The following is a 44,252-nucleotide window of genomic DNA, read 5'->3' as shown; positions in this document are numbered from 1 at the left end:
GTTCGGCATCCCCTTCCAGGAGGGCTTGAATCTGCGCGACTATCCGACGTTGCAGAGCGTGATCGACTTTGTGCGCAAGATGCGTCCCGACCTGGGAGAGGCGAAGGTTGAAGTGCAGGAGGCGCCTTCCGAAACCCAATCCTCTCAAACCGTCGCTTCTCCATCCCCGATCCAAACCATCGGTGCGCTGGAAGACGCCGATCGCATCCCCCGTCGCGTGCCGGTTCCTGTCCTACGACCTCCGATCGACTTCTGCAAACCGACCGGCGTAACAATCGGCGCAGACAGCCGCATCGTCGTCATGCTCGACCGGGGCGGCGTTGGGCAGAAGCTGGTGGAAAAGCTGCAGAAGCGCGGGGCCACCGTGCTCACGCTCGAGCCAGGCGTGGCCACGGACGCCCTGGACTCTCAACTTAAGACATGGCTGTCCGAGGGTAAGATTCAGGGCGTCTTCTGGCTGCCGGCGCTGGACGTCGAGCCGCCGATCGAGGAGATGACGGCGGAGGAGTGGCGCGAGCACAATCGCGTGCGCGTGAAGAATCTTTATACGACGATGCGTGCGCTCTACGACAGCGTGAGCGGCCCGAACACGTTCCTGGTCTCGGCGACGCGACTGGGCGGTTTGCACGGCTACGGTCCGGTTCCCGCCGTCGCGCCGCTAGGTGGCGCAGTCGTAGGTTTCACCAAAGCCTACAATATGGAACAGGCCCTGCGTGAAGGCGGCAAAGGCGTCACCGTCAAAGCCGTCGACTTCGAGGCGTCGCGCAAGACGGTGGAGCCGGCCGAACAGCTGATCGCCGAGGCGCTCTTCGATCCAGGCGTCGTTGAGGTTGGCTACTTTGAGGGGCAGCGCTACGCCGTTTCTCTGGAAGAACAGCCGGCCAGGGACGGCGCTCCCGGCATGGCGCTCGGCAAGGACACCGTCTTCGTGGTGACCGGGGCAGCCGGCGGCATCACCAGCGCCATCACGGTGGACCTGGCGGCTCACAGCGGCGGCGTCTTCTACCTGCTCGATCTGGTGCAGGCGCCGGCGCGCGACGACAAATACGTCACCCTCTTCCGCCAGGGACGAGAGACGCTCAAGCAGGCGTTGATTGCGGAGGCGAAGGCGGCGGGCGAAAAGGCGACGCCCAAACAGATCGACGACCGCATCCTGGCAATCGAGCGACAGGAGGCTGCGCTGCGCGCCATCGAAGCCGTCGAGGCGGCGGGCGGAACCGCCCACTACTACAGCCTTGACCTGCGCGACGGCGACAAAGTGGCGGCGGTGATCGAGGAAATCCGTCAGCGCCACGGCAAGATCGACGTGCTGCTCCACGCCGGCGGGCTGCTCCTCGACCGCACCCTGCCCAACAAGGAGCCGAACCAGTTCGCCCTGGTCTACGACGTCAAGGCCGACGGCTTCTTCAACCTGCTCAAGGCGGCCAGGGGAATGCCGATCGGCGCAACGGTCAGCTTCAGCTCGGTGGCCGGTCGTTTCGGCAACAACGGTCAGACCGACTATTCGGCGGCCAATGACCTGCTCTGCAAGATCACCAGCAGCATGCGGACCTGGCGACCGCAGACGCGCGGCATCGCCATCGACTGGACGGCGTGGGGGCAGATCGGCATGGCTTCGCGTGGCTCGGTGCAGCAAATTCTCGAATCGCTGGGCGTGGACATGCTGCCGCCGGAAGCGGGGGTGCCCACCATTCGCCGCGAGCTGACCTACGGCGGCGCGCGCGGGGAGGTGGTCGTCGCCGGCCGTCTCGGCGCCTGGCTCGATGAAAAGGACCCCACCGGCGGCCTCGATGTGGATAAACTCAACGCCTGGCTCGCCGCGCGCGAGCGACCGCTCTTGATGGTCGGCGCGGTCAAGTCCTATCGGCTCTATGGCGGCCTGGAAGTCGAGACGACGCTGGACCCGAAGGTGCAGCCCTTCCTCTTCGACCACGCGCCGGACGAAGGAACGCCCTGGCTGCCCGGCGTGATGGCGACCGAGGCGTTGGCGCAGACGGCGACGGTGGCCGCGCCCGGCTATCGCGTGGCGAGCGTCGAGCATGAGGAGATGTTGGGCGCCTTCAAATTCTTCCGCATGGAGCCGCGCACGCTCCACCTGAGCGCAACGGTCAAGCCGGCAGGCGGTGGCGAGCTGCTGGCGAGAGTGACGCTGCGTTCGGTCACCAAACCGGCGAAGGAGGGGCTGCCGGTGCAAGTTAAGGAGCACTTCATCGCCGACGTGCGCTTGACGACGGCGCCGGCGGAGAAGCCGACCCTCCCCTTCACGCCGCCGGCCGCCGAAAGCCTGCCGATCACGGCGCAGGAAATCTACAAGACGTTCTTCCACGGTCCGGCCTATCAGGTGATCGAGCGGGCGGGCGTCGACGGGGAAAAGTGCATCGCCTTGATGGCGCACAGTCTGCCCGCCGATGCAGAGCCGGCCCACGCGGCGTCGCTGATGGCGCCGAGGTTAGTGGAGCTGTGCTTCCAGGCTGCGGCGCTGTGGCATACGCACGTGAAGCAGGCGATGGCTTTCCCGCTCGGCTTCGAGAAGGTGATCGCCTATCGCCAGCCGGAGGAGGGAGAAGGGCGGCGGCTTTACTGCATCGGCGCCACGCCCAACGACGGCGAGCGCTTCGACGCCACGGTGGTCGACGAGGCGGGCAACGTCTTTGTGACGCTGACCGGCTATCGCACGGTGGGGCGACCGGCGTAAGTTTTTGAGGAGGCGACTTTTGACGTAAAGATAAAACATAGCCCATCTAACACATTCTTCCAGGAAGCTCCAACAGGAAGCTTCCTGGAAGATCGTTGACTTCTCCAACGACTTGGGATACTATAATTGTACATATGTACAATTATCTGAGGGGGATTAAAAGTACAGAATGGAAATAGTTATTGACGCATCGGCGATCATTGCTGTGATACTCAATGAGCCTGAGAAGCCGGCGCTCATTCAGGCGACGTATGAAGCGAATTTGATTGCGCCCTTTTCGATTCACATTGAGATCGGAAACGCCTTTTCAGCGATGTTAAGACGTCAGAGACTTGGTTTGCAACAGGTGGTCGATGCGTTGGCGATCTATCAGTCCATCCCAATCCGTCTGGTTGATGTAGAACTAGAAGAGTCGCTTCGATTGGCATCGAGACTTAATGTTTACGCGTATGATGCGTACTTGCTTCGTTGTGCAGAGAAATATCACAGTGCATTGCTAACGCTTGATCGATCTTTACAGTCAGTTGCAAAGATGTATGGAGTTCCTGTTGTGGAGATAGAGCGATGAGCGCTGTATACACCTATAGTGAAGCGCGCCAGAATCTTGCGTCCCTGCTCGACAAGGCGGCAGCCGAAGGCGAGGTGCGCGTAAGACGTCGTGATGGAAGTGTATTTGTCATCAGACCAGAAAAAGCGACAACGTCTCCGCTTGACGTCGAAGGGATTGACGTAGACATTTCGACGGAAGAGATTCTCGAATTTATCGCAGAGGGGCGTCGTTACGCGTAGGTGACGTAGATGCGAACTAGCTGTAGCAATTTCAGGATTCCTTATGATCCACTGGCTGATCCAGTCGTTTGACGACTGTCCCGAAATTTTGCGCAGCGACGTCCCGCCCGCCTGGCTGGGGCCGGCCGAGCGACGGCGCCTGGCCAGCTTGCGGGTCGACAAGCGCCGCCGCGACTGGCTGCTCGGCCGCTGGACGGCCAAGAATCTGGTGCAGCGCTACCTGGCGGAGACGAGGGATGAAAGGCCGGCGTTGAACGAAATCTATATCGGCGCCGACCCTGACGGCGCGCCCTACGCAGCCCGCTGCGAAGGTGAAGGCGGATGGGGCGACCTGTTCGAGCGCCTCCCGGTCTCGCTGAGCATTAGCCATAGCCACGGGGTGGCGTTCTGTGGACTGATCGAAAGCTTTAGACCCAGAGATGGATGCCTTTCCCTGTCTTCCCGCTCCTCTGCACCCCGAACACCTCGTCTTCTTCCATCCCTGGGCTGCGACATTGAGTTCATTGAACCGCGTGAACCGAGTTTTGTGCGCAGTTATTTTACGCAGGCGGAGATGGCGACGGTGGAGCAGGCGTACCATGTCCTGCCGCACCGGGTGTATTGGGCGCCTGCACTGACGAGCGCATTCAAATGCACCGCCGACGCCCCCGCCGGCTTTAGCCTGTCTCTTCGAGTGGACGTTGGGCGGGGCGCAGGCGAAGCCAGTGCTGTACACAACGCTGCAACGCCCGCCGCAGGCGACGTTCTCGCCACCGTCATCTGGAGCGGCAAGGAGGCTGCTCTGAAGGCGCTGCGCGAGGGGTTGCGCCTGGATACGCAGCGCATCGCCTGCCTGTTCGATGTTGCAGCAGCAGCGTCAACGCAGGATTGGAAGCCGTTCCGAATCGATGTAGACGAACAGCTAGGCGCTCAGTTTCCCGGCGTCTGGTCAGGCTGGTGGCGCTTGCATGGGCGTCATGTGTTGACTGTGGCGGTGCTCGCATGAGCAGAAGCCTGGGCGAAGCTTGCGGGCGACGTTGAGAAGCTATCCCTTACAGACAGGAAATGGAGGTGCTCCGTTGGAAGCGTATATCAAAAAACTGCGCGAGCGAAAAGCGATCGCTGCGGGCACGGAGAAAGACGTCGAAACTCAACACAAAAAAGGACGCCTGACTGCACAGGAGCGCATCGATCTGCTCTTCGACCCCGGCACCTTCTGCGAGATCGACACACTGGTGACGCCCCGCTATGAGAAGTACATGGATGGCCGCAGCTCGCGCTACGGCGACGGCGTGATCACCGGCTTCGGCGAGATCAACGGGCGCAAGGTCTTCGTCGCCTCGCAGAACGCAGCGGTGATGGGCGGCTCGCTTGGGGAGATGCACGCCAACAAGATCGTCAAGGCGATGCAGATGGCGCTGAAGTACGGCTGCCCCTTCATCGCCCTCAACGACTCCGGCGGCGCGCGCATCCAGGAGGGCGTCGATTCGCTGGGCGGCTACGCCAGAATCTTCGACGCCAACTGCGAGGCCTCGGGCGTCATCCCGCAGATCAGCGTAATTCTGGGGCCGTGCGCAGGCGGCGCCGTTTACTCGCCGGCGTTGACCGACTTCGTCTTTATGACCCAAAACTCCTACATGTTTATCACCGGCCCAGAGGTCGTCAAGGCGGTGATGCAGGAGAACGTCAGCTTCGACGAGCTGGGCGGCGGGCTGGTGCATTCCAAGGAAAGCGGCGTCAGCCATTTTCTTGCCAAAGATGACGCCGAGTGCCTACTCAAGGTGCGCGAGCTGCTCTCCTATCTGCCCTCGAACAATCAGGAAGACCCGCCCTACATCCCCCCCATCGACGATCCCGATCGTCGATGTCCGGAGCTAGAGGAGATCGTCCCGATCGATCCTCACAAACCCTATGACGTGCGCCAGGTGATCCGCACGATCGTGGACGATGGGCGCTTTTTTGAAGTGCATGAGCTGTGGGCGGAGAACATCGTCGTCGGCTTTGCACGGCTTAACGGCTACGTGATCGGCGTCGTCGCCAACCAGCCGATGGTGTTGGCGGGCTGCATCGACATCAAGGCCAGCATCAAGGCTGCGCACTTCATCCGGCTGTGCGACGCCTACAACATCCCTATCGTCACGCTGCAGGACGTGCCGGGCTTTTTGCCGGGCGTCAACCAGGAGTACGGCGGCATCATCCGCAACGGCGCACGCATGATCTATGCTTACTCCGAGGCGACCGTGCCCAAGCTGATGATCATTTTGCGCAAGAGCTACGGCGGCGCCTATTGCGTGATGAGCTCCAAAGGGCTGCGCGGGGATCTGCTCTACGCCTGGCCGAACGCCGAGATCGCCGTGATGGGCGCCGAGGGGGCTGTGAACATCCTCTTCCGCAAGCAGGTGCAGGAAGCGGAAGACCCCACGGCGAAGCGCCGAGAGTTGGTGGCGGACTACGAAGAGAAATTCAACAATCCCTACGTCGCAGCTGCGCGCGGGCTGATCGACGACGTAATCGAACCGCGCGACAGTCGCCGCGTGCTGGTGCGGGCGCTCGATGTCACGCTCTCCAAACGTGAGACGCACACACCGAAGAAGCACGGGCTGGCGCCGATGTGAGGAGCGATTGCTTATGTTCAAAAAAATTTTGATTGCCAACCGCGGCGAGATCGCCACGCGCATCATCCGCACCTGTCGCGAGATGGGAATCTGGAGCGTGGCGCTCTATACGCCGACGGATCGCGATTCGTTGCATGTGCGCCTGGCTGATGAAGCGCACCTGTTGCACTCGCCCAACCGCTACGGCGACGCCGACGAGGTGCTCGCCATTGCCAAAGCCGCTGGCGCCGAAGCGATCCATCCGGGCTACGGCTTCCTTGCGGAAGAGGCCGACTTCGCCGAGCGCTGCGCCGCCGAGGGCGTTGTGTTCATCGGCCCGCCGCCTGCCGTCATCCGCGCCGTGCGCAACAAAATGGAAGCCATGGAGACAGTCAAACGCGCCGGCCATCGGGTTCCGGTCTACGCCGAGCTGCCGGACGCCTTCGCCGACGAAGCTGCATTGCAACGGGCGGCCGCGCAGGTCGGCTATCCGTTGGTGGTGAAGTCGGCGCGAGGCGGCCGCGGGCGCGGGGCGCGCGTGGTCATGCACCCAGACAAGCTGGCGGAAGCGGTGCGCTCTGCGCGTCGAGAGGCGCAGTTGATCTACGGCGATGATCATCTCTATCTGGAGCGAGCGATTGCCCCCTCCCATTATCTTTCGGTGCAGGTGCTGGCCGATGTCCATGGCAATCTCGTCCATCTCGGGGAGCGAGAAGGTTCGCTCCTGCGCCACAATCAAAAGCTGATCGAGGAATCCCCTTCGCCGGCGCTCAACGACGCACAGCGCAGGGAGTTGTGGGCGGCGGCCGTTGACATTGCGCGCCTGTTCAATTTTCAAAACACCGGCGCCGTCGAGTTTTTGGTCGATAGTGCAGGCCATTTTTTCTTCACAGAGATCAAGGCGCGCATCCAGATCGAGCACGGCGTCAGCGAGATGGTCTCTGGGATGGATATCGTGCGCGAGCAGATTCGGATCGCAGCGGGAGAGCTGCTCTCGCGCACCCAGGAGCAGATTCGGCTCGAGGGCTGGGCGATGCATTGTCGCATCAACGCCGAAGACCCTTGGAACGACTACCTGCCCAGCCCTGGCCGGTTGACGCGCTTCCGCCTCCCTCAGGGGCCGGATGTGCGCGTTGACACCTACGGCTACGCCGGTTGCGCCATCCCAGAGCGCTTCGACCCGTTGTTGGCGAACCTGATCGTCAAAGGCGACGACCGCGCCATGTGCCTCAGCCGCATGCGTCGGGCGCTGATGGAGTTTCGCATTGTCGGCGTGCAGACCAATGCGCCGCTGCACAAGCAGCTCATCCAACATCCGGCTTTCGTCGCCGGCGCCTATGACACCAACTTCATGGCGCGTTTCCGCTTCGACGTGAGCGCCAACACCAACGAAGAAACCTGTCGGGACCTGGTCGCCATTGTCGCCGTCGCCTACCTGATGCGTCGTCGGCTCGACCGACCGGTCACGCCGACGCGTTTTTTGAGCGGATGGCATCGTTCGGCGCGACGACTTCCCTCACGATGGGCGTAAGGAGAGAGCGATGCATAAGCTGACCATCCTGGTTGAAAACCAGCCCCATGAAGTCGAAGTGACGCCCAGTCGCGCGCGGCCGGGGGAGTTTATGGTGTTTGTCGACGGACATCCGCTGACCGTCTTTGTCCCGGACTTCGACAGTCCGGAGCTGGTCGACTGGATGATCGTCGATGACCGACCCTACGAGTTCATCCTCAGCCCCGACCTGCGCGTGGCGCAGATTTACAGCGGCCGTTACGACATTGTGGTGCGAGACAAGGAGGCAGGCGGCGCGCGGCCCGCTGTAGGCGACGGTCGCGTCAAGGCGCCGATCCCTGGGCTGATCACGCGCGTCCACGTTGAGCCCGGGCAGGTGGTCGACGTCGGTCAGCCGCTGTTGGTGTTGGAAGCCATGAAAATGGAAAACGAAATCCGCTCGCCCATTCGCGGCGTTGTCCATCATCTTGCGGTCCAACCAGGCCAGACGGTGGCGCTGGGCGAGGTGATGGTTGAAATTCAATAAGGGCCGTTCGATCTCTTCTGAGAACTTTCTCGGCTCATAACGCATCTGCGGCGGTCGCCAGCGTCATGAAAACGTCCTCCATTGTGGGGACGCCGGGCGTCAGTGTTTGGACGTGGATGGAGCGGTCAAGCAGGGTGCGGCGGATTGCGTCTGACGAGACGTTCGGTGGAAGCACGACGCGCAGATGATCGCCGGCCAGCCCTGCACGTAAGACGAACGGCTGCGCCTCCAGGCAGTCGAGGGCGTCGAGCAGTGGATCGGCGTGCACTTCCCACACTTGTCCGGGCAGGGAGCGCTTAAGCCTTTCCGGCTCATCGAGCGCCAGCAATCTGCCTGCGCGCATGACGCCAACCTGTGTGCAATACTCAGCCTCATCCATGTAATGGGTCGACACCATGACCGTGACGCCTTGCGCCGCCAGATCGTAAATCAGCTCCCAAAATGCCCGTCGCGCCACCGGATCGACGCCGCTGGTCGGTTCATCGAGGAAGAGCAACGGAGGTCTGTGGATGATAGCGATCGCCAACGCCAGCCGCTGTCGCCATCCGGTGGAGAGGGTGTTTACGCGCTGTTTGTCCATTCCCGCCAACCCCAGGTTGTGTATGATTTCGCGAAGCCGCGCCGCGTCGTTGATGCCATAGACGCCGGCATAGAAGGCCAGATTTTCAAGCACGGTCAACTCGCCATAAAGCGCAAATTTTTGTGACATGTAACCGGTGCGGGCGCGCACCGCCTCAGGATGCCTGGTGACATCCAGCCCTAGCACTTCGGCGCGCCCCGCGCTGGGGCGCAACAGCCCGAGCAACATGCGAATTGTCGTCGTCTTGCCCGAGCCGTTGGGGCCTAAGAAGCCCAACACCTGACCGGCGGCGACATCCAGGTTCACGTGGTCAACCGCCACAAAGTCGCCGAAGCGTCGTGTAAGGTTCTCCGTATGGATGACAGTTCGTTCCGCGCTGTTGTGTGCGATGCGTCCTTGCATTTCTGCGCCTCTGTATCGAAGCACGCTTATCGCCAGATCAACCTTTTTCTTCGGCGCCCTCCGCCAACTCGATGAAGACATCCTCTAACTGCGGCTCAATAGGCTGCAGGTTTTCGACGACGCCGCCCGCCGCCCGAATCGATGCCTCCAACCTCACCAGCACAGCCTCCAACGCCCCCGGCGCCACGCGCACGTGAAAGCGGGCCCCAAAGCGGTGAACCGCTTCCACCGCCGGCTCGGAGCGCGCAAGCGCTGCCACCAGAGGCGCAGGCCCACCGGTCAACTCAAGAACGCGGCCGGCGAGTCGACGCCGCAGGTGAGCCGGGGAGCCTTCCTGAATGATGCGACCATTGCGCATGAACCCGATGCGCGTACAACGCAGCGCTTCGTCCATATAGGGCGTGCTGACGAGGACGGCCACGCGTCGACGGCGCAGCAAAGGTAGCAGCAGCCGCCAGAAATCCTGTCGAGTCACCGGATCGACGCCGGTCGTCGGCTCATCGAGCAGAAGAACGCGTGGTTCGTTGATCAAGGCCAGCGCCAACCCCAGTTTTTGTTTCATTCCTCCCGAAAGTTGTCCGGCGCGGCGATTGCGAAAAGGAGTCAATCCAACAAAGTCCAAAATTTCCTGGCTGCGTTGCATCCACTGCGCCCGTTTCAATCCCCGCACTTCGGCGAAAAAGCGTAGGTTTTCCTGGACGGTGAGCTCTTCGTAAAGGGCGAAGCGTTGCGCCAGGTAGCCGATTTGCTCGCGTGCGCGCTCGGCCTCGCTGCGCATATCAAAGCTGTCGATCAGGATGCGCCCCGCATCCAGGGTCAGAGCGCCGCACAGGAGGCGTAATACTGTGGTTTTTCCGGCGCCGTCGGGCCCCACCAACCCATAGATCTCGCCGCTCGGAATGCGTAGCGTGAGGCCGGCGACAGCGCGTCGCTCACCAAAGAATTTGTACAAGTCTTGGGCGTCGATTAAATAGTCGGACATCGGATTGTTTTCGCTCTGTTTGAGATGCACGAGTGGAGCCATGCTCGGACGAAGGACATCGCCGGCCAACTGCTCAGTCGTTTAAATCTCCGAAGTTGACATCCGCCGGCATCCCGGGCTTGAGCTTTCCAGCCCCAGACGCAAGATCGAGTTTGACGGCGAAGACCGTCGTTTTGCGGCTGTCGGTGGTTTGCACGTTGCGCGGGGTGAATTCCGCATGATCGGCGATATGGCGCACCGTGCCGGTGAAGACCTCGCCTGGGAACGAGTCGACCGTGATCGGATAGATTGCACCCAATGCGATTCGTCCGTAGCGATCTTCTGGGACATAAACGGTCACCGTCAGATGGTCGAGGTCGGCCACGGTGATCAGCGGCGCGCCCGGTGCGGCAAATTCGCCGGGCTCCACAGAACGATAAAGAACCACGCCGTCAATGGGCGTGCGAATCCGTTCCCGAGCGGAGGCGTCGCGCACAGCGATGCTCGGCCGCACGGTCGCCACAACTTGATCCCTCGCCACGCGCTCGCCTTCGACCACCAACACTTCATCGACGCGTCCACCAAATTCCGAAGCGAGGCGCACCTCTGTTGCCTCAATTGCGCCGGAAACGATCAATGCATCGTCTTTGCTGAACGCAGGCCAGACCAGATAATATCCCGCCAGCGCCAAAAGCAACAGCAAGACCAAAACCGGAATCACGCGACGAGGATCGGGATGCATAGACCGTTCTCCCCTAATCCAGACTTTTGCGAAAACGCATCACGGCGGCGCTCATCACCACCAGGGCAAAGGCGCCTAACGCCATCACCTCCGGCCACAACGCAGAGAACCCGACGCCCTTGAGGACGATCCCGCGCACAATGATCAAAAAATAGCGTAGCGGAACCACATAGCTCACCAGTTGTAGCCACGTCGGCATCGCCGCCAGGGGAAAGAAAAATCCGGAGAGAAAGATCGAGGGCAACAGCGTGAACATTGTGGTCAACATCGCCTCTTGTTGCGTATTGGCGACGCTGGAAATGAGGAGGCCGATGCCGAGCGTCGTCACCAGAAAGAGTGCGGTGAGTGTGAGCAACAGGCCCAGATCGCCGTTGATCGGCACGTGAAAGAGCACCACGCCGATGGTAAGCACTTCGATTGTGTTGAGGAAAGCGATCAGCACATAGGGCGTCAGCTTGCCGACGATCAATTCCCAGGGGCGTAGAGGGGTCACGATCAGTTGTTCGATGGTGCCCCGTTCGCGCTCGCGCACAATCGACGTCGCTGTGAGCATCGTGGTCAGATATTGCAGGATAATGCCGATCATGGCCGGCACCATGTAGTAGGCGCTGATGAGGCCGGGGTTGAACCAGACAATGGTGCGCACATCGATCGGCTGCGCCGTCATCACCGTTTGACCACGCGTCTGCAGTCGTTCGACGGCCAGGCGCGTCGCCTGCGCCTGGCCGATCAATTGGGCGGCGGCTAAGGCCGTGCTCGCCACCGTTGGATCGGAGCCATCGAGCACGAAGGCGACCTGCGCGTCGCCCCAGCCGGCCAGCGTTCGACCATAGCCCGGCGGAATCATCAGTCCTGCGCGCACGACGTTGCGGTCGATCAAATTGCGCAACTCCTCTTCAGAGTCGACCCACTGCGTAACCACAAAATAGTCTGCGACGCGATAGGCGTCGATCAGCCGACGCGAGGCAGGCGTGCGGTCTCGATCGAGCACGGCAAGCGCAATGTTGCGCACGTCGTTCGTCGCCGCGTAACCGAGCAAAATCATCATCACCACCGGCATGATGAAAGTCATCGCCAGTGTGCGCGGATCACGCGTGATCTGGATAAATTCTTTGCGGATAAGACTGATCAGACGCGCGTACGTATGTGCGATCCCTTGTGAATTCAATGTTTCTAAATGTCTCGATGTAGAGTCTTCTTTGAGAGCTCCATCCGCTCGGCGTCGCCCCTCTCTTCCGCTGTTTCATCTGGACGGTTTGCGCCCTTTTACGCCATCACGCCATGGAGATAGATATCAATAAACACCTCAAGCGCATCTTCGCCCATCAGAGAGCGCAGTGATGGCGGCATCATTGCCTCCGTGATGTAATAAGAGAAGAAGAAGCCAAGAAAGGAGCGCACCAGCAGCAAGGGAGGAATCGCGCGCAGCCTCCCTTCTCCAGCCTGGATCACATCGAACAGGGGAGTGAGCTCCGGCGCAATTTGCTCATAAAGAGCCGGTAAATGCATGCCATTGAACTCCACGATCTCGATGAACATCAGGTGGAGCAGGTCGCTGCGCTTCTCCAACTCGCCGACGAGTCGTCGGGCCGCGTTGCGAAGGAGCGTTTCCACCGTCTTTCCTTCTGTCGCTCGTAAAACAGGCAGAATCGTGTGATAGGGATGACGCTCGAAAAGCACCGCCTTCCAGATTTCCTCTTTGCTTGCGAAGTGCGCGTAGACGCCGCCCAACGTGAGACCCGCGCGCTGCGCAATCTGGCGCATGGACGTGCCATGATAGCCCTGACTCATAAACAGGACGTAAGCAGCCTCCATGATGCGGGATTGCGTCTGCTCTCCCTTTCGCGTCAGTTCCTCATGCATCAGCCAGACCTCTATAAAAAAAAACGGACGTTCGTTATTATTTTGGATCGTTCCATAGATTGCGTCACCGGCCATTTGGGGAGTCTTTTGAAAAATTGATGGGAGGGAAAGGCATCCGCCGTTCTGCTTTCTCTTTCTTGTTGGCCCCCTTCTTGTGGCACAATGGTGCGGAAATTCATAATTGCGCAACCCGTTCATCGCACAATCCATTCCACAACGTGAATAACAAGAGCTTGAAACAATAGGACATTGAAATGGACGCGCAGACAATCACTCCCGCAAGCAGCGTAAGGATCGACCGTTCGGAGCCGCTGCCTCTGTTGTTTCTCGCCGGGCAGCCGAGCTGGAAGATGCCGCAGCTCACCAGCCTGAACCGACTGCCCCCGCGCGCGACGCTCTATCCCTTCCCCACCGCCGACGATGCGCTGCACAGAGCGCGCGAAGAGTCGCCCTGGTTCCTGTTGCTCAACGGCGTCTGGGATTTCAAACTCTTCGCAGCGCCAGAGCGGGTCACCGGCGCCGCGCTGCACGACGGCGCATGGTCGCCGATCCAGGCGCCCGGCGTCTGGACCATGCAGGGCTACGGCCGGCCGCACTACACCAATGTGCAGATGCCTTTCCCCAACCTGCCGCCGGACGTCCCCGACGCCAACCCGACCGGCGTCTATCGTCGTATGTTCACGCCGCCGGAGCACTGGCGCGGTCGGCGCGTCGTGTTGCATTTCGGCGGCTGCGAAGGCGCGCTCTACGTCTATCTCAACGGCCACGCGATCGGCCTGAACAAGGACGCGCGCACGCCCGCCGAGTTCGACGTCACTCGCTATGTACGCTTCGATGGGCAGAATGAGCTGCTCGCCGTCGTCGTGCAGTGGTCGGACGCCGCCTTCATCGAAGATCAGGACATGTGGTGGCACGCCGGCCTCCAGCGCGAAGTCTTTTTGTACGCAACGGGGACGCCGCATCTGCAGGACGTCTTTGCACGCGGCGACCTCACCGACGACCTGCGCAATGGCGTGCTGCGCATCACGGCCAAAGCCGGCTTCCCCGGCGGCGACGTCGCAGGCTGCACGCTGGAGGCGCAGCTCTACGACGCGCGCGGCAAAGCCGTCTTCCGCAAGCCGCTGCGCGCCGACTTCAGCGCACCCGACTTTCCGCGCGGCGAGGTCTCGCTTGAGGCGGAGGTTGCCAAACCCAAGCTCTGGTCGGCGGAGACGCCCAACCTGTACACGCTGGTCGTCACGTTGAAGACGCCCAACGGCGAAGAGAGCAGCCGCTGCACCGTCGGTTTCCGCAAGGTCGAGATCCGCGACCGCAGCCTGCTCATCAACGGCAAGCGCGTGCTGATCAAGGGAATGAATCTTCACGACCACGACGATGCGACCGGTCGCGCCCTCACTCGCGAGCGCATGGAGAGCGATCTCCAGCGCATGAAGCAGTACAACGTCAACGCCATCCGCACGTCGCACTATCCCAAGGACCCGCATTTCTATGACCTGTGCGACCGCTACGGCTTCTACGTCATCGACGAGGCCAATATCGAGTCCCATGCCTTTTATCGCGAGCTTTGTCGCGACCTGCGCTACACGCACGCCTTCGTCGAGCGCGTGCAGAACATGGTCGAACGCGACAAGAATCATCCTTGCATCATCCTTTGGTCGCTGGGCAACGAAAGCGGCTATGGCCCCAACCACGACGCGGCTGCAGGCTGGGTGCGCGGCTACGATCCGAGCCGGCCGTTGCACTATGAGGGCGCCATCTCCATCTGGGCGGGCGGCAACTTGCGGGGCGGCGAGCGCGTCACCGACGTCATGTGCCCAATGTACCCGGAGATCAGCCGCATCATCGCCTACTCTGAACAGAACGCCGATCCTCGTCCGCTGATCATGTGCGAATACTCGCACGCCATGGGCAACAGCAACGGCAGCCTCGCCGATTACTGGGCCGCCTTCGAGCAATATCCGGCGCTGCAGGGCGGCTTTATCTGGGAGTGGCTCGACCACGGCATCCGCCAGACGGCCCCCAACGGTGAAAGCTATTGGGCCTACGGCGGCGATTTTGACGACGTTCCCAACGACGCCAACTTCTGCGCCGACGGCATCGTCTGGCCGGACCGCACGCCGCACCCGGCGCTCAACGAGTTCAAATACCTGGCGCAGCCGGTGCGCGTCGAACCGGTGAAGCTCGCCAAAGGCCGCGTGCGCATCCTCAATCGATGTGACTTTTTGAACCTAGGATGGCTGCGCGGGGAATGGGAGCTGGTCGAGGACGGCGTGGTGATCGCCGGCGGCAAATTGCCCAAGCTCGACGTCGACCCTGGCGAGGGGATCGAAGTGACGCTGGAGGAGGCGACGCCCTGGTTGAGCGGCAAGAAAGCGACCGACGGGGAGTGTTTTCTCAACTTCCGTTTTTATCAGCGCAACAAGACGTTATGGGCGCCGGCCGGGTATGAGGTCGGCTGGGTTCAGCTCGATGCGCCGACCCGAGTGCGCAGTAAACGCAAGGCGCAACGCGCCGATTCGACGGCGGCGGCGGTCGAAGTCGTCGAGCGCGACGAGCAGATCATCCTGCGCAGCGCGTTCAGTGAGGCGGTGTTCGATCGACGGGGCGGTCTGCTTACGGCGTTCGGCGCACCGGGGCGCAATATGTTGGTGCGCGGGCCTCGGCTCAACGTCTGGCGCGCAGCGACGGACAACGACGGCATTCGCCTGCTGGAGAACCCTGCATGGAAGGCGCTGCCGCGCTGGCTGGCCTTGGGCCTGAACGCCGTCCAGTTTCAGCTTGCAGAAGTTCGCCTGATGCAGGAGTCGCGCAACCCGGTCGTCGAGGTCGTGCATCGGGCGAGCGGCCGCAATCGATGGAGCGATTTTACGCACATCCACCGCTACGCGCTCCTGCCCGACGGCGCGCTTGAGCTGTACAACGAAGTCCATCTCGGCGACGACGTGACCGACATTCCGCGCGTGGGCGTCGATCTGGCGCTTCTGCCCGACTTTGAGCGACTCGAATGGTATGGCCGCGGCCCCTGGGAAAATTACAGCGACCGCAAAGCCTCGGCGATGATCGGCCGCTATCGCAGCACGGTGACGGAGCAATATGTGCCCTACATCATGCCGCAGGAGCATGGGCACAAGACCGACGTGCGCTGGCTCAAGCTGACCGACGGGGACGGCTATGGTCTCTATGTCCAGGGCGCTCCAATCTTTGAGTTCTCGGCCAGCCACTTCACCGCCAACGATCTCTTCCAGGCAAAACACACCTACGAGCTGACCCCGCGGCCGGAGGTCTACCTGAACCTGGACGCTGCGCATCGCGGCCTCGGCACGGCAAGCTGTGGGCCAGACACGCTGCCGCAATACCGACTGTTGGAGCGCGTCTACCGGTTTGGGTGGACGCTGCGCGTGGCGCAGGCAGGCGGCTCATCTTAAGACCCATTGCATGGCGCCATGTCCATTGCGACGAGGACGGCGCCATGCAGGCGCTCGCAGTGGATTTCGCAAAGATGGATGACTTCACGTTGCTTGTGCTGGATATCGGCACGTCCTCGACGCGGGCGTTGCTGTTCGACGGTCGCGCGCAGCTGTTGACCGATTCCATTGTCCAAATTCCCAACGCGCCGCGCGTCACCCCGGCCGGCGACGTAACCTTCGACGCCGACGCGCTCTTTGCAGCCGTGGTCGAGGCGGTCGATCGCACGTTGGCGACGCCCGCGGCGCAGCGCCGAGCGGTGCGCGCCGTGGCGGGATGCACCTTCGTCGCCAATGTCGTTGGGTTGGATGCGCAAGGTCAACCGTTGACGCCGCTCTTCACCTACGCCTCTCCCGGATGCGCAGAGGCGGTGGCCGAGTTGCGCTCTGCTCTGGCCGCGGGCGGCGTCCGCGCTGTGCACGACCGCACAGGGTGCCCGCTGCACACGTCGTACCTGCCTGCGCGTTTTCACTGGATAACAAGACAACATCCGGAGTGGCTGAACCAGGCGCAGCGTTGGCTTTCCATCGGCGACTATGTGCTCTGGCGATTGACGGGTTCAACTTGCACGAGCTACAGCGTCGCATCCTGGACGGGTCTGCTCAATCGCCGCACGCTGCAGTGGGACGAGGAATGGCTGGAGCGGCTGCAACTTTCCGTTGAGCGCCTGCCGCCCTTGGTGGAAGCTGCGCCGCTTTCGGTTGGCTTGCAGCCGGAATGGGCGCGTCGTTGGCCGGCGTTGCGCGAGGCCGTGTGGATTCCTCTCATCGGCGATGGCGCCGCCGCCAACGTGGGCAGCGGCGCCGTCTCGGCGCAGCAGGTGGCGTTGACCATCGGCACGACGGGCGCCATGCGCGTCGTCGTCCCCGCCGAGCAGCCCGCCGTGCCCGACGGCCTCTGGCTCTATCGCGTGACGGCGCAAGAGGCATTGCTCGGCGGCGCAACCACGGAGGGCGGCAACCTGCTGGCGTGGCTGCGCGAGACGCTGCGTTTGCCCTCTCTGCCGGAGATCGAGGCGGCGATGGCAGCGGCGCCGCCCGCTGCGCACGGCGTGCACTGCCTGCCTTTCATCGCAGGCGAGCGGGCGCCGGGCTGGAACGAGGCTGCGCGAGCCGCATTGATCGGTTTCACCCAGTCGACGACGCCGCTCGATCTTTACCGCGCGGCGATGGAAGCCATCGCCTATCGCTTCGCCCTGATCTATCGGCGGCTGCAACCGTGTCTGCCGGAGGAAGGGCGCAACAGCGCCATCGTCGCCAGCGGCGGCGCCTTGACCGCGTCCCCTTCGTGGCAGCAAATTGTGGCGGATGTCTTGGGGCGCCCGCTGACGCTTCTGCAAGAGGTCGAGCTCTCGGCGCGCGGGGCGGCGATTCTTGCGCTGCGCAGTCTGGGCGTCCTGCCGGCGTTGGACGCTCTCCCGCCATCCCTGGCGGCGACGATTCAGCCGGACATAGCTCGCCATCGACGCTATCAAGAGAGGATCGAGGAACAGTCGGCGCTGTATGCGCGCCTGTTCGGGTGAAGGCGAGTCGCGTCGGACGGAGGGTTTGGTCGCTCCCTCTTTTGTCGCTAGAATGGTGCTAACCGAGCGACGCAATTCGTGGACAAGCCTATGTCTCTGACCGATCCCGCCTATCCGCCGCCGCAACGCAACCGGACTTCGACCATTCTCACCATCAGCATTCTGGTGGCGTTTTTCCTGCTGATCGGCCTGAGCTGGATGGTCTTCGCCGTGCAAAACGGCCTTGTGGCCCTGGTCACGCCCACACCGACGCCGACCCCGCGCGCCGCAACGCCGACGCCCACGCCGGACGTGCGCGCCACGCACATCGCAGAAGACATGTTGACGCAGGTGGCCTTCGCCGCCACAGCGATTATGCGGTTGACGCAGACGCCTTCCGGCGCGGTCTTATCGCCCGATTCTCCGCTCCCTCCAGAGCTAGGGCTGCCGACGGCGCCGGAGACGCGCCCGACGCAGAGCGTGCAGTTGCCGCTCGTGGCGATCGGCGAAGCGCAGCCGGCCTCCCCGTTGCCGCCCGACCAACCGCCGGCGGAGGCCCAGTTCCCGGCGGAGGCATTGACGGCGACTGCGATTTTTATGCCCGGCGTTGCGGTCGGCGAGGCCGCGCCGACGCCGACTCCGCCGTTCCTGGAGCCGCCCCCCTCGCCGACGCCGGAGTTCATCCCTCCGACGGACACGCCTACGCCGTTCGTTGCGCCGCCGCCGACGCCAACGCCTTTTATCTCGGTGCAGTCGCTGGCGGCGATCACCCGCGCCGGGGCCGATACGGCCGTCTACATCGGCCCGAGCACCTTTTACACGCGCAGCGAGATCGCGCTGCCGCCCAACACCCAGATTCAACTGCGCGGACGCACCCTGGCCGGCGACTGGCTGTTCGGCTGCTGCATCAATAACTCGCAGGGCTTCTGGGTGCGACCCGCCTACGTCACTATCGGCGGCAACCCGGTTCCGCCGGCCTTTCCGCCGGGCGTCGATCTGAACAGTCCGCAGTGGGATGTCAACAACCCCAAATGGCTGCCGATCATTCCTGTGGACGGCTCGCTGATCCCTCGCCCCCAGCCGACCTCGCCGCCTTTTGGCGACTTCCCCCTGGCCCGCTACGATCGCGGCAACACGGGCCGCCTGCCGATGCTGCCGCGTCCGCCGCTCTTTGACGCCTGGGGAGCGCTGACGCACGCGGGGGCCGCCTTCCGCTCGCCTGTGGCCGTCATGGGGCCGAACGTGATCGCCGGCAACGACGATGGGCAGTTGTACAGTTTGAATCGGGACGTCGGCTCCCAGCGCTGGCGCTACGGTTTGGGCGGCGTCGGCGCCCTGGCGCCCGCCGTCAACGATGGTCTGATCTATTTCCCCTACGCCGGCAACCGTATGGTGGTAGTGCAGGACGGGGGCACATTCGCCAATTTAGTCTCCAACATCGATTTGCCGGGCCTGATCACGACGTCGCCGACGTTTCTGAACGACGTCGTCTTTCTCGGCGTCGGGGAGGGCGGCGCCGCCCGGCTGGTCGCTATGAAGCGAGACAACCTCAACGACCGTCGCGAAGTTTCTCTTCCGCTGTCGTCTCAGCCCAGGCTGCTTCAGCCCGCCATCGGCCAGGAGGTCATCTACGCGGCGGGCGACAAGGTGTGGGCGATCGACGTCAATTTGTGGAGCGGAATCGAGGTGATCTGGGAAAGCGCCAATTTAGGCCCCATCGCTGCGCCGCCGGTTTATGCCTTCCCCGGCGCCATCCGCACGGCCGAGCTGTACGTCGCCGACGTTTCCGGCAACCTGCATGCGCTGGACGCCAACACCGGCGCTCGCATCTGGACCTATCCTTCCGGCGCGCCGATCGCCATGCTGGCGGTCAACGACAGCGCCGTCTTTGCTGCAGGAGGCGGCCTGTTACGCGCCGTCTCGAGACAAAATGGACAGTTGCTGTGGACGGCGCAGACCGGCGGCAACCTCGCAGGAGGGCCGTTCGTCGCCAACGATCGGGTGCTCATCATCACGCAAAACGGGGCAGTCTTCTATGACGCCAACAGCGGCGCAGTGCTGGACGCCGCCACCTTCTTCCGATCTCCGCTCCTCGCCGCGCCCGCCGTCAGCCAGGAGTGGCTGTTTGCGCCTTCCAACATGAGCATCTTCGGCTATCGAGGGAATCCATAGTGGCTGCATCGCTTTCAAAAGAATCAGGTCGTCGGCCTGGTTGGGATGTTTTTCTTGTTGCGCTGCTCGTCTTTGCGTTGTTGCAGGTCGTCGGACTGGCGGAGCAGGCGGCCCTGCCCCATCGCCTGCAGGATGTGCTGCGTCACCCGATCCTCGGCTCCTTGTTGCCGCAGGCGGGCTATGCAGCGATGGGGGAGGTCGGCCCTCGCCCCGGCGAACCGATCGGACTGCTGCTGAACGCGTTGACGCTAGGCGCGCTCATCGCCTACGCTCTGTTCGACCTGGCGTTGACGGAGCCGCGGCGCACGCGCTGGAAAGCATGGGCGTTGGCGGCGATCATCGCGACGGCCGTCGTGCTGCCCACGGTGAAGTTGATCCTGCTGCGCGAGGGCAGCGGCCCGGCGAGTTACACGCACGACGGCGGCGTCATCCAGACCGAGGCGACCATCCAGTATTTGCTGGCCGGCAAAAACCCATACACCGAGGATTACGTCGACACTCCGATGGCGGAATGGGGCTTCAGCGAGTATCGCACGGCGCTCTATCACTATCCTTATCTGCCCTGGACGTTCATTTTCAGCGCGCCCTTTTATCTGTTAGGGCAGGCGGTGGGCTTCTATGACCAACGCATCGTCTATCTCCTGCTGTTTGCAGCGATGCTGCCAGCAGCGGCGAAGCTGGCGGAGGGCGCCGCCTTCCGGCTGGCGTTAGTCGCCGTCTTGGCGTTGAACCCGATCATGGCGCTCGACGTCATCTTTGGGCAGAACGACGTCTTTGTGTTGGCCTGGATCGTCTTCGCCCTGGCGGCCTGGCGCACGGCGCTGCAACGGCGCTCCGCCGGGCAGGATGGCGGGCGCTGGCTGGCGTTGTCGGCGCTTTGCTTTGGCCTGGCCTGCGCTTCTAAACCCACCGCCTGGTTTTTGGCGCCGTTCTATGGCCTCCTGCTGGTGCAGGACAATGCACATCTGCGTCAGGCGGGCTGGCGTGGGCTGTGGCCCGCGCTGCCGATGATTTTGAAACGCGCTGCGCCTGCGTTGGGAGCGTTCCTGCTCCTCCTGCTTCCCTATGTCCTCTGGGACGCCGCATCGCTGTATGACGACGTCTGGCGTTGGAGCTCAGGACAGGGGCCGACGGGCTATCAAATTTGGGGATGGGGCGCCAGCAACTTTGTGCTTGGCCTGGGGCTGGTGAGCAACCGCTTCGCTCCATGGCCTTTCTGGATTGTGCAGACGCTGGCTGCAACGCCGCTGCTGCTCTGGTTCATGGCCCGGCAGATCGGGCGAAACACGTTGACGCTCGCCTGTTGGCATTACGGGCTGTTTCTGTTCGTCTTCTTTTATACAAGCCGTTTCCTGAACGAGAACTATCTGGGCTACATTCTGGCCTTTTTGGCGATCGGCGCGCTGGCCTTTGATGCGCACTCCGCAGATGCAGCAGGCTCGCCAGGAAATGTCGGAGCGCCGATCTCATGACAGAATCGCTGCTCTCCATCGAAGACGCCCGTCTGCTCTATGAGGCCGGCGACGCCGCCCATGACTTCGACCATGTGCTGCGCGTGGCTCGACTTGCCGAGAAGATCGCCCTCGCCGAAGGAGCGGACGTCGCCGTGGTGCGGCTGGCCGCCCTGCTCCATGACCTTCCCGTTCCTGGCGAACCACATGAACCGACGGCGCAGCGTCGCAACGCGCACCACCTGCGCGCGGCAGCCCGCGCCCAGCGCCTGCTGCTCGAACGCGGGGCGTCGCCGACGCTGGCGGAGCAGATTGCACACTGCATCGAGGCGCATCGTCACCGGGATGCGAGCGTGCGACCGCAGACGCTGGAGGCGCAATGCCTCTACGACGCCGACAAGCTAGACGCCATCGGCGCCATCGGCGTGGCGCGTGCGTTCGCCTATGCGGGCGCTCATGGCGGCCGCCTGTGGCGCAAGCCCGCGCGGGCGATCGAACCGACGGAAAACGACCCCTCCACGCCGGACTACACGCCGGTGCATGAATATGTCTTCAAGCTCAGGCAGCTGCTGGACTCTCTGCACACGCCGACGGCGCGCGCGATCGGCTGCCGCCGGCATGCGACAATGGTCGCCTTCTTTGACGCGTTGGACGCTGAGATGGCGGAGAGCCTCGATCAGACCTTCTGAAGAGACCGCAATAACGTTTTCAGGATAGTTGCAACTTTTTCACGATTGACAGCCGCTCTTGCCGGTGCAACAATATTTTATGTGGTGGCTTGGATTGCAACTTCTAGACGCAATAGCGCAACATCGATTCACCATCGTTGTGAAAAAGGCGCCTCTGATGGTTTTCGACAGAACAATCTGGCAAGTCTCGCAGTGCGACTCCTGGCTGCCCGTGCCCGGCGGACCGCCAGATTTTGGGTGGAGGCAGAAAGTGCCGCTACGAGCGGCGTCCATGGCTCGCCAGAATCATCTGTTAAATTCCATCAAAGGTGGAAATCAACCTTTGGGTCGGCGATATAGATTGACCTGATCCGCCACTTCCGGAAAACGACCGTTCCAATGCCTGAAGCGTCTCCTGGCAGTGAAGCTTTGCGTCAAATCCTCGACCTCCTGCCCATCGAAGTCGCTGCGCTGAACCGGCAAGGGGAAATCATCTACGTCAATCCGGCGTGGCGGGCGTTCGCCTGCGCCAACGGCGCGCCTGGAGATTTTGTAGGCGTCAACTACCTCCAGGTCTGCAGACGGGCGCAGTGGGCCGAGCCGCTCGCCATCGACGCCGCCGCAGCGATCGAACGCGCGCTCACAGGAGAGGGCGCTCCGGCCTCTATCCTCTATCCCTGTCCAGACGAGCGCCGTATGCGATGGTTTCGCATGGACGTGGCGCCGGCCCGATGGATGGAAGGGATGGCGGCGCTAGTTTTTCATCAAGAGGTATGCCCGGACAGCCCAGAGCTGCAAAGCCAGCTATTGCGCTTCCCAACGCAGGGGAGGGGCGCCTCTGCGCATCGCTTCAACTCTGCGCAATGGCTTCACATGGCGCTGGAAGCCATTCAGGCCGGCCTGTGGGAGTGGGACTTTCAGAGCGGGGAAGTGCTCTGGTCTCCGGAAAGCTATAGGCTCTTTGGCATGCCGCAGTCTTCGGAGAACCTCTCGTATGACGTCTGGTGGGGTTCGATCCACCCCGACGATCGCCAGGCGGTCGATGAGGCGGTGCGCCGGGCGGTCGAAGAGCAGCGCGACCTTGTCGAGATGGAATTTCGCATCGTGCTGCCGGATGGGACGGTGCGCTGGATGAAAGACCGCGGCAAGATGATCCTGGATGAGGCGGGCCGGCCTGTGCGTATGATCGGCATCCAGATGGACATCACGGAACAGAAGGAAGTGGCGGCCTCGCTGGAGCAGGAGCGCATTCTGCTGCGCACGATGATCGATGCGCTGCCTCTGGCCCTGTATGTGAAAGACAAGCAGGCGCGCAAGATTGTGACGAACGCGGCCGATCTACGTTTTCTCGGCGTTGAGGACCCGGCGGAGGTGTTGGGCAAGACGGACCTCGACCTGTTCAACGAGGGATGCGGCTATGCGTGTTATCTTGAGGACCTTGAGGTGTTGCGCACCGGCCAACCTGTGATCCAGCGCGAAGCTAAAATGGTCAACTATCGCGGCGAGCATCGCCACATTCTGCTTTCCAAAACGCCGCTGCGCAACCGCAATCAGGAGATCATCGGGCTGGTGGGGGTCACGGAAGACATCACGGAGCGCAAGCGGCTCGAAGCTCAGCTTTGGGAGGCGCAGAGGATGGAGTCGCTTGGCGCCGTCGCCGCCGTCGTCGCCCACGACTTCTACAATTTGTTGACGCCCATCATCGGCCTGAGCGAGGTGCTCTTCGCCGAGGCGCCGCCGGACAGCAAGCAGCGGAAGTATCTTGAAAAAATTCTGAGCGCCTCCTACAAAGCCAGAAATCTGCTCAGACAGATGCAAACCTTCAGCCGGCTCCAGGAGGCGGACGCCAGATCGGTGGATCTGGTCGCTATCGTGGCCGAAGCCTGCGACATCCACCGTTCTTCCCTTCCGCCGAACATCGCGTTGCGCGTGCATCTCGAGATGACAGGGGCTAAACTGCAGGCCGACCCGACGCAATTGCATCAGGCGATCATGAATCTGCTCGTCAACGCCCAACAGGCGATCGGCGAGAACGTCGGGGAGATTACGGTGATCGTAGGGTGCGACGCCGATCCAAGCGCCTATCGTCAGCCGCAGGCTTACGTGAAAGTGAGCGACACCGGCCAGGGAATGGACGCGGCCACGCGCCAACGCATCTTTGAACCCTTCTTCACCACCAAACGGGGCAGCGGCAGTGGCCTGGGGTTGGCGATCGTCCAGCGCGTCGTTCGCAGCCTCGGCGGCTCGATCGAGGTGGAGAGCGAGCCGGGCAAAGGCGCCACGTTCACCCTCATTTTGCCTGTGATGGAAATTCACACCTCCCTCCCCTCTTGACCCCTTACTGATTTCCAGTCGCCATCTCACGGTCGTAGCCGGACGCCCTCGGACGGGCGACCATGTCCTGTCGGAGGCGCGACCTATGCAGGTTCGGCCTCCGGCGGGAGTGTGATATGATTGCGAGCAACGACAAGGGATGACTCGCAAAAGGGGAAGATTCAACGCAAATTGTATGTTGAAATCGAGAGAGCGCTTCATGCCATCTTTCAGGAAGCTCTCAGGCTCCCTGGAAGAGGAAAGCAGAGGCTTCGACAGCTTTCAACGTGAACCCATTTCAAAAGGAAGCAAAGCATCCATGCAATCGATCCATCCTTGTTGTAGATGGTTATGGGCTTTGGCGTTCGCCGCGTTGCTGGTCGCGCTTGGGCCGGGCGCCTCGCCGCTCTATGCGCAGGATCGCCCTGAGCCGCAGCCAAGTGCTCTTCTCCCCGAAGCGTGGCCGGGAGAATACATTGTCGCCCTGGAGCCAGAGAGCGGCGAAGTGGCGGCGGCGCAGGCGCAACTGGCGCTGGCCGGCGAGCTGATCGACCAGGTCACCGTCTGCGGCTCCAATCAGACATTGCAGGTGTGGCGGCTGCACGACCCCGACGCCGGGGCAGCGTTTCAGGCGCTGGCCGATGCGCCGGGCATCGCCTCGATCGAACCCAACTGGGTCGTGCGCGCGGCGGGCGCGCCTGCGCCGCCTCCGCCCACGCCGGAGCGGCCTTTCGTCTTCAACGACACCTTCTATGCGTCCCATCAATGGCCGCTGCAGCGCAGCAGCTTTGCGCGCGCCTGGCAGCTTGTGCAGGATCGCAACCTGCCGCTGCAAAAGGTGCGCGTCGCCGTCATCGACAGCGGCGTGGACTTCAATCATCCCGACCTGGCAGGGCGTCTCTTGCCCGGCTTCAATTACATCATGACGACCACCGCTCCCATCGATGACTTCGGCCACGGCACCCATGTCGCCGGCGTCATCGCCGCCATTGCCAACAACGGCGTCGGCGTCGCCGGCGGCGCGCCCAACGTTGAGATCGACCCGCTCAAGATGCTGGGCAGCAACGGCGGCGGTGCGACCGCCAATTTAATCCGAGCCATTTGCGACGCCGCCGATCGGGGGGCGAACGTTATCAACATGAGTCTGGAGATTCCAACCGGGGCCATCTCCCTGCCCACCGCCAACGCGATTCAGCAGGCGGTGGATTACGCTTACGCAAAAGGAAGTCTGTTGGTGGCCGCTGCGGGCAACAGCAACGGCGGCCCGGTCTACTACCCGGCGCGCCTCAACCATGTGGTCGCAGTCGCTGCGCTGACGCCGGAAAACACGCGCGCCTCCTACAGCGCCGTCGGCACCCAGCTCGACATCGCCGCCGGCGGGGGAAGCTTCACCCGAAGCGTGCTGAGCGCCTGGCCGGCCAGCGTTCCGGGCAAATGCACCGGAGCCGGCCGCGTGCTGTTGAGTGAAGGCGGCGCCTATTACTGTACGGTGCCGGGCACCAGCATGGCGGCGCCGCTCGTCAGCGCAGCGGCTGCTTTGCTCAAGGGGATCCGCCCTGCGCTGACCGCCGACGTCATCGAGTCCATCTTGAAGCAGACCGCGCGCGACATCGGCCTGTCGCAAGTGGAAGCAGGCGCCGGCCTGCTCGACGCCGAGGCGGCCGTGCGTCGCCTGCTTTCCGCCGACGTGCGCATCTCGCCGCCGCGCATCGACGCGAGCTTGCCGCCAGGCGCGCCGCCCTTCACGCAGACGGTGATCCTCGACTCGCCTTCGTTGGCGCCGGTGAACGTTTCCGGCGTCATCGCATCGGCGCCGTGGCTGAAGGTGGTCAACGTGGCGGGGAGCAGCTTTACGTCCGGCCTCTCCTACGGAGCGCCGCTCTACCTCACCTTCGCCGTCTCGCCGACGCACCTGATCACCGGCGTCTACAGCAGCGCTGTGAATTTGACCTTCACGCACGCCGACAACTCGGTGCAATCGAACGCGGTGTCGTTGACGGTGAGCGTCGGCGACTGGGTGACGCATCGCACCTACCTTCCGCTGATGACGGGGGGTGGAGAACAGGCGCCGCCCCGCGCGTTTGAATGGGAGCAGCCCGTCGGGGCTCCCACCTTGTTGTCGATCCAGAGCGGCGGCTATGTGACCGTTCCGCTGCCGTTCGCTTTTCCGCTTTCCGGCGCAGGCGCCATTGACAGCGCTGCGACCTACACGCAGGCGTATGTGTACGAAGACGGCTTCCTGGCGTTTGCCGGCGGCGCCTTTGCGCCGGTCGCCGAGCCAAGTCAGAACCGCTGTCTGCCGGTGCTCGATCAGCCCGCACAGGCTATTTTCGGCTGGTGGGCGGACCTCGACCCCAACCTGTCAGGCGGGGTGATCAGCGCCTTCCAGCCGGCGCCGGATCGCTTTGTCATTCAATATGAAGACGTGGCGTCGGCGGCGGGCGTGGAGCCTCCGTACACCGTCACCTTTCAGATCGTGCTCCACAGCAACGGCGACGTCGGCCTCAACTACTTGGCGGTCCCCGACGCCGTGGCGCAGGACCTCGGCGAGCTGACGCCGGAGGTGACGGTGGGGGTGCAGGCGCGCAGCGGCCTCTTTTACAACCAGGCGACGTGCATCACGTTGAGCGAAGGCTTCGGGCGACCGCCCCATTCTCAAACGTCCATTTTGATCGCACGCAAGGATGTCTACTGATGATGAGTTCGGAGTTGCATCGCAAAGAGGCGGAATCGCAGGGCAGCGTTCCGATCGCAGTCGTCACCGTCAGCGATACGCGCACGCCGGAGACCGACGTGAGCGGGCAGCGCATCCGCGCGCTGGCGGAGGCGGCCGGCCACGCCGTCGTCGCCTATCGCATCGTGAAGGATGAGCCTGAGCAGGTGCTGCAGGCGCTCGAGGAGCTGGCGGCGAGTCCGGCGCGGCTGATCATCTTCAACGGCGGCACCGGCATCGGTCGCCGCGACCGCACCTACGACGTGATTAGCCGCGCGATCGAAAAGCCGCTGCCGGGCTTTGGGGAGTTGTTTCGCATGTTGAGCTACGAGCAGGTCGGCGCGGCCGCCATGTTGAGCCGCGCCACCGCCGGCGTCTATCGAGACAAGGTGATCTTCAGCACCCCTGGCTCCCCCAACGCCGTGCAACTGGCGATGGAAAAGCTGATCTTGCCGGAGATTCAGCATCTGGCCTGGGAGCTGGTGCGGTGAGGCTGTGAAGCACGGGGCATGGAGCGTGGTGCGTGTTGCGTCGGTGGATTGATCTTGTCGGGTTGCAGGGGAGCGTCCGGCCGGAGGCCGAACCTGCGCAGGTCACGCCTCTGCTTAGCCGATCAGCAACAGCAGCGCCACGAACAGGGCGAATAACGTCGCCGTCAAAGCGGCGACCGCCGGCGGCAGCGCCATGCAAAGCAGCGTGCGCACAGGATCGAGCCGGGTGACGTAGCGCACGGCCTGATAGTAGAAGATCGCCGCCCAGAGCCACGCCGCCACGACGGCGAGCGGCCCCAGCAGCGGGATCGGCGCCAGGCCGGTGAGCAGCATCGGGGCGGCGGTGAAGCTGGTTGCAGCGAAGAAAGTTTGCAGGCGATTGGTTGCGCCGAAAAGTCGCGCCAATGCAGCCACAAACGCGCCGTAGACGATCCAGCTCGACAGCCAGCCCAACGGCGTGTTCAGCCACAGCCCCAGGCTGGAGAGCAGAGCGGCCAAAAACCCCGGCATGCGCGGTTCGACGCCGGCAAGCAGGCTGGTTGTATTGGCTGCGGCGTTTAGAGCGGGAGCGCCGGCATAGGCGCTCGCCAGCTCGGTCAAGGAGAGAGCGGCGGCGGCCAACGGCGCTGCAGTCCCTGCGCGCAGGCTCACCCATAAATTGCCGAGGAAGGGCAACAGGCCGGCCGTCAGCCCCAACACAAAGATCATGCCGATTCCCTGGCGCATTGAAACCGTAATTTCACCGCGCTCATATGGATCGAAGGCGTCGCTCAGGCGCAGAAAAGCGGCGTCCCACATCTGCTGCCAATCAGGCAGCCAGTGCTGACGTTGCAGCCACTCCTCGCGGTCGGTGCGATCGGGCAAGATGACATGGGTTTGTGAACTCATCGGAACCCTCCTGCTGCATATCCAATGCCGAACGCTGCGACAAGCGCCGCCACCAACAAGAAGCCGGCTGCGTAGACGATCAACGTCGCAATGGCTGCCTGACGCCATTCCAGCTCCTGCGAGACCTGGATGGCCCGGTAGCCGATCAGCAGGCTCCAGACCCCGATCGGCGCCAGGTTGGGACCGGCGAAAGGCGCGATGTTGAAAATGAAAAAAATCAGAGGAGCGACGATCAGCGCCGCCGCGCCGAATGTAGCGTTGAGCGAAGCGCGGCTTCCCATGGCGCGCCCCACCCCAAATGCGAGCACGCTGAAGAACAGCCACCAGACGACCGCAAGGCCCGGAAGGCTCAAGACCGGGAGCAGATGGCTCCACCCGCCCGCATAGCCGGTGAAAAGCGCAACGATCGTCCAGATTTCGGAGACGAGGCGCTCCACTTCGGCCGGCGAAAGCGCAGCCGTAGCTGCAAGCTGTCGCCCGCCCTGGAGGAGGGTGATGTACAGACTTTCCGGCGCGGGCAAGGTCAAAGCGGTCAAAAAACCGCCGATCGCCGCTGCAACCCCCGCCAGCAGGCTCACCGTTGTGACGAGGACAAACCCTTCCATCCACGGGTTGTCATCGTCGACCATGGCTTCAAAGGGTTCATTTTCCAGCACCAACGCTTTGGCGACGAACGCCGGATAAGACCTGGGTTGTAGCATTGCGCAAACTCCCATTCGTTTGGGATTGGGTGACGCTTCGGGGTGGATCATAGCACATTCTCTGCGTTTGAGATAATGGTATAATGGCGGTAATGAACACAGCGACGCTGTTAACCGCCCTCACGCCGATTCTGTCAGTCTTCCTCTTTCTCGTGCTTTTTCGTTTTCCCGCCGTGCGCGCCATGCCGATTAGCCTGGCTTTGACCGCTGCACTGACGATGCTCTTCTGGCGCGTGCCCGGGGTTCAGGTGCTGGCCGCTGCGCTGGAAGGGCTGATGATCGCCGCCTCGATCCTCTGGATCATCTTTGGCGCCATTTTGCTGCTCAACACGCTGCGCGAGAGCGGCGCCATCGACGCCATTCGCAACGGCTTCATGTACATCAGCGCCGATCGTCGCGTGCAATTGATCATCATCGCCTGGCTTTTTGGCGCGTTTATCGAGGGGGCTGCAGGCTTTGGCACGCCGGCGGCTTTGTGCGCTCCGCTGCTGGTGGCGTTGGGATTTCCTCCCTTGGCGGCTGTGGCGTTGGCGTTGATTGCCAACAGCAGCCCGGTCTCTTTCGGCGCAGTGGGGACGCCGGTGATCATCGGCGTCGGCGAGGGCTTGCAGGTGGGCGGCAGCCTGGCTCCGGCTGTGGCGGCCTATCTCGGTCAGCAGCCCTTTGAACGTTTCCTGCGCAGCGTCGCCGTGCAGGCGGTGCAGATCGACCTCCTGGTCGGCTCCTTCATTCCGCTGATCCTGGTGGCGTTTTTAACGCGCTTTTTTGGCGCCAATCGCAGCTGGCGCGAGGGGTTGTCCATCTGGCCTTTCGCCCTTTTCGCCGGCTTCAGTTTCACCATCCCGGCGTTGACGGTGGCCGCGCTGTTCGGTCCGGAATTTCCCTCGCTGCTTGGAGGGCTGATCGGGTTGGCGATTGTGACGCCCGCCGCCCGCCGTGGATTTTTATTGCCCAAGGAACCGTGGGACTTCGGCGCGGCCAACGCCGAATCCAGTTTCAGCGCCCGTCTGACCTTGCGCCGCGCCTGGCTCCCTTACTTGCTCGTGGCGGGCTTGCTGGTCATCACGCGGTTGAACGGTTTGCCCTTCAAGGCGTGGCTGCAACATTTCCAGGTGGGTTGGTCTCAGATTCTCGGCACGGAGATCAGCGCTTCGTTTGCGCCTTTGTATCTGCCGGGGACGATCTTTGTCCTGGCGGCGGCGCTGACGGTCTTTCTGCACGCCATGAGTCGCAGCCAGGCGCTGCAGGCGTTCAATCGCTCGGCGCGCATGTTGGCGGGCAGCGCAGTGGCGTTGGGCGCCGCCGTGCCGATGGTGCGCATTTTCATCAACTCCGGCGTGAACGAGGCGGGGCTGGAGAGCATGCCGATCGAGCTGGCAAGCTTGATGGTGGCGGCGTTCGGGCAGGCCTGGCCGTTGGCCGCCCCGTTGGTGGGTTCGTTGGGGTCCTTCATCTCCGGCAGCGCCACCTTCAGCAACCTGATGTTCTCGCTCTTTCAATTCAGCGTGGCCGAACAGGTTGGGCTGCCAGCGCGGATCGTGCTTGCCCTGCAGATGATCGGCGCCAATGCCGGGAACATGATCTGCGTGCTCAACGTTGTGGCGGCCGCCTCGGTCGTCAACCTGCTGGGACAGGAAGGCGCCATTATCCGCCTGACGCTGAGGAGCATGCTCTATTACGTCCTGTGGGCGGGTGCGCTGGGATTTCTGCTGACGTTGATAGGTTGAGCAGCGCCTTTCATCGCTTCCGCGCCGATTCGTTCATGGCGTAGAGGTCGGCTCCGGCGTGGGCGTGACCGTGCCGGGGCCGACGAGATAGACTGCCCGCCACGGTTGATACTTGCTGCGCAGCGTGTCGGTGCGCGTCGTGCCGTTCTCAACGATCGTGCGCGTCACCGTCACGGTCATCCCGTCCTTCTGCCATTCGACCTGCTTCATCTGACCAGGAGCCAGGCTTTCATCCACGGTGTAGACCGGCGGGCCGGGTTTGATGACGTCGGTGATCTCCGGCTTGCTGATCGTCACCGTGCGGTGGGGTTTGGTGCCGTAGAAGTTGAAGGTGATGACGCCGTTGACGCTGTCCACGACAGGCTCGATCAACAGGTAAGCGTCGGTGTCATTGCGGAAGCGGAAATCGACGGTCGGCGTGAAGATGGTGGCGTCCAGCCCTGGCTCGCCGTACCAGTCGACGACGTAGCCGTGATTATAGCGTTCGACGATGGGAAACCCGCCTTGATAGGCGGCGCGGAAGACGGTGGTGCTCACCTGACAGACGCCGCCGCCCACGCCCACCGCCGTGCGGTCGCCCCAGATGATGAGCGAGTCCTCGAAGCCGTTGGCGGAGCTGACGTCGCGCACGATTTGATTGAAGCTGAAGATGCCGTTGGGAGGAATCACCACCCCCTCGAACTGCTTGGCGGCCACTTCAATGTTGCGGATGCGGCTGGCGCTGCTGCCTGCGAAGTAGGTGCGTCCGCTTGCGACCAGCTCGCGAATGCCCATTTCGGCGATGCGGTTCATGTCTACGGCCGGTTCGATCGTTTTAACCACCAGCGACGCTTCGTCGGCGCCGCTGACGATCGCCGAGCGGATCGCCGCAATGGTGGCCTCCACGTCGAGCGCGCGACCGGGAAAGCTGGGGCTGAGCACGGTGACTGCGCCCGTCTGCGGGTTGAAGCGCAGGCGAGCGTCGCGCGGCCGCCGTTCAATTTGGGCGGCGATCGGCTCCAGGAAGCGACGCAGGCTGGCTTCGTCCAGCTCCGGCGGATCGACGGAGCGCAACATGTTGCGCAATTCAGCGGGCGTCAACGCCAGGGCAAAATTGTCGGCCTGCGAACGCAGCAGCAGCGGGCGCATTTCTATGTCGTTGTTCAGCGGCGCCGAAGGGGTGACGGAAGGCGCGGGCGCTGCAATGGAATGCACGACTAGCGGCGCCCGCACCGTCCCTGCTGCGCCGTCGGCAAGCTGTTGCAGCAATCCCTGAAGCGTGGCTTCGACGTCGACGCTGCGGCCGGCTTGGGCCGGGATCACGACGTCCCCCAGCCTGCGCTCTGCAACGGCGGGACGATCGACGCCGGCCGCCAGCGCAGCGACTGCAGCGCGCAGTTCCTCTGCGTCGACCTCGACGCGCGGGACGATCACCACACCCAACAAGGCTGCGCGGAGTTGGGCGACGACGTCGTTCAGCAGAGAGCCGCTGCGGCCATAAAGATAAGCGCGGTTGACGGCGTCGAGCAGGTCGGCGCGCGCCTGCACCTGCGCAGCGGAAAGCGGCCGCTGCTCCCCTTCATGCTCCAGCACAATGGGCGGCAGAGGATAGGGGCGCAGTCTTTCCCCGAGCCGTTGATAGGCTTCGCTGCGCGTCAACCCGCCGAGCGAAACGCCGGCTACGCTGACGCCGGTGTAAATGCGCCCGGTGTGCCAGAACCCCCACGTCGCCGCTGCGGTGACGCCGGCAAGCAAGGTCAGCAGCACAAAGAGCGCAGCCATATCCAACGCTGTGCGTCGGAAAGGTTGTGTTCGTGGAGGTGGGTTGTAGACCTGTTGCATGGTGCGAGCTCCCTCAACCGCCCAGTTGGGGGCGGATATAGCGAAACGGTATCACCAGGTTCAGCAGAAAGAGCGCCAGAAAGGGCGACGCCCAGATCAGCACTCGTGCGATGCGCAGTGCAGGCTGCCAGCGCTCCTGCTCCAAAATGCGCTGAAGAAACACGGGCGCGCCGATGACGATGGCATCGACGGAGCCAAAAAGCAAGAGGGGTTGCAACATCAGCATCAACCCAAAGAGGCCGATGGCGAGCATCGTCCAGCGATCCATCATCTCGACGCGCAAGTCGGCGATGGCCAGCGCCGCCGCAAGCACCACCGCCATCATGCCGGTGAGTTTGCCCTGCAGCGGCTGCATCAACTCGCGCCAGGCCAGCGCGACAAATGTGCTGATCGGCAACAAGCCCCAGAAAAGATAGCGCCCTTGATGTTGCACGAATTTGAGATTATAGCCGATAAAGCCGGCCAGCACGGCTACAATCATCACGGCGAAGAAGCCGAGCACCCAGAATTGATACCGATCCATGTCGGCTTCCGGTCGGCCGCAAATGAAACGCACCAGGGCCCACAGCAGCCCCAACATCAAAGCGCCGGTGAAGACGAGCAGCAGCATATAGACGCGTGCGTCCATGAAAACGCCCATCCAACCGAAGACGCCCCAGAAACTGCGGAAGGTGAAGTCAAGGCCGCGTTCGATATAGGCCGGCAACCCCTCGCGATCGATCCATTCGGCAGTGGTTGGCTGGCCGACCACGACGGCGTCATGCATCTGCAACCCCAGCAGGTCGGTCGGCCCGTAGAGCGCGGCGTTGCGAATCCACAGCGGCGTCGCCAGCAACAGCGCAGGGACGGCCACCCAGAGCGCCGCCTTCAGCCCTTGCACAAAAGAGCGTTTGGTGGGACGCGCGCTCAGTTGGTCCAGATGCACAGAGGGGGAAAGCCAGACGGTGAACAACACCATGCCTGCGACCAATGGCATGGCGAGATAAGCGTAGATCTTGGTGGCCATGCCAAGCCCAAGCAATATGCCTAGCAGGAGCAGGGTTTTCCATTCGGTGGGCGAGACTTCGACTTCGCTCCTCGAGGCTTGATGAAAGCGCTGCTTCATCCAGCGCAGCAGCGTGAGCATCGCCGCCAGCAGGAGCAGCTCGGCCAGCCCATCGTTGTTGACGGAGGCGCTCATCGCCACGTGCATGGGAAGAAAGGCGGTGAAAGCCACGGCGCCCACCGTCAGCAACGTCTTGGTAGGGAAGACCGTCTCCACGCAGGCGTAGAGCAAGATCAGGCTGATCGCGCCTAGCAACACGTTGAACAGGCGCAAAATCAGCAGGTCGCCCCCGCTCAGCAGAAAGACGGGTGCAGCCACGAGATAATACAGCGGCGGCTGATAGGCTTCGTAGCGCAGCGGCGCGATGGAGAGATGCGGCGGAAATCGGCCGCTGACCAGCGCGCTTAAATAATCCTGGTCATAGTCGCCGTAGCGCAGCACGGGCAATCCCCGTCCTTCGGCGATGTGCGCGATGTTATTGTAGTGCGCCGGCTCGTCTGGGTTTTGCCAGTCGGGCGTGACGACGGCAAAGATTGTCGCTGCGATCAGATAGCCGGCGACAATCAACGCCAGGGCGAAGCGGGGACGGCGCAGGTAGTAGCGATCCAGGCTCGCCGAAATGGGGCGATAGCCGGCGATGGTTTTTTCTCCCGCAATCGTCTTTTCCATCGATCGTTTACGTCATTGCGCAGCGCATCATACGCTGCTCAACTTCTCCGCCATCGTCGCCTCATCCAGCTTGGCGAAAAGGGGTTTGGGCTCGCGCAGCAACTGACCCGGCGGCAGCACGTTCGCCTGCCAGACGCCGCTTGCTCCTGTATGGTCATAGCGCAGGACGAGGTGACTTCCTCGCGCATCCTCGACGGTTTCGGTGTATTGACGGCCGAAGAGCGGCTGTTCATAGCCGAGCATCTGATGCAATTCCTCGCTGCCGTGCGGCAGGATCGGCGCCCAGAGCAGCTTGAGCCAGTCGATGGCCTGCAGCGTCACGTAGATGGCCGTGGCCGCGCGTTCCGGCGACTCGTTGATGGTCTTCCAGGGCGCAGTGTCGTTGAGGTACTGGTTGGCGCGTTGGCTGAGGCGTCGCGCCTCTTGCAAAGCGGCCTTGAGCCGCACAGCCTGATAGAGCGAGCCGACGCTGTCGAAGCCGGCGCGAATTTCGGCCAGGAACGCCTCGTCCTCTTCGGTCAGCGCTGCAGGCGTCGGCACTCTTCCCTCGAAGCGTTTGTAGGCGAAGCCTAGCGTGCGGTTGACCAGGTTGCCCCAGTTGGCGACCAGCTCGTTGTTGACGCGGTCCATGAAATCCTGCCATGTGAACTCGACGTCGGCGGTCTCCGGCGCCAGCGCCGTGAGCACGTAGCGCCAGGCGTCGGGTTGAAATTGCGCCAGCACCGTGTTCCAGCCGATCACGTTGCCGCGGCTGGTGCTGAATTTGCCGCCGCCCAGGTTGAGATACTCGTTGGCCGGCACGTCGTAGGGCAGATTGAGATGCGTCGGGCCGTGGTTGTAGCCGATCAACATGCCGGGCCAGATGATGGTGTGGAACGGAATATTGTCCTTGCCGATGAAGTTGTAGATGCGCGCGCCGGGGTTGACGTCGGCGTCCCACCACCGACGCCAGGCTTCAGAGTCGCCGCTTAACTTCGCCCATTCAATGGCTGCGCTGAGGTAGCCGATGACGGCTTCATACCAGACGTAGATGCGCTTGTCGGGATAATCGCCGATGGGGATGGTGATTCCCCAGTCGAGATCACGCGTGATGGCGCGGCCGCGCAGGTCGCGACGCTCCAGCAGCCCGCGCGTAAAATTGAGCACATTCGGGCGCCAGTGCTCCTTGTCGTGGGAAACCCATGCGAGCAGCGGCTCGTTCATCTTGGCCAGGTCGAGAAAGAAGTGCTCGGTCTCGCGAATCTCCAGCATTGTGGCGCCGCTGATTTTAGAGCGCGGGTTTTTGAGCTCAAGCGCGTCGTAGATGCGGCCGCAGTTGTCGCACTGATCCCCGCGCGCGTCCGGATAGCCGCAATAGGGGCATTCACCTTCGACGTAACGGTCTGCCAGAAACTTTTTGGCCACCGGGTCGTACCACTGGCGTTGCATGTCCTTGTAGATAAAGCCGGTCTCCCAGTGACGCAGGAACATATGATGGGTGACGTCCCAGTGATTGGCGGTGTCGGTGTGCGTATACAGATCAAAAGTCAACCCCATCGCCAGGCAGCCGTCGATGAAAAGGCGATGATACTTTTCGACGATTTCGGTGTAGGGGACGCCTTCGGCCTCTGCTTTGAGCATGATCGGCGTGCCGTGCGTGTCTGAGCCGCTCACCATCAACACGTCGTTGCCGATCATGCGCTGATAGCGCGCGAAGATGTCCGGCGGCAAATATGCGCCGGCGATCTGGCCGATGTGCTTTTCACCGTTGACGTAGGGCCAGGCCACCCCCACCAAAATGTTGAGTCCCATAAACTGCGATCCTTCGTCTTCAGCCAACAGGATGGAATTCGATTGCTCTTTGCGCCGCAGGAAAGCGCATCCCCGATCTCCAGTTTGCAGATTGCTTTCACTTTACCACATCCCTTCTGTGGAAGGAAGCTCAGAGGAAGCGTCGAATGCGCATCGCAAATTCAGCGTTTCAGGAATTATTTCCTTCCAGGTATCATATCCGGTGATTCGTTTTCGCAGTAGCTGCGGCTCGCAGCCGCAGGGCTTCGGCGGGCCCTCACCCCCTGGCCCCCTCTCCCAAGGCTGGGAGAGGGGGAGGAGGGGACGTCGTAGCTGCGGCTCGCAGCTGCAGGTCTTCGCAGGCCGAAGCGCCGTGGAAAAATGAGCAAGCGCAGCTGCGAGTTGCGCCTACGAAAATGCATCTGGATTTCACTGTCGCTGTGGCTCGCAGCCGCAGGGCTTCGGCTTCCCTTCTAGGGAAAGTTAAAAAGGAACGCAGCGCAATGGAGATTAAAAATTCGGTCGTGCTGATTACGGGCGGCGCAATTCGACTGGGACGCGCTCACGGCCTTTATCTGGCGCAGAGAGGCGCCCACATCGCCTTCAGCTATCTTCCCCATGAACCCGGTCCGGAAACACAGCAAGAAATCGAGGCGTTGGGCGTGCGTTGCACTGCAACTGCGCTGGACGTTCGCAACCTCGACGCCATGCGCCGTTGGGTGGCGCAGACCGCCGAAGAGTTTGGACGCATTGACGTGTTGATCAACAACGCCTCGCCCTGGCTGATGCGTCCTTTCCTCGAAGTGACGGAGGCGGAGTACGACCTTTGCAACGATGTGACGTGCAAGGCCGCCTTTTTTTGCACCCAAGCCGTTGCGCCCTTCATGCTCAAACAGGGGCGCGGGGTCGTGATCAACGTGGCCGATCTCTCGGTCTATGAGGTGTGGCCGACGTTGGGGCATCACGCCATCGCCAAGGCAGGGGTGGTGCAATTGACCCGTTACGCTGCGCGAGAACTGGGGCCGACGATCCGGGTCAACGCCGTGGCGCCCGGTCCGGTCTTGCTGCCGCCCGACTTCACGCCGGAGCAGATTGAAGAGGCGCGAGCGCGCACGCTGGTCAAGCGCCTCGGACAGCCGGAGGACGTCTCGCGCGTGATCGCGATGCTGATCGAACACGACTATCTAACGGGCCATGTGTACTTTATTGATGGCGGACAACTGTTTTCCCACTAAATTTTTTTGATCCCGATCTCTTGGGGTCTGAACTCTTGGGGTCTGAATCGACGCCCGTTTCACCAGCCTTCAGGCTCAGCATGTTATCTTCCAGGAGGCTTTCTGGAAGATTTGGACGAGGCGATTTCTGAGCATTTGTAGGGAGAGAGACGATGCCTGTCATTGAACTGCTGCGCGTCAAATGTGCGCCCGGTCGTCGCAAGGAATGGCTGGCGCGCGACGCCGAAATCTGGACGCCCGCCCTGGCCGCCCACGACGGCTTCATTTCCAAGGAAGTCTGGCCGAGCATCGATCACCCCGATGAAGTGGTCATTATCGTGCGCTGGGAATCGCTGGCGCAGTGGAAGAGCTTCCCGGAAGAGTTGAACCGGGAGCTGGATGCCAGGATGTCCGATGTTCAGCTCGAGGTGACAAGCGAAGCGTTGGAGATCTACGAGGGATGATATGTTGACCGGCAAGGTCGCCGTTGTCACCGGCGCAGCGCAGGGCATCGGCGCCGCCTGTGCAGAGGCTCTGGCCCGCGCCGGCGCCACCGTGGTCGTCGCCGATGTGAACGGTCTCGCTGCACAAGAGACAGCCGCCGCCATTGCACACGCTTCTTCAGGTGCAGTCTTCGCCGCAGCGCTCGATGTCGCCGACGAGGCGCAGTGTGAAGAGCTGTTTGAGCAAATGGTCGGAACTCACGGCGGCGTTGACATCCTCATTAACTGTGCAGCGGTTGTCTCCATCAAACCGGCGCTCGATCTGATGCTGCAGGACTGGGAACGAACTTTTCGCGTGGGCCTTTTCGGCGCTTTTCTGTGTGCAAGAGCCTTCGCTCGCCAGGCGATTGCCCGAGGCGAGGAAGGCGTTGTCGTTAACATCAGCAGCATCACTGCCACGCACAGCGCACATGGGCGGGCGGCCTACGCCGCCTCGAAAGCGGCCTTGAATAGCCTGACCCGCTCCCTGGCTCTGGAATGGGCCGAGCATCGCATTCGCGTCAACGCAGTGGCGCCGAGTCACACGGCAACCGCCCGTCTGAAACAGGCGATCCAAGAGGGTAAGTTGGAGCATGACGCCATTGTCGCCCGTATCCCACTGGGGCGCTTCGCCGAGCCGGCGGAGATCGCCGACGCCGTCGTCTTTCTCGTATCCGACCAGGCGCGCTTTATCACCGGACAGGTGCTGGCCGTCGATGGAGGCTATACGGCCAACGGCGGGTGGTTGCCGACAAAAATGAAATAGAACACCGATGACGCCGATCAGGCGGGTTGCCGCCGAATCGCTGCACGGAAATTCGCCCGATTTTTGGAGCAAACCCATTCATCATTTATGACACCGGAGGCGAAAGATGCCCACAAAACCACGCTTCGCTCTCTACATGCAAGATAAGCACCCGCTGGCCTATGAGCTGGAGATGGCGGAGTACGCCGAGTCGCGCGGCTTCAGCGAGATCTGGCAGGCGGACACCCGGTTGGCGCGCGACTGCGTCGTTATGATGTCGGCCTTTCTGACGCGCACGAAGCGGCTGCGCGTCGGCTCCGGCGTGCTGCCGATCTGGACGCGCAACGCCGCCGTGATCGCCGCCACGTGGAGCACCATGTGGGAGCTGGGCAAACAGGTCAGCGGCGATGCAGACGCGCCGTCGCGCGTGATGCTCGGCCTGGGCGCATGGTGGGAGCCGATCGCCAGTCGCGTCGGCGTCAACCGTACGAAGCCGCTGAAAGCCATGCGCGAGTACGTGGAAGCGTGTCGTCAGCTCTTCACGATGGAGGAAGTGACCTACGAAGGAGAGTTCGTCAAACTCGATCGCGTCAAGCTGGACGTCGTCTTCGGCGACCTGCGCCCGCGCGACATTCCGATCTACATCGGCGCCACGGGTGATAAGATGCTGGAGCTTGCAGGCGAGATCTGCGACGGCGTGGTGCTCAACTACGTCGTCTCGGTCGACTACATTCGACGCGCCGTGGCGTTGGTGGAGCAGGGTGCAGCCAAGGCAGGCAAGACGCTCGACCAGGTCGATCGCCCGGAGCTGCTGGTGTGTTCGCTCAGCGACGAAGACCCTGCCGCCGCCATGTTCGAGGGTAAAAAGCTGGTCGCCTATTACCTCGCCACCGAGCCGCACATCATGAAAGCGAGCGGCGTGCCCGAAGATTTGATTCAGCGCGTGCAGTCGGTCATGGGCTGGCCGGCTACCGAAGCGGAATATCTGGCCGCCGCCAAAGTGATCCCAGACGACGTGGTGCGCAGCCTGATGGCCGTGGGCACCAGCGACGAGTGCGTAGCCAAAGTGCAGGAGTATATCGACGCCGGCGTCACCTGCCCGATCCTCTACCCGATGATGGACGACATCAAGCCCGTAGTGGATGCGTTCGCCGAGGCCTATTCGTTATGACCAAACACAAGACCTTGTTTCTCACGCAGCGCGGGTTGCAACATCAAAAGTGGGCGATGGAAGGCGCGCCGCCTGAACTGGAGCTCGTCATGCGCCGCGGGGCCGGCCGCGAGGAGATTCTCTCCCTGCTGGCCGACGTCGAGTTTCTGATCACCGAGCGCACCGGCGTCATCGACGCCGAAATGATCGCAGCTGCGCCCAAGCTGCGCCTGATCCAGCGTCTGGGCCGCCAGGTGTGGGACATCGACCTCGACGCTGCGCGCAGGGCGGGCGTGCCCGTTTGCTGCTGGCCGATCGAGGGCTGCGTAATGGTGGCGGAGCACATGATGCTGCAGATGCTGGGGCTGCTCAAGCGGCTGCGCGAGGCGATGCACATCACCGCCGAAGCCGCCGACTACGGCGTCGAGACGAAGCGCGGAGACGAAGACACCTTCGCCTACAATTGGTCGAAGCGCACCGGCATCGGCAAGTTGAGCGGCGCCACGGTGGGCATCCTCGGCTTCGGCGAGATCGGTTGGGAGCTGGTGGAGCAACTGCGCGGCTTTCACTGCACAGTGCTCTACCATAAGCGCACGCGCCTGCCCGCACCTGTAGAGGAGCAACTGGGGGTAGAGTACGCCTCCCCTGAGGCCATCGCCGAGCGCAGCGACATCGTCTGCTCGCTGTTGCCCTATCAGGGGACGAAAGAGCCGATCGACGCCGCCTACTTCGCCCGCATGAAGCCGGGCAGCCTCTTCGTGCACTGCGGGTCTGGCGCCACGGTCGATGAAGCGGCGCTGCTCGACGCCTTGCGCTCCGGCCATCTTGCGGGCGCAGCGCTGGACACGTACACCTACGAGCCGCTGCGCCCCGAAGACCCGCTCGTGCAGGCCGTGCGGGACCCAATGCTCAACCTGATCCTTACGCCCCATATCGCTGCGGGCGGCTTCACTGCGGGCGGCCACAGTCGCTCCCAGGATTACGACAACATCCTGGCGTTGTTGCAGGGGCGGGCGCTAAAACATCGGGTTGTATAAGAAAAGGTTATAGGGCGTTCTGGCGCCAATTGACGACATGAAGCTCGTCGAAAAGAGCAAAATCGCTCACATTGTTGGTGACAAGCGTCAATTGATTGACGACGGCGATGGCTGCGATCTGACCATCTGAAAAAGAAGGCGTCTTCCCCAGACGGGTTAGACGCGCCCGTTCAGCCGCATGCCACTGCGCCGCCCTCGCATCATACGGGAGAATGGGGACAGAGCGTTGAACAACCTCGGTCAGAAAGCGTTCAATGGCGATGCGTTTCATAGATGCGGAAAGGCGCAGACAGCCGAACCACAATTCATGCCATACAATGGCGGGTATGGCGAATTGACCGTCGTAGCGAGCCAAATGCATCGTGACGCCAGCATCCGGCTCTGGACGCAATGGCTCGGAGATAATATTTGTGTCAAGCAGATAGATAAGTTTCACAATGCTGTCTCGCGGCCAGGGGAACGATCCCGTGCTTCGTTAAAGATAGATGGATCAATGTCCAGGGCGGTTAGATCGACCGTTGCTCGGAAAGACTGATAGGCGTTCCAGAAAGTGGTTAATCCCGCCCGCAACCGTTCATATTCGTCGATGGAGAGCAGCACTGCAACCGGCCGCCCGCGGCGCGTGAGTTGGATTGCGGACTCGCGCTCAAGTTCGTGAACAATGGACGGTAGATTGTGGCGCGCCTCGGCGATTGTATATGATTTAGACATGGCAGCCTCCTGGATGGCTATCTAAATGGCTATTTTAGGTGAGAATTTCTACTGAGTCAAACGTTTGACCACAAACTTTAAGCAGAGAGCAGCCATGATTATCTTACCTGACTTCCTGATCGACGTCCCCGGTCAGCCCCCGCGCCTTGGGTGGGGCGTGCGCGTCAAAGGCGACATCATCGACGCCGTGGCGCCGAACGCCGAGCTGCGCAGCCGCTTTCCCGACGACGAAGTCATCGACGCCCCGGGATGCACGCTTTCGCCCGGTTTCGTCAACGCCCATGCTCATCTCTACGGCCTGCTGGCGCATGGGCTGCCGCTCGACAAAGCGCCTTCCGGCTTCTGGCCCTTCCTGAAAGAGTTCTGGTGGCCGCTGGTGGAGGATCGCCTCGACCATGAGATGATCTGCGCAGCGACCGACGCCATCTTGTTGGAGATGTTGCGCAGCGGCGTCACCACCGTCTACGACTGCACCGAAGCGCCCTATGCGCTGCCGGGCTGCCTCGCCGCCCAGGCCGAGGTGGTGCGACGCCGCGGCATTCGCGCCATCCTGTCCTTTGAGGCGACCGAGCGCGTCAGCAAAGAAAACGGCCAGCTTGGCCTGCGCGAGAACGCCGACTTCATCCGCGCCTGCCGGGAAGAGGGCGGCCTGGTCTCCGGGCTGATGTGCTTTCACACTACCTTCTCATGCTCGGCGGAGTTCATCCAGCAGGCGCATCGCCTGGGCGAGGAGCTTGACGTGCTCGTGCACATGCACTGCTCCGAGGGCGTGCACGAGCCGGAGTATGCGCTTCAACATTTCGGCGTGCGTCCGATGGAGTACTACGATCGCCTGGGCGTCGCCGGGCCCCGTATGCTGGCCTCGCAGTGCGTGCAGATGAGCCCCCGCGAGATTGAAATCATGGCGCAGCGTGGGGTGAAGATGACGCATATGCCGCTCTCCAACTGCGAGGTGGGGGCGGGCATTGCGCCTGTGCCGGAGCTGGTGGAGGCGGGCGTGACGGTCGGTCTGGGCAGCGATGGCTACGTCAACGATTTCTACGAAGTGGTGCGGGCGACCTTTTTGATTCATAAGGCGCACAAGCAGGATCCGCGCGTAATGTCTGCGCCGCTGGTCTGGCGTCTGGCGACGGAGGGCGGTGCCCAGGCGCTAGGGCTGGAGAAAGTGGGGCGTCTCGCCGAAGGCTGGCAGGCTGACCTTCAATTAATCGACACGCGCACGCCTACGCCAGCGGAGGCGCACAATCTCTACGATCAACTGGTGCTCTGGCGCAGCCACGTCCATGTGCGCATGGTGATGGTGGCCGGCCAGGTGCGCGTGCGCGATGGCGTTGTCCTCGGCGCAGATGAAGAGGCGATCATCGCTCGCGCTCACGCCGCCGCCCGCCGATTGTGGAACATGAAGGGATAAAATGTTGCGTGTTGCGTTCTGCGTGACGCACCACGAACCACGCAACACGAATCAAATTCGCACAAGGAGGACTCACCTTGAACATCAATCTGAACGACACAGCTCTGGTCGCTTTCACCCAAGATTTGGTGCGCATTCCCAGCTTGAGTGGAGAGGAAGGGCCGGCGGTTGAACGCGTGGTCGCCGAGATGCACCGCCTGGGATTCGATGAAGTCTTTGTCGATGAGAACGGCAGCGCAGTGGGGATTGTCAACGGCGCCCGACCTGGCCCGACCATTCTGCTCGACGCGCACATCGACACCGTCGGCATTGCGCCCGGCTCGACGTGGACGCGCGACCCCTTCGGCGCTGTGGTCGAAGACGGCTATATCTACGGTCGCGGCGCAGCGGACATGAAAGGCGCGCTGGCGGCGATGGTTTACGCGGTCGGCTCGCTCGACCGCAGTGCGCTGGCCGGTCGCGCCGTCGTCAGCGCAACGGTGATGGAGGAAGTGCTGGAAGGTATCGCGTTGGAGTCGGTGATGGAGCGCGTCCGCCCCGATTTCGTCGTCATCGGGGAAGCAACGCAGCTCAACCTGAATCGTGGGGGGCGCGGCCGCGCCGAAATCCACCTGGAAACCCTCGGCGTCCCGGCGCATTCCTCCTCGCCTCATCTGGGCGTCAACGCCGTGCATGAAATGATCAAGTTGATTCATATCGTCGAATCTACGCCGCTGGACAGCCATCCGCTGCTTGGCCCGGCCCTGTTGGCGCTCACCGACATCATCTCCGACCCGTATCCCGCCTATTCGGTGACGCCCAGCCGTTGTCGCGTCACCTACGATCGGCGCACCTTGCCCGGAGAGACGCCGGAGAGCGTGCTCGGCGCCATCCTGAATCAACCGGAGGCGCAGGGACTTCGGTGCAACGCTGTGATCGCCCAGGGCGAGCATCGCACCTACACTGGGAAAGTGCTGCAAGCGCAGAAATTCTTCCCCGCCTGGGAATTTGCCGAAGAGCATCCGTTTGTTCAGATGGCTTTACGCGGTCTGCGCACGGCGAGGTTGAATCCTCAGCTACGCGCCTATCGCTTCTGCACCAATGCTGCGTCGAGTGCAGGCAAGCTCGGCGCGCCCACGGTCGGCTTTGGCCCCGCCGCCGAAGAGGATGCGCACGTCGTCGATGAGCGGCTCTCGATCGCTGAATTGACGGCTGCGGCCAGGGGCTATGCGGGGATCGTGCAAGAGGCGCTGCGCCCCTCGTAGGTCACGCTGGGCAATCATCTTCCAGGCGGGCCCTCACCCCCTGGCCCCCTCTCCCAATGCTGGGAGAGGGGGGCTGCGCCTCCGCGAAAGGCATCGGTTTGTCGTAGCTGCGGCTCGCAGCCGCAGGTCTTGGGCGGGCCGAGATGGGCCCTCACCCCCTGGCCCCCTCTCCCAATGCTGGGAGAGGGGGGCTGCGCCTCCGCGAAAGGCATCGGTTTGTCG

The 44,252-nt window shown here is 62.6% G+C and carries 35 protein-coding genes; 23 read left to right on the top strand and 12 right to left on the bottom strand.

Annotated elements, in window-relative coordinates:
- From Q0367_RS07770 to Q0367_RS07740, 7 genes are all read left to right on the top strand, one after another.
- Positions 1-2,695: SDR family oxidoreductase (locus tag Q0367_RS07770; protein ID WP_298981435.1), on the top strand; the 2,695-nt coding region annotated here is incomplete at its 5' end.
- A 169-nt stretch (positions 2,696-2,864) separates the two neighbouring features.
- Positions 2,865-3,263, top strand: coding sequence for a type II toxin-antitoxin system VapC family toxin (locus tag Q0367_RS07765; RefSeq protein ID WP_298981434.1), 399 nt, complete (start codon positions 2,865-2,867; stop codon positions 3,261-3,263).
- The gene (locus Q0367_RS07760; protein ID WP_298981433.1) at positions 3,260-3,484 is read left to right on the top strand and encodes a type II toxin-antitoxin system Phd/YefM family antitoxin; all 225 of its coding nucleotides are present in this window, start codon (positions 3,260-3,262) and stop codon (positions 3,482-3,484) included. Before Q0367_RS07765 ends, Q0367_RS07760 begins: the two co-directional genes overlap by 4 nt.
- A gap of 43 nt (positions 3,485-3,527) precedes the next feature.
- Positions 3,528-4,469: a 4'-phosphopantetheinyl transferase family protein gene (locus tag Q0367_RS07755; protein WP_298981432.1), complete on the top strand. Its 942-nt coding sequence runs from the start codon at positions 3,528-3,530 to the stop codon at positions 4,467-4,469.
- 73 nt (positions 4,470-4,542) lie between these two features.
- Positions 4,543-6,078, top strand: a complete 1,536-nt coding sequence (locus Q0367_RS07750; RefSeq protein ID WP_298981431.1) for an acyl-CoA carboxylase subunit beta — start codon at positions 4,543-4,545, stop codon at positions 6,076-6,078.
- Positions 6,079-6,091: 13 nt separating this feature from the next.
- Complete coding sequence (locus Q0367_RS07745) at positions 6,092-7,588, top strand: acetyl/propionyl/methylcrotonyl-CoA carboxylase subunit alpha (protein ID WP_298981430.1); 1,497 nt, start codon at positions 6,092-6,094, stop codon at positions 7,586-7,588.
- 10 nt (positions 7,589-7,598) lie between these two features.
- Positions 7,599-8,093, top strand: coding sequence for a biotin/lipoyl-containing protein (locus tag Q0367_RS07740; RefSeq protein ID WP_298981429.1), 495 nt, complete (start codon positions 7,599-7,601; stop codon positions 8,091-8,093).
- Between the two features lie 34 nt (positions 8,094-8,127).
- Here Q0367_RS07740 and Q0367_RS07735 read toward each other — a convergent pair whose 3' ends face one another.
- The 5 genes from Q0367_RS07735 to Q0367_RS07715 all read right to left on the bottom strand — a co-directional run bounded on the left by Q0367_RS07735 (position 8,128) and on the right by Q0367_RS07715 (position 12,839).
- On the bottom strand, positions 8,128-9,075 hold the full coding sequence (locus tag Q0367_RS07735; RefSeq protein WP_298981428.1) for an ABC transporter ATP-binding protein: 948 nt from the start codon (positions 9,073-9,075) through the stop codon (positions 8,128-8,130).
- A gap of 37 nt (positions 9,076-9,112) precedes the next feature.
- Positions 9,113-10,057, bottom strand: a complete 945-nt coding sequence (locus tag Q0367_RS07730; protein ID WP_298981427.1) for an ABC transporter ATP-binding protein — start codon at positions 10,055-10,057, stop codon at positions 9,113-9,115.
- A gap of 73 nt (positions 10,058-10,130) precedes the next feature.
- Positions 10,131-10,778 carry an efflux RND transporter periplasmic adaptor subunit gene (locus tag Q0367_RS07725; protein ID WP_297630702.1) on the bottom strand — a complete coding sequence of 216 codons (648 nt, stop codon included), beginning with the start codon at positions 10,776-10,778 and terminating at the stop codon, positions 10,131-10,133.
- A gap of 13 nt (positions 10,779-10,791) precedes the next feature.
- Entirely contained in the window at positions 10,792-11,946 is a 1,155-nt protein-coding gene (locus Q0367_RS07720; RefSeq protein ID WP_297630705.1) for an ABC transporter permease, read from the bottom strand.
- A gap of 98 nt (positions 11,947-12,044) precedes the next feature.
- The gene (locus Q0367_RS07715) at positions 12,045-12,839 is read right to left on the bottom strand and encodes a TetR/AcrR family transcriptional regulator (protein ID WP_298981426.1); all 795 of its coding nucleotides are present in this window, start codon (positions 12,837-12,839) and stop codon (positions 12,045-12,047) included.
- Positions 12,840-12,895: 56 nt separating this feature from the next.
- Here Q0367_RS07715 and Q0367_RS07710 point away from each other — a divergent pair, with 56 nt between their 5' ends.
- The 8 genes from Q0367_RS07710 (at position 12,896) to Q0367_RS07675 (ending at position 27,415) form a co-directional block, all read left to right on the top strand.
- On the top strand, positions 12,896-16,066 hold the full coding sequence (locus tag Q0367_RS07710) for a glycoside hydrolase family 2 TIM barrel-domain containing protein (protein WP_298981425.1): 3,171 nt from the start codon (positions 12,896-12,898) through the stop codon (positions 16,064-16,066).
- Positions 16,067-16,110: 44 nt separating this feature from the next.
- Complete coding sequence (locus Q0367_RS07705; protein ID WP_298981424.1) at positions 16,111-17,628, top strand: gluconokinase; 1,518 nt, start codon at positions 16,111-16,113, stop codon at positions 17,626-17,628.
- 90 nt (positions 17,629-17,718) lie between these two features.
- Positions 17,719-19,779: a PQQ-binding-like beta-propeller repeat protein gene (locus tag Q0367_RS07700; RefSeq protein ID WP_298981423.1), complete on the top strand. Its 2,061-nt coding sequence runs from the start codon at positions 17,719-17,721 to the stop codon at positions 19,777-19,779.
- Positions 19,779-21,251 (top strand): hypothetical protein, encoded by a 1,473-nt coding sequence (locus tag Q0367_RS07695; protein ID WP_298981422.1) that lies wholly within the window; start codon positions 19,779-19,781, stop codon positions 21,249-21,251. Before Q0367_RS07700 ends, Q0367_RS07695 begins: the two co-directional genes overlap by 1 nt.
- Positions 21,248-21,919: an HD domain-containing protein gene (locus Q0367_RS07690; RefSeq protein WP_298981421.1), complete on the top strand. Its 672-nt coding sequence runs from the start codon at positions 21,248-21,250 to the stop codon at positions 21,917-21,919. The genes Q0367_RS07695 and Q0367_RS07690 overlap by 4 nt, the downstream gene beginning before the upstream one ends.
- Positions 21,920-22,297: 378 nt before the next feature.
- Complete coding sequence (locus tag Q0367_RS07685; RefSeq protein ID WP_298981420.1) at positions 22,298-24,232, top strand: PAS domain S-box protein; 1,935 nt, start codon at positions 22,298-22,300, stop codon at positions 24,230-24,232.
- 298 nt (positions 24,233-24,530) lie between these two features.
- Positions 24,531-26,906, top strand: a complete 2,376-nt coding sequence (locus Q0367_RS07680; protein WP_298981419.1) for a S8 family serine peptidase — start codon at positions 24,531-24,533, stop codon at positions 26,904-26,906.
- The gene (locus Q0367_RS07675) at positions 26,906-27,415 is read left to right on the top strand and encodes a molybdenum cofactor biosynthesis protein B (protein ID WP_298981418.1); all 510 of its coding nucleotides are present in this window, start codon (positions 26,906-26,908) and stop codon (positions 27,413-27,415) included. Before Q0367_RS07680 ends, Q0367_RS07675 begins: the two co-directional genes overlap by 1 nt.
- Before the next feature lie 114 nt (positions 27,416-27,529).
- Here the strand turns inward: Q0367_RS07675 and Q0367_RS07670 are convergent, their stop codons facing one another.
- Together Q0367_RS07670 and Q0367_RS07665 are read right to left on the bottom strand one after the other, a co-directional pair.
- A complete protein-coding gene (locus Q0367_RS07670; RefSeq protein WP_298981417.1) occupies positions 27,530-28,303 on the bottom strand; it encodes a YIP1 family protein in 774 nt (257 codons plus the stop codon).
- Positions 28,300-29,004 carry a YIP1 family protein gene (locus tag Q0367_RS07665; protein WP_298981416.1) on the bottom strand — a complete coding sequence of 235 codons (705 nt, stop codon included), beginning with the start codon at positions 29,002-29,004 and terminating at the stop codon, positions 28,300-28,302. Before Q0367_RS07665 ends, Q0367_RS07670 begins: the two co-directional genes overlap by 4 nt.
- Before the next feature lie 92 nt (positions 29,005-29,096).
- Here Q0367_RS07665 and Q0367_RS07660 point away from each other — a divergent pair, with 92 nt between their 5' ends.
- A complete protein-coding gene (locus Q0367_RS07660; protein ID WP_298981415.1) occupies positions 29,097-30,731 on the top strand; it encodes an L-lactate permease in 1,635 nt (544 codons plus the stop codon).
- A 33-nt stretch (positions 30,732-30,764) separates the two neighbouring features.
- Here Q0367_RS07660 and Q0367_RS07655 read toward each other — a convergent pair whose 3' ends face one another.
- From Q0367_RS07655 to metG, 3 genes are read right to left on the bottom strand one after another with little or no spacing between them, the layout of a single operon-like run.
- A complete protein-coding gene (locus Q0367_RS07655; RefSeq protein WP_298981414.1) occupies positions 30,765-32,552 on the bottom strand; it encodes a VanW family protein in 1,788 nt (595 codons plus the stop codon).
- 13 nt (positions 32,553-32,565) lie between these two features.
- A complete protein-coding gene (locus Q0367_RS07650) occupies positions 32,566-34,266 on the bottom strand; it encodes a phospholipid carrier-dependent glycosyltransferase (RefSeq protein ID WP_298981413.1) in 1,701 nt (566 codons plus the stop codon).
- Between the two features lie 27 nt (positions 34,267-34,293).
- A complete protein-coding gene (gene metG, locus Q0367_RS07645) occupies positions 34,294-36,057 on the bottom strand; it encodes a methionine--tRNA ligase (RefSeq protein ID WP_298981412.1) in 1,764 nt (587 codons plus the stop codon).
- A 482-nt stretch (positions 36,058-36,539) separates the two neighbouring features.
- On the opposite strand from metG, the gene Q0367_RS07640 reads away from it, so the two are divergent.
- From Q0367_RS07640 to Q0367_RS07620, 5 genes are all read left to right on the top strand, one after another.
- Positions 36,540-37,271 carry an SDR family NAD(P)-dependent oxidoreductase gene (locus Q0367_RS07640; RefSeq protein WP_298981411.1) on the top strand — a complete coding sequence of 244 codons (732 nt, stop codon included), beginning with the start codon at positions 36,540-36,542 and terminating at the stop codon, positions 37,269-37,271.
- Between the two features lie 152 nt (positions 37,272-37,423).
- A complete protein-coding gene (locus tag Q0367_RS07635) occupies positions 37,424-37,714 on the top strand; it encodes a TIGR03792 family protein (RefSeq protein WP_297630757.1) in 291 nt (96 codons plus the stop codon).
- A gap of 1 nt (position 37,715) precedes the next feature.
- Positions 37,716-38,498 (top strand): SDR family NAD(P)-dependent oxidoreductase, encoded by a 783-nt coding sequence (locus Q0367_RS07630; protein WP_298981410.1) that lies wholly within the window; start codon positions 37,716-37,718, stop codon positions 38,496-38,498.
- A 106-nt stretch (positions 38,499-38,604) separates the two neighbouring features.
- Positions 38,605-39,648: an LLM class flavin-dependent oxidoreductase gene (locus tag Q0367_RS07625; protein WP_298981409.1), complete on the top strand. Its 1,044-nt coding sequence runs from the start codon at positions 38,605-38,607 to the stop codon at positions 39,646-39,648.
- Positions 39,645-40,664 carry an NAD(P)-dependent oxidoreductase gene (locus tag Q0367_RS07620; RefSeq protein ID WP_298981408.1) on the top strand — a complete coding sequence of 340 codons (1,020 nt, stop codon included), beginning with the start codon at positions 39,645-39,647 and terminating at the stop codon, positions 40,662-40,664. Before Q0367_RS07625 ends, Q0367_RS07620 begins: the two co-directional genes overlap by 4 nt.
- A gap of 7 nt (positions 40,665-40,671) precedes the next feature.
- Here the strand turns inward: Q0367_RS07620 and Q0367_RS07615 are convergent, their stop codons facing one another.
- The gene (locus tag Q0367_RS07615) at positions 40,672-41,100 is read right to left on the bottom strand and encodes a type II toxin-antitoxin system VapC family toxin (protein ID WP_298981407.1); all 429 of its coding nucleotides are present in this window, start codon (positions 41,098-41,100) and stop codon (positions 40,672-40,674) included.
- Positions 41,097-41,375, bottom strand: a complete 279-nt coding sequence (locus Q0367_RS07610) for a type II toxin-antitoxin system Phd/YefM family antitoxin (RefSeq protein ID WP_298981406.1) — start codon at positions 41,373-41,375, stop codon at positions 41,097-41,099. The genes Q0367_RS07615 and Q0367_RS07610 overlap by 4 nt, the downstream gene beginning before the upstream one ends.
- Before the next feature lie 94 nt (positions 41,376-41,469).
- Here Q0367_RS07610 and Q0367_RS07605 point away from each other — a divergent pair, with 94 nt between their 5' ends.
- Both Q0367_RS07605 and Q0367_RS07600 read left to right on the top strand, forming a co-directional pair.
- Entirely contained in the window at positions 41,470-42,786 is a 1,317-nt protein-coding gene (locus Q0367_RS07605) for an amidohydrolase family protein (protein ID WP_297630777.1), read from the top strand.
- Between the two features lie 77 nt (positions 42,787-42,863).
- A complete protein-coding gene (locus tag Q0367_RS07600) occupies positions 42,864-44,030 on the top strand; it encodes a YgeY family selenium metabolism-linked hydrolase (RefSeq protein WP_297630779.1) in 1,167 nt (388 codons plus the stop codon).
- Positions 44,031-44,252 lie beyond the last annotated feature (222 nt).

The sequence above is a fragment of the uncultured Caldilinea sp. genome (assembly GCF_937128415.1).
Classification (GTDB): Bacteria; Chloroflexota; Anaerolineae; order Caldilineales; family Caldilineaceae; genus Caldilinea.
The sequence above is the reverse complement of the archived record's forward strand: the minus strand, read 5'-3'. Positions and strand labels throughout refer to the sequence as shown.

Excerpts from the sequence above, each read along its gene's own strand:
- Q0367_RS07765 (WP_298981434.1), top strand. The coding sequence starts at position 2,865 with ATGGAAATAGTTATTGACGCATCGGCGATCATTGCTGTGATACTCAAT.
- Q0367_RS07760 (WP_298981433.1), top strand. The coding sequence starts at position 3,260 with ATGAGCGCTGTATACACCTATAGTGAAGCGCGCCAGAATCTTGCGTCC.
- Q0367_RS07755 (WP_298981432.1), top strand. The coding sequence starts at position 3,528 with ATGATCCACTGGCTGATCCAGTCGTTTGACGACTGTCCCGAAATTTTG.
- Q0367_RS07745 (WP_298981430.1), top strand. The coding sequence starts at position 6,092 with ATGTTCAAAAAAATTTTGATTGCCAACCGCGGCGAGATCGCCACGCGC.
- Q0367_RS07740 (WP_298981429.1), top strand. The coding sequence starts at position 7,599 with ATGCATAAGCTGACCATCCTGGTTGAAAACCAGCCCCATGAAGTCGAA.
- Q0367_RS07735 (WP_298981428.1), bottom strand. The coding sequence starts at position 9,075 with ATGCAAGGACGCATCGCACACAACAGCGCGGAACGAACTGTCATCCAT.
- Q0367_RS07730 (WP_298981427.1), bottom strand. The coding sequence starts at position 10,057 with ATGTCCGACTATTTAATCGACGCCCAAGACTTGTACAAATTCTTTGGT.
- Q0367_RS07725 (WP_297630702.1), bottom strand. The coding sequence starts at position 10,778 with ATGCATCCCGATCCTCGTCGCGTGATTCCGGTTTTGGTCTTGCTGTTG.
- Q0367_RS07715 (WP_298981426.1), bottom strand. The coding sequence starts at position 12,839 with ATGAACGGGTTGCGCAATTATGAATTTCCGCACCATTGTGCCACAAGA.
- Q0367_RS07710 (WP_298981425.1), top strand. The coding sequence starts at position 12,896 with ATGGACGCGCAGACAATCACTCCCGCAAGCAGCGTAAGGATCGACCGT.
- Q0367_RS07705 (WP_298981424.1), top strand. The coding sequence starts at position 16,111 with ATGCAGGCGCTCGCAGTGGATTTCGCAAAGATGGATGACTTCACGTTG.
- Q0367_RS07700 (WP_298981423.1), top strand. The coding sequence starts at position 17,719 with ATGTCTCTGACCGATCCCGCCTATCCGCCGCCGCAACGCAACCGGACT.
- Q0367_RS07690 (WP_298981421.1), top strand. The coding sequence starts at position 21,248 with ATGACAGAATCGCTGCTCTCCATCGAAGACGCCCGTCTGCTCTATGAG.
- Q0367_RS07685 (WP_298981420.1), top strand. The coding sequence starts at position 22,298 with ATGCCTGAAGCGTCTCCTGGCAGTGAAGCTTTGCGTCAAATCCTCGAC.
- Q0367_RS07680 (WP_298981419.1), top strand. The coding sequence starts at position 24,531 with ATGCAATCGATCCATCCTTGTTGTAGATGGTTATGGGCTTTGGCGTTC.
- Q0367_RS07675 (WP_298981418.1), top strand. The coding sequence starts at position 26,906 with ATGATGAGTTCGGAGTTGCATCGCAAAGAGGCGGAATCGCAGGGCAGC.
- Q0367_RS07670 (WP_298981417.1), bottom strand. The coding sequence starts at position 28,303 with ATGAGTTCACAAACCCATGTCATCTTGCCCGATCGCACCGACCGCGAG.
- Q0367_RS07665 (WP_298981416.1), bottom strand. The coding sequence starts at position 29,004 with ATGCTACAACCCAGGTCTTATCCGGCGTTCGTCGCCAAAGCGTTGGTG.
- Q0367_RS07660 (WP_298981415.1), top strand. The coding sequence starts at position 29,097 with ATGAACACAGCGACGCTGTTAACCGCCCTCACGCCGATTCTGTCAGTC.
- Q0367_RS07655 (WP_298981414.1), bottom strand. The coding sequence starts at position 32,552 with ATGCAACAGGTCTACAACCCACCTCCACGAACACAACCTTTCCGACGC.
- Q0367_RS07650 (WP_298981413.1), bottom strand. The coding sequence starts at position 34,266 with ATGGAAAAGACGATTGCGGGAGAAAAAACCATCGCCGGCTATCGCCCC.
- metG (WP_298981412.1), bottom strand. The coding sequence starts at position 36,057 with ATGGGACTCAACATTTTGGTGGGGGTGGCCTGGCCCTACGTCAACGGT.
- Q0367_RS07640 (WP_298981411.1), top strand. The coding sequence starts at position 36,540 with ATGGAGATTAAAAATTCGGTCGTGCTGATTACGGGCGGCGCAATTCGA.
- Q0367_RS07635 (WP_297630757.1), top strand. The coding sequence starts at position 37,424 with ATGCCTGTCATTGAACTGCTGCGCGTCAAATGTGCGCCCGGTCGTCGC.
- Q0367_RS07630 (WP_298981410.1), top strand. The coding sequence starts at position 37,716 with ATGTTGACCGGCAAGGTCGCCGTTGTCACCGGCGCAGCGCAGGGCATC.
- Q0367_RS07625 (WP_298981409.1), top strand. The coding sequence starts at position 38,605 with ATGCCCACAAAACCACGCTTCGCTCTCTACATGCAAGATAAGCACCCG.
- Q0367_RS07620 (WP_298981408.1), top strand. The coding sequence starts at position 39,645 with ATGACCAAACACAAGACCTTGTTTCTCACGCAGCGCGGGTTGCAACAT.
- Q0367_RS07610 (WP_298981406.1), bottom strand. The coding sequence starts at position 41,375 with ATGTCTAAATCATATACAATCGCCGAGGCGCGCCACAATCTACCGTCC.
- Q0367_RS07605 (WP_297630777.1), top strand. The coding sequence starts at position 41,470 with ATGATTATCTTACCTGACTTCCTGATCGACGTCCCCGGTCAGCCCCCG.